The organism is Amycolatopsis sp. NPDC049868 (genome assembly GCF_044461365.1).
Taxonomy (GTDB): Bacteria; Actinomycetota; Actinomycetes; order Mycobacteriales; family Pseudonocardiaceae; genus Amycolatopsis.
In genome coordinates, this window is the sequence record NZ_JBITKV010000001.1 from 737,415 (window position 1) to 794,290 (window position 56,876).

General features: G+C 69.8%; 53 protein-coding genes (1 of these 53 only partly in view). 19 read left to right on the plus strand and 34 right to left on the minus strand.

The features are described 5' to 3' along the window. Window positions 1–26: 26 nt before the first annotated feature. The gene (locus ACIBTM_RS03640; protein WP_395875007.1) at window positions 27–941 is read right to left on the minus strand and encodes a cation diffusion facilitator family transporter; all 915 of its coding nucleotides are present in this window, start codon (window positions 939–941) and stop codon (window positions 27–29) included. A 144-nt stretch (window positions 942–1,085) separates the two neighbouring features. Between ACIBTM_RS03640 and ACIBTM_RS03645 the strand changes: the two genes are divergently transcribed. Continuing rightward, window positions 1,086–4,085: a BTAD domain-containing putative transcriptional regulator gene (locus tag ACIBTM_RS03645; protein WP_395875008.1), complete on the plus strand. Its 3,000-nt coding sequence runs from the start codon at window positions 1,086–1,088 to the stop codon at window positions 4,083–4,085. Between the two features lie 58 nt (window positions 4,086–4,143). Here the strand turns inward: ACIBTM_RS03645 and ACIBTM_RS03650 are convergent, their stop codons facing one another. The 6 genes from ACIBTM_RS03650 to ACIBTM_RS03675 all read right to left on the minus strand — a co-directional run bounded on the left by ACIBTM_RS03650 (window position 4,144) and on the right by ACIBTM_RS03675 (window position 9,263). After that, window positions 4,144–4,653, minus strand: a complete 510-nt coding sequence (locus ACIBTM_RS03650; RefSeq protein ID WP_395875009.1) for a hypothetical protein — start codon at window positions 4,651–4,653, stop codon at window positions 4,144–4,146. A 189-nt stretch (window positions 4,654–4,842) separates the two neighbouring features. Next, complete coding sequence (manA, locus tag ACIBTM_RS03655) at window positions 4,843–6,066, minus strand: mannose-6-phosphate isomerase, class I (protein WP_395875783.1); 1,224 nt, start codon at window positions 6,064–6,066, stop codon at window positions 4,843–4,845. Window positions 6,067–6,132: 66 nt separating this feature from the next. After that, window positions 6,133–7,224: a hypothetical protein gene (locus tag ACIBTM_RS03660; RefSeq protein ID WP_395875010.1), complete on the minus strand. Its 1,092-nt coding sequence runs from the start codon at window positions 7,222–7,224 to the stop codon at window positions 6,133–6,135. After that, window positions 7,208–7,429, minus strand: a complete 222-nt coding sequence (locus tag ACIBTM_RS03665) for a Trm112 family protein (protein WP_038508557.1) — start codon at window positions 7,427–7,429, stop codon at window positions 7,208–7,210. Before ACIBTM_RS03665 ends, ACIBTM_RS03660 begins: the two co-directional genes overlap by 17 nt. A 52-nt stretch (window positions 7,430–7,481) precedes the next feature. After that, window positions 7,482–8,837 (minus strand): phosphomannomutase/phosphoglucomutase, encoded by a 1,356-nt coding sequence (locus ACIBTM_RS03670; protein WP_395875011.1) that lies wholly within the window; start codon window positions 8,835–8,837, stop codon window positions 7,482–7,484. Between the two features lie 72 nt (window positions 8,838–8,909). Next, on the minus strand, window positions 8,910–9,263 hold the full coding sequence (locus tag ACIBTM_RS03675; RefSeq protein ID WP_073848429.1) for a DUF3499 domain-containing protein: 354 nt from the start codon (window positions 9,261–9,263) through the stop codon (window positions 8,910–8,912). Between the two features lie 116 nt (window positions 9,264–9,379). Between ACIBTM_RS03675 and ACIBTM_RS03680 the strand changes: the two genes are divergently transcribed. Further along, a complete protein-coding gene (locus ACIBTM_RS03680) occupies window positions 9,380–9,811 on the plus strand; it encodes a metallopeptidase family protein (protein WP_076159697.1) in 432 nt (143 codons plus the stop codon). A 323-nt stretch (window positions 9,812–10,134) separates the two neighbouring features. On the opposite strand, the gene ACIBTM_RS03685 is transcribed toward ACIBTM_RS03680, so the two are convergent. Next, window positions 10,135–13,392, minus strand: a complete 3,258-nt coding sequence (locus ACIBTM_RS03685; RefSeq protein ID WP_395875012.1) for a glycosyltransferase — start codon at window positions 13,390–13,392, stop codon at window positions 10,135–10,137. 146 nt (window positions 13,393–13,538) lie between these two features. After that, window positions 13,539–13,922 (minus strand): WhiB family transcriptional regulator, encoded by a 384-nt coding sequence (locus tag ACIBTM_RS03690; protein WP_007028952.1) that lies wholly within the window; start codon window positions 13,920–13,922, stop codon window positions 13,539–13,541. Window positions 13,923–14,093: 171 nt separating this feature from the next. Here ACIBTM_RS03690 and ACIBTM_RS03695 point away from each other — a divergent pair, with 171 nt between their 5' ends. Next, complete coding sequence (locus ACIBTM_RS03695; protein WP_395875784.1) at window positions 14,094–14,855, plus strand: site-2 protease family protein; 762 nt, start codon at window positions 14,094–14,096, stop codon at window positions 14,853–14,855. Here the strand turns inward: ACIBTM_RS03695 and ACIBTM_RS03700 are convergent. Genes ACIBTM_RS03700 through mshB form a run of 3 tightly spaced genes read right to left on the minus strand, consistent with a single transcriptional unit; the run spans window position 14,839 to window position 16,893 of the window. Continuing rightward, window positions 14,839–15,645, minus strand: a complete 807-nt coding sequence (locus ACIBTM_RS03700) for a hypothetical protein (RefSeq protein ID WP_395875013.1) — start codon at window positions 15,643–15,645, stop codon at window positions 14,839–14,841. The genes ACIBTM_RS03695 and ACIBTM_RS03700 overlap by 17 nt on opposite strands. After that, window positions 15,638–16,054, minus strand: coding sequence for a hypothetical protein (locus ACIBTM_RS03705; RefSeq protein ID WP_395875014.1), 417 nt, complete (start codon window positions 16,052–16,054; stop codon window positions 15,638–15,640). Before ACIBTM_RS03705 ends, ACIBTM_RS03700 begins: the two co-directional genes overlap by 8 nt. Further along, the gene (gene mshB, locus ACIBTM_RS03710) at window positions 16,051–16,893 is read right to left on the minus strand and encodes an N-acetyl-1-D-myo-inositol-2-amino-2-deoxy-alpha-D-glucopyranoside deacetylase (protein ID WP_395875015.1); all 843 of its coding nucleotides are present in this window, start codon (window positions 16,891–16,893) and stop codon (window positions 16,051–16,053) included. The genes ACIBTM_RS03705 and mshB overlap by 4 nt, the downstream gene beginning before the upstream one ends. A gap of 158 nt (window positions 16,894–17,051) precedes the next feature. On the opposite strand from mshB, the gene ACIBTM_RS03715 reads away from it, so the two are divergent. Beyond that, a complete protein-coding gene (locus ACIBTM_RS03715) occupies window positions 17,052–18,833 on the plus strand; it encodes an ABC transporter ATP-binding protein (RefSeq protein WP_395875016.1) in 1,782 nt (593 codons plus the stop codon). 201 nt (window positions 18,834–19,034) lie between these two features. On the opposite strand, the gene ACIBTM_RS03720 is transcribed toward ACIBTM_RS03715, so the two are convergent. The 4 genes from ACIBTM_RS03720 to ACIBTM_RS03735 all read right to left on the minus strand — a co-directional run bounded on the left by ACIBTM_RS03720 (window position 19,035) and on the right by ACIBTM_RS03735 (window position 24,881). After that, entirely contained in the window at window positions 19,035–19,967 is a 933-nt protein-coding gene (locus ACIBTM_RS03720; protein WP_395875017.1) for an ABC transporter permease, read from the minus strand. Beyond that, the gene (locus tag ACIBTM_RS03725) at window positions 19,960–20,976 is read right to left on the minus strand and encodes an ABC transporter permease (protein ID WP_037342474.1); all 1,017 of its coding nucleotides are present in this window, start codon (window positions 20,974–20,976) and stop codon (window positions 19,960–19,962) included. The genes ACIBTM_RS03720 and ACIBTM_RS03725 overlap by 8 nt, the downstream gene beginning before the upstream one ends. Before the next feature lie 183 nt (window positions 20,977–21,159). After that, window positions 21,160–22,965, minus strand: a complete 1,806-nt coding sequence (locus ACIBTM_RS03730; protein ID WP_395875018.1) for an ABC transporter family substrate-binding protein — start codon at window positions 22,963–22,965, stop codon at window positions 21,160–21,162. Window positions 22,966–23,252: 287 nt separating this feature from the next. Next, a complete protein-coding gene (locus tag ACIBTM_RS03735; RefSeq protein ID WP_395875019.1) occupies window positions 23,253–24,881 on the minus strand; it encodes an ABC transporter family substrate-binding protein in 1,629 nt (542 codons plus the stop codon). On the opposite strand from ACIBTM_RS03735, the gene ACIBTM_RS03740 reads away from it, so the two are divergent. Beyond that, the gene (locus tag ACIBTM_RS03740; RefSeq protein WP_395875020.1) at window positions 24,865–24,996 is read left to right on the plus strand and encodes a hypothetical protein; all 132 of its coding nucleotides are present in this window, start codon (window positions 24,865–24,867) and stop codon (window positions 24,994–24,996) included. The genes ACIBTM_RS03735 and ACIBTM_RS03740 overlap by 17 nt on opposite strands. 794 nt (window positions 24,997–25,790) lie before the next feature. Here ACIBTM_RS03740 and typA read toward each other — a convergent pair. Further along, window positions 25,791–27,713: a translational GTPase TypA gene (gene typA / locus ACIBTM_RS03745; RefSeq protein WP_350576800.1), complete on the minus strand. Its 1,923-nt coding sequence runs from the start codon at window positions 27,711–27,713 to the stop codon at window positions 25,791–25,793. Between the two features lie 195 nt (window positions 27,714–27,908). Here typA and ACIBTM_RS03750 point away from each other — a divergent pair, with 195 nt between their 5' ends. Beyond that, window positions 27,909–28,067 carry a hypothetical protein gene (locus ACIBTM_RS03750; RefSeq protein ID WP_168214406.1) on the plus strand — a complete coding sequence of 53 codons (159 nt, stop codon included), beginning with the start codon at window positions 27,909–27,911 and terminating at the stop codon, window positions 28,065–28,067. 7 nt (window positions 28,068–28,074) lie between these two features. On the opposite strand, the gene ACIBTM_RS03755 is transcribed toward ACIBTM_RS03750, so the two are convergent. Further along, complete coding sequence (locus ACIBTM_RS03755) at window positions 28,075–28,374, minus strand: YciI family protein (RefSeq protein WP_037340953.1); 300 nt, start codon at window positions 28,372–28,374, stop codon at window positions 28,075–28,077. A 288-nt stretch (window positions 28,375–28,662) separates the two neighbouring features. Between ACIBTM_RS03755 and trpS the strand changes: the two genes are divergently transcribed. After that, on the plus strand, window positions 28,663–29,628 hold the full coding sequence (trpS, locus tag ACIBTM_RS03760; protein WP_395875021.1) for a tryptophan--tRNA ligase: 966 nt from the start codon (window positions 28,663–28,665) through the stop codon (window positions 29,626–29,628). Between the two features lie 49 nt (window positions 29,629–29,677). Here trpS and ACIBTM_RS03765 read toward each other — a convergent pair whose 3' ends face one another. The 3 genes from ACIBTM_RS03765 to ACIBTM_RS03775 are packed head-to-tail and all read right to left on the minus strand — an operon-like array spanning window position 29,678 to window position 32,131. Further along, on the minus strand, window positions 29,678–30,067 hold the full coding sequence (locus ACIBTM_RS03765; protein WP_395875022.1) for a (deoxy)nucleoside triphosphate pyrophosphohydrolase: 390 nt from the start codon (window positions 30,065–30,067) through the stop codon (window positions 29,678–29,680). 10 nt (window positions 30,068–30,077) lie between these two features. Continuing rightward, window positions 30,078–31,406 carry an ATP-binding protein gene (locus ACIBTM_RS03770; RefSeq protein WP_395875023.1) on the minus strand — a complete coding sequence of 443 codons (1,329 nt, stop codon included), beginning with the start codon at window positions 31,404–31,406 and terminating at the stop codon, window positions 30,078–30,080. Next, a complete protein-coding gene (locus tag ACIBTM_RS03775) occupies window positions 31,403–32,131 on the minus strand; it encodes a response regulator transcription factor (protein ID WP_063277574.1) in 729 nt (242 codons plus the stop codon). Before ACIBTM_RS03775 ends, ACIBTM_RS03770 begins: the two co-directional genes overlap by 4 nt. A 144-nt stretch (window positions 32,132–32,275) precedes the next feature. On the opposite strand from ACIBTM_RS03775, the gene ACIBTM_RS03780 reads away from it, so the two are divergent. From ACIBTM_RS03780 to ACIBTM_RS03790, 3 genes are read left to right on the plus strand one after another with little or no spacing between them, the layout of a single operon-like run. Beyond that, window positions 32,276–33,361 carry an outer membrane lipoprotein carrier protein LolA gene (locus tag ACIBTM_RS03780; RefSeq protein WP_395875024.1) on the plus strand — a complete coding sequence of 362 codons (1,086 nt, stop codon included), beginning with the start codon at window positions 32,276–32,278 and terminating at the stop codon, window positions 33,359–33,361. After that, a complete protein-coding gene (locus tag ACIBTM_RS03785) occupies window positions 33,358–34,353 on the plus strand; it encodes an ABC transporter ATP-binding protein (RefSeq protein ID WP_395875025.1) in 996 nt (331 codons plus the stop codon). Before ACIBTM_RS03780 ends, ACIBTM_RS03785 begins: the two co-directional genes overlap by 4 nt. After that, window positions 34,350–35,219 (plus strand): ABC transporter permease, encoded by an 870-nt coding sequence (locus ACIBTM_RS03790; RefSeq protein WP_395875026.1) that lies wholly within the window; start codon window positions 34,350–34,352, stop codon window positions 35,217–35,219. The genes ACIBTM_RS03785 and ACIBTM_RS03790 overlap by 4 nt, the downstream gene beginning before the upstream one ends. 66 nt (window positions 35,220–35,285) lie before the next feature. Here ACIBTM_RS03790 and ACIBTM_RS03795 read toward each other — a convergent pair whose 3' ends face one another. The 4 genes from ACIBTM_RS03795 to ACIBTM_RS03810 all read right to left on the minus strand — a co-directional run bounded on the left by ACIBTM_RS03795 (window position 35,286) and on the right by ACIBTM_RS03810 (window position 40,164). After that, window positions 35,286–36,389 (minus strand): serine hydrolase domain-containing protein, encoded by a 1,104-nt coding sequence (locus ACIBTM_RS03795; protein ID WP_395875027.1) that lies wholly within the window; start codon window positions 36,387–36,389, stop codon window positions 35,286–35,288. Window positions 36,390–36,470: 81 nt separating this feature from the next. Further along, entirely contained in the window at window positions 36,471–37,487 is a 1,017-nt protein-coding gene (locus ACIBTM_RS03800; protein ID WP_395875028.1) for an ABC transporter ATP-binding protein, read from the minus strand. Further along, complete coding sequence (locus ACIBTM_RS03805; protein WP_395875785.1) at window positions 37,487–39,064, minus strand: ABC transporter permease; 1,578 nt, start codon at window positions 39,062–39,064, stop codon at window positions 37,487–37,489. The genes ACIBTM_RS03800 and ACIBTM_RS03805 overlap by 1 nt, the downstream gene beginning before the upstream one ends. Before the next feature lie 47 nt (window positions 39,065–39,111). Then, the gene (locus ACIBTM_RS03810) at window positions 39,112–40,164 is read right to left on the minus strand and encodes a thiamine ABC transporter substrate binding subunit (RefSeq protein WP_395875029.1); all 1,053 of its coding nucleotides are present in this window, start codon (window positions 40,162–40,164) and stop codon (window positions 39,112–39,114) included. Between the two features lie 75 nt (window positions 40,165–40,239). On the opposite strand from ACIBTM_RS03810, the gene ACIBTM_RS03815 reads away from it, so the two are divergent. Beyond that, entirely contained in the window at window positions 40,240–40,530 is a 291-nt protein-coding gene (locus ACIBTM_RS03815; protein ID WP_037340929.1) for a 4a-hydroxytetrahydrobiopterin dehydratase, read from the plus strand. A 387-nt stretch (window positions 40,531–40,917) separates the two neighbouring features. Here ACIBTM_RS03815 and ACIBTM_RS03820 read toward each other — a convergent pair whose 3' ends face one another. From ACIBTM_RS03820 to ACIBTM_RS03830, 3 genes are read right to left on the minus strand one after another with little or no spacing between them, the layout of a single operon-like run. Next, a complete protein-coding gene (locus tag ACIBTM_RS03820; protein ID WP_395875786.1) occupies window positions 40,918–41,256 on the minus strand; it encodes a winged helix-turn-helix transcriptional regulator in 339 nt (112 codons plus the stop codon). A 17-nt stretch (window positions 41,257–41,273) separates the two neighbouring features. Further along, on the minus strand, window positions 41,274–41,654 hold the full coding sequence (locus tag ACIBTM_RS03825; protein WP_395875030.1) for a type II toxin-antitoxin system death-on-curing family toxin: 381 nt from the start codon (window positions 41,652–41,654) through the stop codon (window positions 41,274–41,276). After that, window positions 41,651–41,854, minus strand: coding sequence for a CopG family transcriptional regulator (locus ACIBTM_RS03830; protein WP_395875031.1), 204 nt, complete (start codon window positions 41,852–41,854; stop codon window positions 41,651–41,653). Before ACIBTM_RS03830 ends, ACIBTM_RS03825 begins: the two co-directional genes overlap by 4 nt. 137 nt (window positions 41,855–41,991) lie before the next feature. On the opposite strand from ACIBTM_RS03830, the gene ACIBTM_RS03835 reads away from it, so the two are divergent. Both ACIBTM_RS03835 and ACIBTM_RS03840 read left to right on the plus strand, forming a co-directional pair. Next, window positions 41,992–42,366: a hypothetical protein gene (locus ACIBTM_RS03835; RefSeq protein WP_395875032.1), complete on the plus strand. Its 375-nt coding sequence runs from the start codon at window positions 41,992–41,994 to the stop codon at window positions 42,364–42,366. A 91-nt stretch (window positions 42,367–42,457) separates the two neighbouring features. Beyond that, on the plus strand, window positions 42,458–43,819 hold the full coding sequence (locus ACIBTM_RS03840) for a M20/M25/M40 family metallo-hydrolase (RefSeq protein WP_395875033.1): 1,362 nt from the start codon (window positions 42,458–42,460) through the stop codon (window positions 43,817–43,819). A gap of 39 nt (window positions 43,820–43,858) precedes the next feature. Here ACIBTM_RS03840 and ACIBTM_RS03845 read toward each other — a convergent pair whose 3' ends face one another. Next, on the minus strand, window positions 43,859–44,920 hold the full coding sequence (locus ACIBTM_RS03845) for an ankyrin repeat domain-containing protein (RefSeq protein ID WP_395875034.1): 1,062 nt from the start codon (window positions 44,918–44,920) through the stop codon (window positions 43,859–43,861). A 59-nt stretch (window positions 44,921–44,979) separates the two neighbouring features. Between ACIBTM_RS03845 and ACIBTM_RS03850 the strand changes: the two genes are divergently transcribed. Beyond that, window positions 44,980–45,456, plus strand: coding sequence for a hypothetical protein (locus ACIBTM_RS03850; protein ID WP_395875035.1), 477 nt, complete (start codon window positions 44,980–44,982; stop codon window positions 45,454–45,456). 73 nt (window positions 45,457–45,529) lie between these two features. On the opposite strand, the gene ACIBTM_RS03855 is transcribed toward ACIBTM_RS03850, so the two are convergent. Both ACIBTM_RS03855 and ychF read right to left on the minus strand, forming a co-directional pair. Beyond that, complete coding sequence (locus tag ACIBTM_RS03855; protein WP_395875036.1) at window positions 45,530–45,889, minus strand: zinc ribbon domain-containing protein YjdM; 360 nt, start codon at window positions 45,887–45,889, stop codon at window positions 45,530–45,532. Continuing rightward, complete coding sequence (gene ychF, locus ACIBTM_RS03860; protein WP_395875037.1) at window positions 45,882–46,964, minus strand: redox-regulated ATPase YchF; 1,083 nt, start codon at window positions 46,962–46,964, stop codon at window positions 45,882–45,884. Before ychF ends, ACIBTM_RS03855 begins: the two co-directional genes overlap by 8 nt. Window positions 46,965–47,069: 105 nt before the next feature. On the opposite strand from ychF, the gene ACIBTM_RS03865 reads away from it, so the two are divergent. Further along, window positions 47,070–48,515 (plus strand): DNA-3-methyladenine glycosylase 2 family protein, encoded by a 1,446-nt coding sequence (locus ACIBTM_RS03865; RefSeq protein WP_395875038.1) that lies wholly within the window; start codon window positions 47,070–47,072, stop codon window positions 48,513–48,515. 10 nt (window positions 48,516–48,525) lie between these two features. After that, window positions 48,526–49,026: a methylated-DNA--[protein]-cysteine S-methyltransferase gene (locus tag ACIBTM_RS03870; RefSeq protein WP_395875040.1), complete on the plus strand. Its 501-nt coding sequence runs from the start codon at window positions 48,526–48,528 to the stop codon at window positions 49,024–49,026. A gap of 85 nt (window positions 49,027–49,111) precedes the next feature. Here ACIBTM_RS03870 and ACIBTM_RS03875 read toward each other — a convergent pair whose 3' ends face one another. Together ACIBTM_RS03875 and ACIBTM_RS03880 are read right to left on the minus strand one after the other, a co-directional pair. Then, window positions 49,112–52,063, minus strand: a complete 2,952-nt coding sequence (locus ACIBTM_RS03875) for an AAA family ATPase (RefSeq protein WP_395875041.1) — start codon at window positions 52,061–52,063, stop codon at window positions 49,112–49,114. Continuing rightward, window positions 52,060–53,211 (minus strand): exonuclease SbcCD subunit D, encoded by a 1,152-nt coding sequence (locus ACIBTM_RS03880; RefSeq protein ID WP_395875042.1) that lies wholly within the window; start codon window positions 53,209–53,211, stop codon window positions 52,060–52,062. The genes ACIBTM_RS03875 and ACIBTM_RS03880 overlap by 4 nt, the downstream gene beginning before the upstream one ends. A 179-nt stretch (window positions 53,212–53,390) precedes the next feature. On the opposite strand from ACIBTM_RS03880, the gene rmuC reads away from it, so the two are divergent. Together rmuC and ACIBTM_RS03890 are read left to right on the plus strand one after the other, a co-directional pair. Further along, complete coding sequence (rmuC, locus tag ACIBTM_RS03885) at window positions 53,391–54,305, plus strand: DNA recombination protein RmuC (RefSeq protein ID WP_395875043.1); 915 nt, start codon at window positions 53,391–53,393, stop codon at window positions 54,303–54,305. Between the two features lie 277 nt (window positions 54,306–54,582). Continuing rightward, complete coding sequence (locus tag ACIBTM_RS03890) at window positions 54,583–55,470, plus strand: DUF6542 domain-containing protein (protein WP_395875044.1); 888 nt, start codon at window positions 54,583–54,585, stop codon at window positions 55,468–55,470. A gap of 90 nt (window positions 55,471–55,560) precedes the next feature. Here ACIBTM_RS03890 and ACIBTM_RS03895 read toward each other — a convergent pair whose 3' ends face one another. Then, window positions 55,561–56,574, minus strand: coding sequence for a 4-hydroxy-3-methylbut-2-enyl diphosphate reductase (locus ACIBTM_RS03895; RefSeq protein ID WP_395875045.1), 1,014 nt, complete (start codon window positions 56,572–56,574; stop codon window positions 55,561–55,563). 152 nt (window positions 56,575–56,726) lie between these two features. On the opposite strand from ACIBTM_RS03895, the gene ACIBTM_RS03900 reads away from it, so the two are divergent. Then, window positions 56,727–56,876: the 5' portion of a lipid droplet-associated protein gene (locus tag ACIBTM_RS03900; RefSeq protein WP_395875046.1), read on the plus strand. It continues 516 nt past the right edge of the window; 150 of the gene's 666 nt are visible here — the first part of the coding sequence; its start codon is at window positions 56,727–56,729; its stop codon lies beyond the right edge, outside the window.

Below are 56,876 nucleotides of genomic sequence, written 5' to 3' on the forward strand. Positions count from 1 at the left end.
ATGGCACGTGAGGCGAGCAGACCGGGTCAGGCCAGCGCGCGATCCAGGTCCGGCTCCAGATAGATCAGCTTCGCCGTCGGCACCTTCGCCCGCACACGGGCTTCGGCGTCGTCGATGGCCTGCGCGATGTCCGCGGTCTCCAGCCCCGGCACCAGCGCGAGCTTCGCGGCCACCAGCATCTCGTCCGGCCCGATGTACAGCGTCCGGATGTGGATGACCCGCTCGACCTTGCCCGCGGCGAGTTCGTCGACGATCACGTCGAGGTCGGTCTCGGAGGCGCCCTCGCCGATCAGCAGGCTCTTCATCTCGATGATCAGGATGATCGCGATGATGCCGAGCAGCAGGCCGATCGTCACGGTGCCGATGCCGTCCCACACCGGGTCCCCGGTGATGACGGAGAGCCCGACACCCGCGAGCGCGAACACGAGGCCGAGCAGCGCGCCCGCGTCTTCGAGCAGCACCACCGGGAGTTCGGGGGTCTTGGCCTGGCGGATGAAGGCCCACCAGCCCGCGTCGCCCTTGATCTTCTTCGATTCCTGGATCGCGGTGTAGAAGGAGTACGACTCCAGCCCGATCGCGACCACGAGGATGCCGACCGCCACCAGCGGCGAGGTCAGGTCCTCGGGATGCGAGATCTTGTGGATGCCCTCGTACAGCGCGAACACCGAGCCGAGGCTGAAGAGCATCAGCGCGACGATGAACGAGTAGAAGTACCGGTCACGGCCGAAGCCGAACGGGTGGGCGCTGGTCGCCTTGCGCTGGGAGGTCTTCTGGCCGAGCAGCAGCAGGCCCTGGTTCGAGGTGTCCGCGAGCGAGTGCACGGACTCGGCCAGCATCGAGGACGACCCCGTGATGAGGAAGCCGGTGAACTTCGCGGCCGCGATTCCGGCGTTCGCCACGAGCGCGGCGATGATCGCCTTGGTTCCGCCACCTGCAGACACTTGCAACTCCCCAAATGGTGTCCCGATATGCCGGGTTCGAAGGCTAGCAGTGCAGATGAGCCGGTACGCGACGGGCGGGACAGGTCACAGAATTGTCGGGCCCCCTCGCTAGTCTCGCCCCTCTCATGACCTGGGGAGGTGCCCGTGCCGCGATTCGGCGTGCTCGGACCGTTGACGATCGAGGACCCGCCCGGGCGGCGCACGACGCCGCGCGGCGATCATCAGCGTGCCCTGCTGGCCGTCCTGCTGCTGAACGCGAACTCGTCCGTCCCGGTCGACGCCCTGGTCGAGACGCTCTGGCCGGACACGCCGCCGAAGTCGTACTCCTCCAATCTGCACACGTACGTCTCCCGCCTGCGGGCCCGGTTCGAGGGGCTGGAGATCGAGCGGGAACCGCACGGCTACCGGCTGGTCGTCGAGCCCGCCGACCTCGATCTGCTGTCCTTCCGCGAAGCCGTCGCGGCGGGGAAGGCGGCGGCGCGGGCGGGGGATCCGGCGGCGGCCGCCGGGCACTACCGCCGGGCGCTGGCGGAGTGGCGTGGGCCCGTCCTTTCCGGACTGCACATCCCCCGGCTCGACGCCGACGTCGCCCGGCTCGAGTCGGAGCGCCTCGCCGCCTTCGAAGACTGCGTCGACGCCGAACTGTCCGACGGCAGGCACGGCGAGCTCACCGGCGAGCTCCAGGCGATGATCACCGAACATCCGCTGCGCGAGCGGCTGGCCGCGCAGCTGATGATCGCGTTGCACCGCGCCGGACGGCAGGCCGATTCACTGGCCGTCCACCGCGATCTGCGCGCCACCCTCGTCGAGGAACTCGGCGTGGAGCCCGGCGCCGAGGTCCGCCGGGTGCACGCCGCCGTGCTGCGCGGCGAGGATCCGGTGCCCTCGGCCAAGACCGCGCCGATCTTCCCGATCTGCCAGCTGCCGCCGGACATCGCGGATCTCGCGGGCCGCGAGAGCGAGATCGCGAAGCTCTCCGGGCTGCTCGGCGACGGCACGGGCGTCCCGGTCGCGGTGATCACCGGCGAGCCGGGCGCGGGCAAATCCACGCTCGCGGTCACCACCGCGCACAGGCTCCGCCGGTCCTTCCCGGACGGACAGCTGTTCGTCCCGCTGTCCGGCGCCTCCGACCCTCGCGACCTTTCCGCCGTCCTCGGCGACCTGTTGCGCGCGCTGGGCGTCACCGGGCCCGCCATCCCGGACGACGTCGAGGCCAGGGCGGCGGTCTACCGGGGCCGTCTCGCCGATCGGCGGGTACTCGTGGTGCTCGACGACGCCGCGAGCCCTGAGCAGGTCCGCGCGCTGCTGCCGGGCACGCCGGGCAGCGCCGTCCTGATCACCAGCAGGCGACGGCTTTCCGGGCTCGCCGGGGCGGATCGTCTCCCGCTCGCGCCGCTGTCCGGCGCCGAGGCGATGACCTTGCTGGCCCGGCTCGCCGGGCCGGACCGGGTGGGCGCCGAACGCGCCGACGCGGAACGGATCGCCAAGGCCTGCGGCAATCTCCCCCTGGCGTTGCGGATCGCGGGCAGCAGGCTCGCGATGCGGCCGGGCCTGCTGCTGGGGAAACTCGCCGGACGGCTGGAGGACGAGGTCTCGCGCCTCGACGAGCTCCAGGTCAGTGATCTCCAGGTCCGCGGCAGTATCGCGTTGAGCTATCAGGCGCTGAGCCCGGCGGCGCGGCGCGCGTTCCGGCTGATCGGGCGCTGCCGCACCCTCGACCTGCCCGCGTGGGCGGTGTCGACGCTGATCGATGACGAAGGCGCCGACGAGGCCATCGACGAGCTCGTCGAGGCCAGCCTGCTCGAAGCCACCGGTCTCGATCCGACGGGCGAGCAGCGGTTCCGCGTGCACGACCTCGTCCGCGTGTTCGCCACGGAACTGGGCCGGGAGCTGGAGACCCGCGCCGAGCGGGTGGCCACCGTCGCGAAGGTGTCGGACGCGGCGCTGTGCCTCGCCGACACGGCGGCCCGCCGCCTGCCGAGGACGGTGCCGATGCCGTTGTCGGATCACGACGTCCCCGCGCAGCCGCTGGACGGCGAACTGGTCGAGCGGCTGCTGCGCGATCCCGGTACCTGGTTCTCCGTGGAGCGGGCGAACCTGGTCTCCGCCGTCTCGTCGCTGTGCGCCGTGGGCTGGCGGCGGAAAGCGTTGCGGATACTGGAAAGACTGAGCGCGTATCTGTACATGCACAGTCATTACACCGATATGCGGACGGCGTACGAGACGTTGCGTGACGCGGCCCGCGAGGCGGGCGACCGGCACATCGCCGTCATCGCGGAGGCGAATTTGGCGGTATTGCTGCATGTTCGCGGCGAGTACGAACGCGCGGCCGAGGGTTATCGCGAATGTTCGAAGGAATTGGCGGAGCTGGGCGACCTCGCCACCCGGGTGTGGGTGGAGACCAATCTGGCGCACTGCCTGGTCGGGCTCGGCCGGGCAGGGGAATCGCTGCACGCCGCCACCCAGGCCCGCGAAATGTCCACTGTGGAGGATTCCGGCACCCACGCGAGCCGGGCGGAATCGGCCGCCCTGCACCGGCTGGGCAAGATCTCCGAAGCGCTGGAAATCGATCGCCGGATCCTCGCCCAGGCACGGGAATCGGCCGACGACCGGCAGCTCGGCGTTGCCCTGCAAGGACTTTCGTGGTCGCTGATGCTCGACGGCCGCCAGGAGGAGGCCTTGGCGACGATCGAGGAATCGGTCCGGGTCCTTCGCCGGACGACGGCGAAATCGGCGCTGGCGAAGTCGTTGCGCACCCAGGGCGCGATCCTCGCGGGCGCCGGGCGGCGCGACGGCGCGGTGAAGGCCTACGAGAACGCGCGGCGGCTGGCCGGAGCACTCGAAGAACGGCCGAGAGAGCTTTCCTGCACCCGCGCGATCGCGGCGAGCTGGATCGGCGACGGCCGGGCCGACCGCGCGATTCCCGTGCTGCGCCGATGTCTTGACGAATTCCGCGCCATGGGCGGGAAACCGGCGACGGGCCTCACCCTGCACGTGCTGCGCAGGGCGTACGAGGCCGTCGGGGAAACAGAGGCGGCCGAGGCGGCGGGTGAAGAGGCGAAGCGATTGGAAGTCCCCCACGACGCCAACGCTTCGACCCTCGTCCGGTTGCTGTTGTCGCTCACCGAACCCGCCCCGGCCTGACCGAGTGGTGCCCGACCCCTCAGACGGGCACCACCCGGAAGTCACCAGCGCTCCGGGATCACCCGGCGGCGAGCCGCGATTCCCGCCGTCCGGCGGAGAACCAGGCCAGCGCGATCGCCAGCACACCGTTCGCCACGGCGTCCCACACCGGCGGCGAAGCGGGCCCGAGTCGCGAGACCGCGAACATGTTGATCAATCCGGTGACGGTCAGCATCACGCGGACGGGCTGAGTGCCCGTCACCACCAGCGCGGCGGTGAGCAGCACCTGCGCGCCGAGCGAGACGAGCACGACCAGCGGGAGGTTCAGCCTGCTCTCCGCGCCCGCGGCGAGCTCGTGCAGCCCGCTCCCCGCGGCCTTGACCGACTCGATCGCGTCACCGGCGAGCCCCGCCATGGCCTGCGCCGAGCCGACCAGGTCCTGGCCGCTCGGCACCGGGAGGACCAGGTCGACGACCGGGACGAGCGCGGTCACGACGGCGAATCCGAGCGCGGCGAGCAGGGCGGTGGGGCGCACGGGGGCCGGCACCCGGAAAGCGCGTCCGCTCGCCGCGTCGGGATGGGAAGTCACTACTGCTGCTCCTTGGCTATCGATGTCCGGGACGAGCCGACGCCAAGCGCCGGGTCACCCCTTCGGGCGATAGTTGCGGAAGCCGCCACACGGAACGCACACACTTCGGCCAAGCGCGCGTTTCGTCCTCTGGATGCGGTCCTTGCGCGTGCAAGTACCGCGTTCAGAGGACGAAACGCGGGAGGAGGATCAGCAGGTGCCGGCGGTGGCGCGGAACACCTGGGTGCGCTCACCGGACAGCGGCCGCACGCGGACCGCCGGGTCGGCGGCCGGGAGCCACACCGACTGGCCGCGGCGGAGTTCGACCTGCTCGCCGTCGTCGGCCGTGACCAGCAGGCCACCGGCGGTGCACAGCAGGATCTGCGGGCCGACGTCGTGGACGGCGACCTCGCCGTCGTCCCCGGCGGCCCATTCGATCCGCGACAGCTCGAACTCCGGCGCGTCGGTGCGATACACCGACAGGCGCTCCTCGCGTTCGCCGCTCTGGACCGGCATCTCCCCGCACGCGAAGTCGACGACGCGCAGCAGCTCCGGCACGTCGACGTGCTTCGGGGTCAGCCCGCAGCGCAGGATGTTGTCCGAGTTCGCCAGGATCTCGACGGCGGTGCCGTGCAGGTACAGGTGCAGATTGCCGGCGGGCAGGTAGATCGCCTCGCCCGCGCTGAGGGTGAGCCGGTTGAGCAGCAGCGCCGCGAGCACCCCCGCGTCGCGCGGATGCGATTCGCCGAGCTCCAGGATGGTCCGGCATTCGACGTCGAACTCGCCGCGTTCCTGGACGTGCTTCACACACGAATCGAGGACCTCGGGCAGCAGTTCGTCGAGCGCGGCCTGCGGCAGGGTGATCCACGTGGTGAACAGCGCGCGCAGCCCGGCCGGATCCGGCTGGGCCTCCAGCAGCACCGCGTACTTCGCCAGCCCTGGCGTCTCGATCGCCTTCAGCAGCGCGATCGTGCGTTCCGGGTCGCGGAAGCCCGCCAGCGCGTGGAACTCCGTCAGCGCGCAGACCAGTTCCGGTTTGGCCGTCGGGTCCGGGTAGTTGCGGTTCGAAGCGTCGCGCGGGATCCCCGCCGACTCCTCGCGCGCGTACCCCTCCGCCGCCTGGGCGGCCGACGGGTGCGCCTGCATCGAAAGCGGCTCTTCGGCGGCGAGGATCTTCAGCAGGAACGGCAGCCTGCCGCCCCAGCGGTCGGCGCAGGTCGTGCCGAGCTGACCGACGGGATCGGCTTCGACGAGCTCCAGCAGGCTCCGCTCGGTGCCGTCGGGGCCGATGACGTGGGACGGGTCGCCGGGGTGGGCGCCCATCCACAGTTCCGCCTCCGGATGCGGCGCCGGCACCGGGCGCCCCAGCAGCTCGGGGATCGTCGTTCTGGACCCCCACGCGTAGGGCCGCACGGCATTGCGCAGCAGCTCCACTGTCACCTCAACTCCTCGCCGGGCACGGGTGGTGCCGGCCCTCATTGCTTACGTCGCGCTCGGGACTCACGCCGTTGCAGGCGTGTACCTTCCGGCGCCGCCGATGCTGCCGACGGCCAGCCCCAGGTAGACCGCGGCCAGCTCGAAACGCAGCGCGAGAACGGCCGCACGCACGATCTCGTCCGTTTCGATCTCTTCGGCCGGGGCGATCACGTCACCGCCGGGCAGCAGGTCTTCCGCCTGATAGCGGGCCGCCTCAGCGGCGGGCCCGGTCCGGACCGAGAGGAGCAGCACCCTCGGCGTCGCGCCGGCCCCCTCCTCAGGGTCCGCGAAGATATCGCGATCCACGCCGCCGGACAACGCCGCCCGCCGCAAAGCGGGCCTGGCCAGTGCCTGGCGGTAGTCCTCCACGTCACAGACGACGGCGGCGTGCGCGGCGAACGCGTGGGCCGCGTGCTCGCCGACGGCGACCGCGACCGGGTCCAGCCCCCACAGCAACGGCTGGCGCTCGGCCAGCTTCAGCGCCATCGCCTTGGCCGGGTTCGCGAACGAGTCCCTGGCCAGGTAATCCTTCTCGGCTTCCGCGTCGAGGTGGTCCGCGAGCTGCTCCAGGTCGGCCACCAGCAGGCCGAGGGCGTTCGCGGTGAGCAGGGCCGCGGCGAGCCCGCGCGGGAAGGCCATCTCCGGCGGCACCGGGAGCCGCGGCGCGAGCAGCAGCCCCTTGCCCGCGACGGAGGCCGCGACCGGGCCTTCGGCGGGCGCGGACAGCACGACGGTGGCCCCGAACCGGGCGGCGCGCTCCAAGGAGGCGGCCAGCTCCCGGTCACCGGCGTCGTCGGTGTGCGCGAAGACCACGTCGAGCGCGCCGATCCAGCTCGGCACCACCTCGGCGACGACCACCGGCACCGGGCACGACGGAGTGAGGAGCGCGGCGACCAGCCGGGTCAGCGTCCGGCTGACGCCCGGCCGGTCGATCAGCACGAGCGAGCGCGGGCGCCCGACGTCCAGGCGATCGCTCAGCTCGATTTCGGCCGCGGCTTCGGCGGTCGCCCGGACCTGGGCGCCCGCCATCGCGGCGGCACGGAGAAGCCCCGCGCTGTCGGCCTCGGCCAGCCTCGCGGGATCGTCGAGCAGGGAATCGTCAGGGACCGTCGGCATGGGCGCCATCCGGGGTCGTCGGCTCGGTGGCTTCGTCCAGCAACAGTACCGGGATTCCATCACGGACCGGATACACGCGACCGCATTCCGTGCAGGTCAGTGAATCGGCCTCCGGATCGGCCGGCGTCCCCGGCCGCAGCGGCGCGTGATCGGGGGACGGGCAGGCCAGGATCTCCAGCAACTGTGCGTCGAACGTGACGGCCATCGTTACTCCCTACCTGTGGGATATCTCTATGTGTGTTTTCACGACACATTCGTTACCCACGGACTATCGCCAATACGTCTTCGGTCAGCGCCCGGACGGCCTCGGCGTCGGCGGCCTCGACGTTCAGGCGGAGCAGCGGTTCGGTGTTGGACGGGCGCAGGTTGAACCAGCCACCGCCGGGGAGCTGCACGGTGAGCCCGTCGAGTTCGTCGATTTCGACGCCGTCGCGGGCGCCGAACGTGTCCTTGACCGCCATCATGCGCGCGACCTGGTCGTCGACGGTCGAGTTGATCTCACCGGAGGCCGCGTAGCGCGAGTACTCGGCTGTCAGCTCGGAAAGCGGGCCTGCCTGCTCGCCGAGGGCGGCGAGGACGTGCAGCGCGGCCAGCATGCCGGTGTCGGCCCGCCAGAAGTCGCGGAAGTAGTAGTGCGCGGAGTGCTCGCCGCCGAAGATCGCGCCGGTCTTGGCCATCTCGGCCTTGATGAAGGAGTGCCCGACCCGGGTGCGCACCGGCTTGCCGCCGTGTTCGGCGACGATCTCCGGGACTCCCTTCGACGTGATGAGGTTGTGGATGATGGTGCCGCCAGGCTCCTTCTCCAGCTCACGGATCGCGACCAGCGCGGTGATGGCGCTCGGCGAGACCGGCTCGCCGCGCTCGTCGACGACGAAGCAACGGTCCGCGTCGCCGTCGAAGGCGAGACCCGCGTCGGCGCCTTCCTCGCGCACCCTCGCCTGGAGGTCGACGATGTTCTTCGGGTCGAGCGGGTTGGCCTCGTGGTTCGGGAAGTTGCCGTCGAGTTCGAAGTACATCGGGACGACCTCGATGGGCAGGCCCGCGAAGACCGTGGGGACGGTGTAGCCGCCCATGCCGTTGCCGGCGTCGACGACGACCTTCAGCGGACGGCTGCCCGAGAGGTCGACGAGCTTGCGCAGGTACGCCGCGTAGTCCGCGAGGACGTCCTGCTCGGTCACCGAACCGCGCTGGCCCGCGAAGGCGGGCACGCCCTGCTCGACGGTGTCGCGGATCTCCGCGAGACCGGAGTCCTGGCCGACGGGGGCGGCGCCGGAGCGGCACAGCTTGATGCCGTTGTACTTCGCCGGGTTGTGGCTGGCGGTGAACATGGCGCCGGGCAGGTTGAGCGACCCGGACGCGAAGTACAGCTGGTCGGTGCTGGCGAGACCGATCGACACGACGTCGAGGCCCTGCGAGGTCACGCCGTCGGCGAAGGCGGCGGACAGCTCGGGCGAGGAGTCGCGCATGTCGTGGCCGATTACCACGGAGTCGGACTCCGGCTTGATCAACAGGGCGAACGCCGATCCGAGGTCGCGGACGAGTGCCGCGTCCAGCTGCTCACCGACCACGCCGCGAATGTCGTAGGCCTTCACGATGCCCGAAAGGTCTGGCACGCCTGCTCCCCGCCAATAGTCTCGTTACAACGCCCTCTGGCGCGCTCGAAAGCCTACCGGCGAGCCCCCGCGTCAGGCGCGGCCGGGCAGGACGCGCAGGTGGCCGCGCCTACCGGACGGTCCCTCGGGTTCGGGCTCGGGCGCGGGCTTGTCCGAACGGCCGGCTTCGCGCACGGCCTCGGCCAGCGCGGTCAGCTCGTCGGCGGAGGGATCCGGGGCGGCGAAGGCCCCTTCATGCCGTACGACTTCCCAGCCCTTGGGCACGGTCAGCCGGAGCGCGTGGGCCTCGCAGAGGTCATAGGAGTGCGGCTCGCTCGCGGTGGCCAGTGGGCCCACGACGGCTGTCGAATCGCTGTAGGCATACGTGAGCGTGGCGACAGCGGGTTCGAGACAACCCGTTCGCGAACACTTTCGTACGCTCCGCACGATCGAGAACGATAGCGCGTCGCGAGCCCGGCGTACCGGCGACACGCGCTTTGAATCGCCGAGCGCGTACCCTTCGGTGCGTGGCGACGGCTCGTGATTCCCGACAACGACGGCGGATGCGACGGGACCGGCACGGCCGGGGCCTGCGCGGAGCGCTGTATCCGTCGACCCTTCCCGCCGCCGCTAGCAGGGCGGAAAGGTTCGACGCGCTGGTTTTGGACGCGCTCGAACCGATCGAAGCGCGGTGGCGGCACGAGCTGACGAAGCTCGACGTCGCCGTCGACGACGTCCCCGAAGTTCGCTCGGATGGCGCACCGACCGGAGTCGACGGCGTGCTGCACGACGGCGCCGTCCCGCTCTCGCGGCTGGTTCCCGCCGGCGTCGACCGCGCCGGCCTCCCGACGCGGGCCCGCATCGTCCTCTACCGCCGCCCCCTCGAAGCACGCGCGAAGGACCCCGGCGAACTCGCGGAACTCGTCCACGACGTCCTCGTGGAACAGGTGGCGGGCTACCTCGGCGTCGAACCCGACGTCATCGAAGGCGACTAACCCCCGCTATCCCGCTTCCCCCTGCCCAGCCCCCGCCCTTCCCCGGGGGGCGTCCCCAGCCCAGTGTATCGGGCGGGACCGACGGGACCTGCGGAAACGGCTCCGGAGGGCGAAGTTGTCCACAAGGGGAAGGGGCTGTGGACAACTCAGGGTGCGGGGCTGGGGCCGGTGACTCCGGAGGGTTCCCAATGTCGCATTTGAGACGCTGAGCGACCCAAATGCGACATTGGGAACCCTGAGCCGTGGCGCACCCGGAGGCAGGGCACCCCGGCGAGCGCCCACGAAGCGGGTCGAGCTGTCCTGAAGGCCGCACAAGCCGAGCTTCAGGAAACCGAAGGCCGCCGCCGCGTAGGAACAGCGGTCAGCAGCGTGAACAGCACCGCCGCCACCTGCGCCAGCAGCAACAGGTTCCGCGTCGTCCCCTGATGCTCCACCACGACCTCCGAAGGCGTGGGCGGCACCGAGACCGCCACCTGATGCCCCCACGCCCGCACGATCGGCACGGCCTTGCCGTCCACGCTCGCCTGCCAGCCCGCCTCGAACTCCGCGGCCAGCACGAGCAGCCGCCCGGTCGGCCCCTCCGAGACGCGCACCCGCACGTCCGGCAGCCCGGCCTGCACCGGCGCCACTCCGGGCGACGCTCCCGGCGCGCCCTTCCCGGTCACGGCCGCCTGCGCCAGTTCCGGCGAGATCAGCGCCACCTGCCCACCGGCGGGCAGCAACCGCAGCACCGGCCGCCCGTCGGAGGTCGGCGCCGCCGGAGCGACCAGGTCACGCGCGAGTTCGACGAAAGCACCGCCGTCGGCACCACTCGGCAGCACCACATACGAGACCCCCGAGGCCAAAGCGGCCGCGAAGGCCTGCTTCACCGCGTCCGGCGAGCCTTGCAGGAGGTCCCGGCGCCACGAGGCGAGTCGATCGGCGCTGCCCGGTGTCGGCGCGAATTCGTCGTCGCCGAAAGCCGGCAACCGCCCACCGGTCTGCCGGGCACCATCCTGACCGGAACCGATCACCAGTACCGAGCGGCCACTCGTAGCCAGTTCCGCCGAAATCTCCGGTGCCAGCGAGGGACGCTGGCCCGCCCGCAGAGGCCCTTCCCGTCCGGCGACGACCGCGCCGGTCGCCAGTGCCAGCAGCACGAGCACCCCGGCAACGGCCGTGACCTTCGCCAGCCACGGCGCGGGGCCGACCCCGGAACCGCCCCGCTGCCAGGTCGCCAGCACCGTCCACAACAGACCCGCGCCGATCACCAGCAGCGGCACCCCGGCGTACCCGGTCGCGTGCGCACCACCGGACATCGGCGTCACCGCCACGAACCGCACCGCGACGAGCCCGAGCGCACCCAGTACGACGACCGCGACACCGCCGCCCGCGCCCTTCGTCGGCCGGACCACCAGCGCGACGATCGCGGCCGCGACCAGCGCCACCCCGATCGGCCAGGCGCCGGGGCCGCCCGGGTCCAGCCCGGCGAGATCGGCGCCGGACGCGGCCGTGGCGCCCCCGCCGAGCCCGTGCAACAGCAGTTCCGGATGCCTCAGGAGCACACTCGGCCACGGCAGCAACAACGCCAGCGGCAGGAAGACCACGATGCCGACCGACGCGATCCGCCGCGCGAGCCCGGTCGGCGAAGGCAGCACGACGAACCCGATCACCAGCCCGACCAACGCCAGCGCGTGCGCCAGCGGAGAGAAGGCCCCGATCAGCGCCAGCCCGATCGCGCTCAACGCCGACACGTGCAGCCAGCGCGAATCGGCGCGGACCAGCAGCCCCACGATGCCCGCGATCACCAGCGGCAGCAGCAGATGCACGACGACGACGTCGAGCCGTCCCTGCGCGACCGAAGCCGTGGCCGCGGGAAGCACGCCGTACGCCGCCGCCGCGACGGCACGCACCCAGCGACGCACGCGAAGGTGCCGAGTGGCCACGTACGCGCTCAGCGCGGCGAGTGGGATGTCGCCGATCAGCAGGATCGCGACCAGCGCCGCGGGACCGCCGATCGGGGTGAAGATCGCGCCGATCGTGCCCAGCACCGGCAGTGTCGCGGGCGCGGGACTCGCCGTCCCGCCGGCGATCGCGTGCCACGGCGCGAGATACGACGCCCAGATCTCGCCGAGCCCGCCGACCGGCAGCAGTTTCCCGCCGAAGAGATCGAGCCCGAGCCGGGATCCGTTGACCACGAACGCGAGCGCCGTCAGCACGACGAGCATGAGCACCGGCGGGGCGAACACGGTCGCGCCGAGCACCCGCTTCCGGTCGACCTCGACGAAGACGAGTTCCGGTTCCGGCCGCCGCCCGCCGTCCCGCGGCACCGGCGACGGTTTCGGCCCCTCCGTCTCGGGCTTTTCGGGAACCGCGACCGCGACGACCGCGCTGGGCCGCCGAAGGCCCGTCCCCCGCGAGCCGACGCCGCGCATGGCCCCCGCGGGCAGCGCGCCGGGACCGACCGGGCGATCTTGCCCGGCCTTCAACGCCTCCGGCGGGATCCAGGCCACCTCCTGCGCCACGCCGTCGGGCACCGTCCCGAGGGCGAAATCCCGTTCCACGCCACGCCGTACGAGGCCGACGACACCGGCGCGCACCGCGTTGCGCACCCGCGTCATCCGTCCGGTGAACAGCCCCCGGACCGCACCCGGCCTGCCGGTCTTCCGGCGTTCCGCGCGGGCCGCGCGCAATCCGCCGCGACCGCGCAGCAGATGCCAGGTGGCCGCGAGTTCCGCGCTCGCCTCGCCGGTGCGCCGCAGCACCAGGAACGCGAGCGCCCGCAGCACCGCGAAGACCGGAATTCGAAAAAGACCGAACCAAAAGGACAGTGGCGGGCAATTGACGAGGAACACCCGGAGCCCGTGCGCGCGGTTCGCCGTCGCGAGGGGAAGCCCGAGGGCGTCCGGTTCGCGTTGTCCGGTGCTGAGCGCGCGGGCGTGCCGCAGCCGGGCCGACGGCACCGAAAGCACGCGGCCGCCCGCGGCGTTGGCCCGCCAGCCGAAGTCGAGATCCTCGCGCAGCAAGGGAAAGCCTGGGTCGTAACCACCGAGGTCGTGCCAGACTTCCCGGCGCACCAGCGATCCCGCGCTCGGCACGGCGAGCACCGCGGTGTCCGTCTCGTCCGGTGAGATCTGCTGCCGATGACCGATGGCGTCGGTCGACAAGCCGGCTTCGACGATCAGGCGAGGGTCGCTCCAGTCGACCGCGAGCGGGCCGAGCACGGTCGCCCCGGACTCGTTTTCGGCCGCTGCCAACAGATTTCCGAGACAGTCGGGTTCCGGCGCGCAGTCGTCGTGCAGCAACCAGAGCCAGCCGCCGGGGTCACCCCAGCGTTCGACGGCGTGCTCGACGGCCGCGCCGACGGCGGCACCGAAGCCGACATCACCGGAGAGAGTGAGAATTCCGTCCAAGACCGGCGACTCGCCGGAAGATGCCGCGTCGGCGAGGATCTTCGCCGTCCCGTCGGTGGATCCGGTGTCGACCGCGAGGATGTGCCGCGGCCGGACACCGCTGCGCCGCAGCGCGGAAAGCGCCAGCGGCAACCAGTTCTCGCCGTTGTGACAGACCACAATGGCCAGAACGGGGGCCGTGCGCGGCACAGATGACGCGGCAGTGCGAGACAACGGGCACTCCAGATGTGGCGGCGAAGTCGAGTGCCGCCACCCTACGACGCGACCCTGTCACCCGTTGGTGGCCCCACTATGTGGAAGCGATCTCCAGCGCACGAGGCCGCCGGAGATCGCCGTCACACAGCTCGCTTTTTCAGTTTCCTACGCTCACGTTCGGAGAGCCCGCCCCAAATACCGAACCGCTCGTCATGCGCGAGGGCGTACTCGAGGCACTCGTCCTTGACCTCGCAACCGAGGCAGATCCGCTTGGCTTCACGGGTGGAGCCGCCCTTCTCGGGGAAGAACGCCTCCGGGTCCGTCTGCGCGCAGAGGGCCCGTTCCTGCCAGTCCTGCTCTTCCGCGGAGGCATCGTCGAAAAGCTCGGTGAGATCGCCCAGTTGCTGCTCCGGGACCTCACCCCAACCCACGACTTGCCCCCATTCCCTTCCATCTGCTTCCAACCGCACGTCCGCCTCCTCGCTGTCCACGCACTCCCCAGGCTGGCGGTGTTGAAACACCATCCGCCGCCCCCTTCCAGCGACGAATGACATCACTGTGATTACACCCGTGTAGTGCGGTCAGGTCAAGCGGAGTAGCGAGTTCGGGGGATACTCACGCCTCATCGCGCAAGGGGACACGCCGAGAACTTCACATCGGGCATACGGAAGACTGGAGGGGTGCAGAGATCAGCAGTGCGGCCAAGCCCGATCTTCCTCGGCATCCTCGCGGTCACCGTCCTGGGCGGTGTACTGGCGGCTTTCGGTGACGCGACCACGATTTTCAGCCAGAAGTACGACCCGCTCATCATCACCGGCGTCGTCTTGCTCGTCGCGGGCGGCTGGGTCGCGTCCTTGACGCTGCACGAGTTCGGCCACGCGGTCGTGGCGTTCCGCGGTGGTGATCACAGCGTCGCCCACAAGGGTTACCTGTCCATGGACGTCCGGAAATACACGGATCCGGCACTGTCCATCATCCTGCCGTTGGTATTCCTCTTCATCGGCGGCATCCCGCTGCCGGGTGGCGCGGTGTGGATCGAACACGGGCGCCTGCGGTCGCGCGGGGTCCAGTCGTGGGTTTCACTCGCCGGGCCGCTGAGCAACCTCGGCGTCGGTGTCCTGCTGACCCTCGTCGTCGCGCTGGTGCCGATGGCGTCGGGTCTCGTGATCGGGCTGTCGTTCCTGGCCCTGCTTCAGATCGTCACGTTCATCCTGAACATCCTGCCGATCCCCGGCCTCGACGGCTGGGGCGCGATCGAGCCGTACCTTTCGCCCGGCGCGCGGGAATTCGGCGCGAAGGCCCGGCCGTGGGCGCCGATCGCGTTGTTCGCCGTGCTGTTCCTCGTACCCGGAGCCAGCAAGTTGCTGTGGCAGGGGTCCTTCGCGGTCTTCGACGCTGTCGGTGGATTCAAGCTGGCCGCCATGTACGGCCAGGACGCGTTCATGTTCTGGAAGTGAGCTCTCCCTCGGGATGCGCGGTGAACCACTCGTGCGCCCGTTTCCAGACGCGTTTGAGACCGGACCGCTCGCCGAGGTAGTCGCCCGCCATGCCGACCACCGGCAGCTTCCCGAGCGCGCGGTGGACAAGGCGGCCGCGGGGCCGCTTCTCCAGTTCTTCGACGATGCCCAGCAGTCCCCGGCCGAGCCGCCACAGCGTGCCCGCGGCGGCCTTCAGGGTGATCTTGCCGTGCTTCTTCTTCGCGTCGTCGAGTTCTTCGGTGAGCTTCGCCGCTTCGTCGTCTTCGGCGGCCTTGTCGTATTCGGCGTGTTTGCCCGCCGCGATCGCCGGATCGATGTCGCGTTCGAAAAGGACCCACGCGATCAGCCGGACGCGGGCGCCGACGTCGGTCACGCCGTACTCCCCCGCGATCGCGCACAGGAGCACCCCCTGCGCAGCCGAGCCGAGCGCGTCCTGCACGGGCAGCCGGTCGGCGAGCGCGCCGCCGAGGCCGGGGATCGCGGTGATCAGCGCGGTGAACCGGCCGACCCGGTTCACCCACCAGTCGGTCCGCTGGTAGTTCGTCATCTCGGCCCACGCCGCGGTGCCGGGCACCTTGACCGAGGTGATCCCGTTGAGCAGCTTGTCCTTCAGCCCGGGTTCGACGCCGTCCAGATCTTCGTGGCGGCGGCCCCTGGCCTGCAGCCCGAACGGATCCGCGTCCCGCAGCGCGTCGACCATCGGCCCGCAGGCGCGGACGAACGGCCGCAGCACCGCCACGACCTGGCGGTCCGAAATCGCTTCACCCACCGCTGACTCCCTTCGCGACCTTCGACGCGGTACCCAGGCCTCCGCCCAGCGCCAGCGCTCCCGGCAGTGCCCCGCCACCGATCAGCAGCAGCGCACGCCAATCCTGTATCAGCACCAGATCACCACCGGGGCCGGCCATGCCCATCCCGAGTACGACGAGTACCCAGACGAGCAGCGGAATCACCGAAAAGGTGGGCCGGACCACTTTGGCGGTCGTCCGCACCAGCAGCGGGGTCGTGATCACCGCGAGCACCGCGGTCACCGGGATGGGCGCGTCCCCGAGCTTCGGCAGCACGATCCCGTCGAGGCGGAGCGGCAGGAAGAACAGTTCGAGCAGTCCGAGCAGGAACGCGTCGAAGGTCAGCAAGACGAGCAGCAGACGCTGCCGCGAGGTGAGTGGCTCACTCACTTCGCGAGTCCCCCGAACAGATCGGCCGCGGCGCCTTCGGCCGGCCCGTGGGCCAGCACGAAGTACTCGTTCGGGGTGATCGGCTGCGCGACGTCGTTGCTCAGCGCGAAGTGGTCCGCGAGATGTGGCGGGGCCGGCACGCTGACCTGGGTCTCGTGCGCCCGCAGCGCGGCCGCCTTCGCCGGGATGTGCGCGCCGACGTCCAGGACGGTCGTGATGGTCTCGTCCGGCGTCACCGGCAGTTCGCCGTCTTCGGGGACCCGGAACGGCGACCGCCCGCGCAGCGCGGCCAACCCGGCCGTGACGGCGTCGCGGGAAGAAACGGTGTGGAACACCCTCTCGACCGACGCGGCCTTCGGCGCCGCGGCCATGGTGACCTCGTACGCGCGGATGTGGTCGGGATGCCCGTAACCCCCGAAGGCGTCATAGGTGACGACGACCTGGGGCCGGACCTCGTCGAGGATCTCGGCGAGCTGAGCCGCCTGCTCGTCGAGGTCACCGCCGGAGAACGCGCGCGGATGGGCCGCGGACGGCGTCCCCGCCATCCCGGAGTCACGCCAACGCCCGATACCGCCGAGATACCGGTGCCGGGCGACGCCCAGCGCCGCGCAGGCCGACGCCAGCTCGCCCGCGCGGTAGCCGCCGAGCTGGTCGGAAGCCCACGAACCGAGCCCGTCGAGGGACGGCGGGATGATCTCGCCTTCCTCACCGAGAGTGCACGTGACGACGGTCACTTCGGCGCCTTCGGCCGCGTAGCGCGCGATGGTGCCACCGGTGGTGATGCTTTCGTCGTCCGGATGGGCGTGCACCAGGAGCAATTTGGGGCGGTCGGAGATCACGGCTTGAAGACTAATTCGAACACGGCGCGCTTTCCTTTATAGGGTGTCGGGAACGGAAGCCGGAGAGCACCGACCTTAGTCGGGCGACTCTCGGTTATCCTCGCGCGAGTCACGGGCACTGCGTCGTGACCATATGTACCCCCACGAAGGGCATCTTGGTGAGCACTGAAGCAGCATCGTCGGACCTCGGCGGCGTGTCGGGTTCGGTTCTGTCCATCTCCGACCTGAGCGTCTCGTTCCCGACCGACGAGGGCGTGGTCAACGCCGTCAAGGGCATCGGATTCGACGTCAAGCCGGGTGAGATCGTCGCCGTCGTCGGCGAGTCCGGTTCCGGCAAGTCGGTGACCTCGATGTCGGTGCTCGGACTGCTCCCGAAGACGAGCCGGATCGCGGGCGAGCTCCGCCTCGGCGACCGCAACCTGGCCGACCTCAAGGAGAAGGACCTCCAGAAGATCCGCGGCAACCAGGTCGCGATGATCTTCCAGGAGCCGATGACCGCGCTGAACCCGGTCTACACCGTCGGCTGGCAGCTGCGCGAAGCCCTCCGCTCGCACCAGGACATCTCGAAGGAAGCCGCCGACAAGCGCGCCATCGAGCTGCTGGAGATGGTCGGTATCCCGAACCCGCCGCTGCGCTTCAAGCAGTACCCGCACCAGCTCTCGGGCGGTCTGCGCCAGCGCGTCGTCATCGCGATGGCGATCTCGTGCGACCCGAAGGTCATCATCGCCGACGAGCCGACCACGGCGCTCGACGTCACCGTGCAGGCGGAGATCCTCGGCCTGCTGCGCAAGCTGCGCGAGACCCTCAACACCGCGATCGTGCTGATCACGCACGACATGGGCGTCGTCGCCGACCTCGCCGACCGCGTGGTCGTGATGTACCAGGGCAACATCGTCGAAGAGGCGCCGGTGCGCGAGCTGTTCGCGTCGCCGTCGCAGGAGTACACCCGCAAGCTGCTCGCCGCGGTGCCCGTGCTGGGCCAGCGCCCCGAGGGCCGCCGTCTGCTCGACGACGAGGGCATCTCCGCCGACAGCGACGAGGCCACGAAGATCGCCGAGGAGATCCGGCTCGAAGACTCCGAGCTCGCCGCGGTGATCGAGGAGAACGCGCCCGCGCTTGAGATCAAGAACCTCGTGCTGGAGTACCCGGGCCGCCGCGGCCAGGCGAAGAACCGCGCGGTGGACGACGTCTCGCTGAGCATCGCCAAGGGCGAGATCGTCGGCCTGGTCGGCGAATCCGGTTCCGGTAAGTCGACCGTCGGCCGCTGCGCGATCCGCCTGCTGACCCCGACCGCGGGCACCGTGTCGATCGCGGGCAAGGACATCACGAACATGTCGAACAAGGAGCTGCGCCCGCTGCGCCGCTACTTCTCGATCGTGTTCCAGGACCCGGCGTCCACACTGGACCCGAAGATGACCATCGGCGAATCGATCGCCGAGCCGATGGTGCTGCACAAGTTCCTGCAGGGCAAGGCCCTGAACGAGCGCGTGGCGTCCCTTTTGGACAAGGTCGAGCTCGGCGGCCACTACCGCAACCGGTACCCGCACGAGCTGTCCGGCGGCCAGCGCCAGCGCGTCGCCATCGCGCGGGCGCTCTCGCTCGACCCGGCGCTGCTGATCGCGGACGAGCCGACCTCGGCGCTCGACGTGTCGGTGCAGGCTCGCGTGCTGGACCTGTTCCTGGACCTGCAGCGCTCGCTGCAGTTCGCCTGCCTGTTCATCAGCCACGACCTGGCCGTCGTCGACCTGCTGGCCGACCGGGTCGCGGTGATGCAGTACGGCAAGCTGGTCGAGGTCGGCACGCGTGACCAGGTGCTGCACTCGCCGCGCGAGGACTACACCCGCCGTCTGCTGTCGGCCGCCCCGGTCGCGGACCCGGTGCTGCAGGCCGAGCGGCGTGCGGCCTGGGAGGCGGGCAAGCTGGCCCCAGTGGCCGACTGACGCTTCAGTACCCGAAGGTCCCCTTCGCCGCGCCAGACGCGGCGAAGGGGGCTTTCGTGTATCTGGACGTCACTCGCGTGTCTGGAGCCGCATCACGCGTGCTTGAAGCCGTAACTCGCGTGTCTCGGACCTGAAGCGCGTGAAGGCCCCCTTCCCGCGGCTGAGCCGAGGGAAGGAGGCCTTCACGCGCTAAAGAGGGCCTTACGCCTTCTGACGACGCTGGCGCGGGTCGAAAGCGTCCCGCAGGCCGTCACCGATGAAGTTGATCGTCAGCGAGATCAGCACCAGCACGATGAACGGGCCGAAGAACAGCGCCGGCCGCGCCTGCAGCTGCGCGTAGTTCTCGAGAATGACGCGGCCGAGCGAAGTGTCCGGCAACTGCACCCCGAGCCCGATGAAGGACAGCGCCGCCTCGATCAGCACGGCCTGCGCGATCGCGAGGGTCGCGTTGACCGTGATGAGGCCGACCATGTTCGGCACCAGGTGCTTGAACACGATGTGGAACGTCCCGGCACCGGACGCGCGGGCGGCGTCCACGAACTCGCGCTGGGACAGCGACATCGACTCCGCCCTGGCGATACGGGCGATCGGCATCCAGCCGAAGGCCGCCAGCACCATCGCGACGATGTACCAGGTGCCTCCACCGAACACCTTCGCCAGGATGGCGGCCGCGGCGATCTGCGGGACGATCAGGAACAGGTCCGTCACGCGGGAGATCGCGGAGTCGGTGAAACCGCGCAGATACCCGGCCATGGCCCCGAAAACGGTGCCGATGGTGGTGGCGACGAGCGACACGATGAGCGCGATCAGCAGCGAGTACTGGGTGCCGCGCAGGATCTGCGACACCATTTCCTTGCCGACCTGCGTCGTCCCGAGCGGATATTCCGCGCTGGGCTTGGCGAAGGACGGGAAGGAGCTGTCCTCGTAGCTGTGCGGCCAGAAGATCGGCATGATGATGACGGTCAGCACGAGGATCAGCAGGACCCCGGTGCAGACCATCGCCAGCTTGTGCCGCAGGAACTTGCGCAGGACCAGCTTGCCCTGACTCTGGGGCTCGGGCAGCGCCTCGTCCGGGAGCGTGCCGTCGGCGGACTTGGAGCCTTCCGCCGCGATAAGGGAGTTCAAGTCAGCCAACGCGAATCCTCGGGTCCAGGATGCCGTACATCAGGTCGGCGATCAGGTTGGCGATGATGATGCTGCTGGCGATGAGCACCAGCCATCCCATCATCACCTGCGTATCGCTCTTGGTCACGGCTTCGACGAGCAGCTTGCCCATGCCATTCCAGTTGAACACCGTCTCGGTGATGATCGCGCCCGAGAGCACGGCACCGAAGTTGACGGAGAACAGCGTGGTCACCGGGATGAGCGCGTTCCGGAAGGCGTGGCGGAAGATGACCCGGCCGTTGGCGAGTCCCTTCGCACGCGCGGTCCGCACGTAGTCCGCGTTCAGCGTCTCCAGCATCGAAGCGCGCTGGAACCGGCTGTAGGCGGCGAAGCTGATGGCCATAATGGACAGTGTCGGCAACAGATAGGCACCGACGTAACTGGCCAGGAATCCGCCTGGACCGTCGAAATTCAGCGATTCCGGACTCGTGGTGCGGATCCAGGGATTGCCGAGCACGTCGGACAGTCCCAGGTCGCGCACCCAGCCGTTGAACTCGATCGCGTACCGCTTGAGCACGATGGCGACACAGAAGATCGGCATCGAGAACAGCAGGAAGGCCAGCGTGGTGGCGATGTAGTCGATGATCGAGTACTGCTTGACCGCCGCGACCACACCGACGAGAACGCCGAGGATGAGCGCGAGGATCTCGGCTCCGACCACGAGCTTCAAGGTGACCTCGAACGCGGCCATGACCTTCGGGAACACCGGGGCCTGCGCGTTGCCCTGTGCGATGGACACGCCCCAGTCGCCGGTGACGAAGTTGCCGAGCCAAGTGAAGTACCGGGGCACGATGCTCTGGTCCAGCCCGAGCTGCGAGGCCATCTGCGCGATGGCTTCCTTGCTCATCGCCGGGTTGCTCTTCATCTCGGCGAGCGGGTCACCGGTGCCGGCGACCATGACGAAACACAGGAAAGTCCCGACCAACAGGACGGGAATCGATATCGCCAGACGGCGAAGAATGTAGATCACCAGGTTCAACGAACTGCTCCTCATCCGGGCCTGGCCGCCGAAGTGCTGGACCGCTGCCCGGTTGTCCACCGTAGTGGCGGTAACCCTACGGTCAACAGCTACTTCCGGCGGGTACGGGGGCCCGGCTTGTGGCCGGGCCCCCGTACCACCAGGATCGCGTAAGCGAGTGGTGAAAAAGCGGGGCGGAAGGCCCTACTTCTTCTGCTCCCACTCACCGACGTTCCACAGGACACCGTTGTACGACTGCATGTAAGTGCGGTCGATGCCCTTGAACGCCCACATGGACGGGGTCTGGAACAGCGGCAGCGTCGCGTACTCGTCCGCGATCGCCTGGTCGGCCTTCTGGTAGTTCTCCAGCTGCACGGCCTCGTCGGTGGCCTTCACGGCCGCCTCGAAGGACGAGTCGATCGTCGGGTTCGACAGGCCCTGGTAGTTCTGGCTGCTGTCGTCGACACGGGTGATGTAGATCGACTTCTGCTCGGCCTTGAACGGAGCGGCGGACCAGCCGAAGAGCGCGGCGTCGTAGTCGCTGGCCGCGAGACGGCCACCCTTCAGGAAGTTGGCGTCCTGGTCGTCCGTGATCTCGATACCGGCGGCCTTGGCCTGCGAGATGATGATCTCGACGGTCTGCTGACGGCGGGTGTTCTGGTTGTGCGAGATCTTGAACGACGCGCGCTGGCCGCCCTTGGCGAAGATACCGTCGCCACCCTTGACCCAGCCGGCGTCGGTCAGCGTCTTGGCCGCGGCCTCGGCGCCCAGACCGGCCTTGCTGCTGTACAGGTCCTTGAAGCCCTGCTCGCCCGGCATGAACACGATGCTGTTCAGCGGGGTCGCGTCGGCCTGGACCTCCTTCAGCAGCTTGTCGGTGATCTCCTGGCGGTTGACGACCTCGAAGAACGCCTTGCGCAGGTCCTTGTCCTTGAACATGCGCTTGTAGTTGAGGTCGATGTGCTCGAAGGTCAGCTGCGAGGCCGAACCGTAGGTGACACCCTGGGCGGAAAGGCCCTTCATGGTGTTGGCCGCGGTGGCGTCGGGCTGGGTCGAAGCGGCGACGTCGATCTCACCGTTCTGCAGCGCGGTCGCCATGGCCTTGGTGTCCTCCATCGCCTTCACGACGATCTTGGAGGGGCCACCCTTGCCACCGATCCAGTTCGGGTTCTTCTCGAGCGTGACGGCCTTCTGGTTGGCGTCGAACGCGGTGATCTTGTACGGGCCCGAAGCCGGCATGACGTCGGCCTTGAAGCCCTTGAAGCCGTTCGTCCAGAAGTCGCCGGCCTTCGTCAGCTGCGTGGCGTCGCTGGTCGGGGTCAGCTTGGTGATGTCGGCGACGCCCGAGTTCTTCTCGACGATGTGCGCGGGCATGATCGCGGTCGAGTTGAACAGGCCCTTGTAGTCCAGGTACGGCTCGGTGTACTTGGTCTCGAAGGTCAGGTCGTCCTTGCAGGTCGCCTCGTTGATCAGCTGGTAGCCGGTCGTCGAAGCGGCGAGGAAGGCCTGCTTGCCGTCGGCGGTCTTCGCCTTGCCGGAGTGCGCCAGCCACGCCAGGTACATGTCGTCGCAGTCGAACGCCTCGTTGTCCGACCACTTGACGTTCGGCTTGATCTTGTAGACGACGGTCTGCGGCGCCTTGGAGGTGACCTCCCAGGAGTCGAACACGTCGTTGTTCAGCAGCACCTTGTTGTTGCCGTCGAGCACATCGGCGCCGGCGAGCACGGCGGTCAGGATGTAGGTGTTGTACGACGTGTTGGTGTCGGGCGTGTCGTTGTTGTAGCCCGAGTACCCGTCGTCGATACCCACCGTGACGGTGCCTTCGTAGCCCTTGGTGTCCGCGAGCTTGAAGTTCTCACCGTTCTGCGCCTTGCCGGTCGCCATGCTCTTGATATCGGTCGACGACCCGTTCTGGTCGGTACTGCCGCTGTCGCCACCGCTGCATGCGCTCAGCACAAGCGCGGAGGCCGCGACCAGCGACCAGGCGGAGACTGCCTTGGACTTCCTCATGAAGTGTGCCCTCCTAGCACTGGGCTCCTGAGATCGGAACAGGACCCCACACCGCTCCGGTGAGATGGCCCGGAGCCTATGACACGCCAAGCGACACTCATTTGGCGCACTGCGGGTGCACGCTAGAAAGGAAATGCACGAACAGTCACCAGTTCCGGGGCGATCGTGACCAAAGGGTAACTTGCGGCTGTCATCAAGAAATACACCGGTTACCTTGAGGAATCGGTCCGCCACTCGAACGTGCCGGGAAAGGTCACCCTCCAGGGCCGGACTCGGACTCGAAACGGCTACTTCGGACCCCTCGTCCAGTTCACCGCAGACCCGAAAGGGCCCACCATAGGAGGACCAGCGGTTACTCCGGAAATACCAGAGCCGATGGCGAGGGTATCGGCCAGCTGGAACAACGGAATGGCCACATTCCGGCGCCACAATTCCGGTTCGAGGGCCGAAAGCGCGTCCGCGGCCGGGGTGGCGCCGGTCAGCGCGGCGTCGATCGACGGCTGCAGGGCCGGATCGCAGAAGCCCAGCGGGTTCCCCGGGACGACGGCCTTCGTCTTGTCGGTGAGCTGATCGGGACGGCAGCCGAAGGTGGACGCCAGCGCCGATGCCACGTCCGGACCGCCGGTGACCTGGCCGATCACCGCGATGTCGATGCCGACGTTGCCCGCGCCCTCCGGCGTCGTCTGCTGGATCCCGTTGAGCACCGGCATGGCCAGCAGGGTCGAGAACAGCTCCCTCGGCTGCGGTGCGATCGCGTTGACCTCGATGCCCGCGGCCACCAGTTGCGCCGTCAGTTCCTTGGCGATCGTCGCGTACGGCTCCTGCTTGGCGGGCGACGCGACGACCAGCGAAAGGTTCTTCCCGTTCTTCCGCCAGGTTCCGGCTTCCTTGGTGTATCCGGCGGATTTGAGCAGTTCCTCGCCCTTGACCGGGTCTGCCGCCGACGGCGGGCCGGGGGCCGGGATCGTCGGCTGGAAACCGGGTGCCGACGGGACGCGGACCTGCGCGTCGGCGCGGAGCTTGTCCGACGGGCCGCCGTCGGTCGCTTCGGTGATCAGCTTGCCGCGGTCGATCAGCGCGGTGACGCCTTCGCGCACCTTGGGATCCGACAGCGTCGAACTCACCGGCCGCAGGAGGATCTGGGCGACCGTGGGGCGCGCGACCGTGTGCAGCTGGACGGCGGAGCCGAGTTCGCCGAGCCGTTTGAGGCCGGTGCCGTCGGTCCTCGTCATCGCGAACTGGTCGTTGCCGCTGCGCAGCGCGGCCAGTGTGCCCTCCTGATCGGCCGCACGGAGCACGATCCGGTCGAGGGCGGAGGGTTTCTCCCAATAGCGCTCGTTGCGCTCCAGCGTGACCTCTCCGCGCGCGGTGTCGAGGCCCTTGATCGAGTACGGGCCGCCGACGGCCGGGAACGCCGTCGCCAGCGCGCCCTGCCACCCGTTCGGGGCGTCCTTGAGCAGATGGGCGGGCAGGAGGTTGTCGAAGAGCGTCTGCCAGCCCGGGTACGGCTTGGAGAAGGTGACCTCGACCCGCTTGCCGCCTTCGCGCGACTGGATGTCCGAGATCAGCCGGTAGCCGGCGGCGCCGATGACACCCGGCTGGTCGCGCATCGCCTCGCGGAGGTACGCGAAGTCCTCCGCGGCGATCGGCGCGCTGTCGGACCAGGAGGCGTCCGGGCGGATCGTGTACGCGACCGTGAACGGCTGCTGCGAGACGACCTCGGCGGACTTCATCAGGTTCTTGTCCAGTTCGAAGCTGCCGTCGTCCTTGGGGCGGAACACCGACGGGAGCAGCAGCTGCGAGAGCGCCGACGTCACCTGGGAAGCGTCGGCGAGGTTGTGGGGGTTGTAGCCGCCGAGGACGTCGTCGACACCCACGACTACCTGCGAAGGCGTCTTCGTGGTCGACGTACTCACCGGGGAGGCTGAAGAGCTGACCACGGGCGGGGGCGGGGTGTTGCTGCAGGCGGCGAGGAGCACCGCCGCGCACGCCAGCATGGGTGCCGCTGTGGTCGGTGACCGCACGCCTTGATCCTCCTGGTTTGTCCCTCGCCCCGTCGCCATAGAGCTATCACGCCGGACATGGCCTCGACAGCGAGATTCCCATATCGGCCCGGCCGTCGCCCGACCGGATGCCGTCCTCCTCCGGTGGACGTCCGGGAGCCCCTCGGGGTTCCTGCCGCGCCGAGCCTTTTCGGCGGCACCGGAGCGCGATACTCCGGCAATCGGTTCCGCAAACCCGGAACATTCCGGAACGCCGGCCGGAATGTTCGCCACCGCACGATTCATGACCGAACCGATCGCGATAGCCGGTCCTATCCGGACGCATTTAGGATCTTTGTTTCGCGGCGGCCGGTATCCACATTCGGCGAACCGGCGCGCGCGGCCGCTCCGCCGTCCTTCCGCCGCCCCCGTTCCGGCGTTGTGAACACCGTCCGAAATGGGCGATCGACTTTCCCCTGAATTACCGGGAACGGACCTTTATTTAACGAATAACGCTCGATCGAATACGGTGCGTGACCACATTCGGCGCCGGAAACGCCGGAGGGCGCCTACTCACGGTGAGTGAGCAGGCGCCCTCCGGCGTTGGGGCGGCACGTGTGATCCGGCGGACGACACACGTGACCGAGTGGACGACACGCGTGTCCAGCCGGACGCCTCACGGCAGGGCCGGTCGCGTCAGAGTGTCGTCCGACCAATCACGTGTGTCGTCCGTCGGATCACACGTGCCGTCCACCCCGTCACGCGGCGCGTGAGGGCCCCATCCCCCCCCAGCTCAGCCGAGGAAACTCGACTTCACATATGAAGGCCCACTTCGGCCTCTGCTCAGCCGCGGTTCTTCATCTTGTTGCGCTCCTTGGCGCGCTGGTTGACGTCCAGCGTGACCTTGCGGATCCGGACGACGTCGGGGGCGACCTCGACGCACTCGTCGACGGAGCAGAACTCCAGCGCCTCTTCCAGCCCCATCTTGCGCGGACGGGCCAGCGTCTCCATCACGTCGGCGGAGGACTGACGCATGTTCGTCAGCTTCTTCTCCTTGGTGATGTTGATGTCGAGGTCCTCGGCGCGCGGGTTCTCCCCGACGACCATGCCCTCGTACACCTCGGCGCCGGGCTCGACGAAGAAGGTGCCGCGGTCGGCCAGCTGGATCATCGCGTACGCGGTGATCGGGCCGGAGCGGTCGGCGACCAGCGAACCGGAGTGACGGGTGCGGATCTCGCCCGCCCACGGGAAGTAGCCCTCGAACACGTGGTTCGCGATACCGGTGCCGCGGGTCTCGGTGAGGAAGTCGGTGCGGAAACCGATCAGGCCACGCGCCGGGAGGACGTAGTCGAGCTTGATGCGGCCGGTGCCGTGCCCGCCCATGTGCTCCATGCGGCCCTTGCGGGCGGCGAGGAGCTGGGTGATGCCGCCGAGGTGCTCCTCCGGGGCGTCGATCGACAGGCGCTCGAACGGTTCGTGCAGCTTGCCGTCGATCATCTTGGTGACCACCTGCGGCTTGCCGACGGTCAGCTCGAAGCCCTCACGGCGCATCTGCTCGACGAGGATGGCCAGCGCCAGCTCGCCACGGCCCTGGACCTCCCAGGTGTCGGGGCGCTCGGTCGGCAGCACCTTGATGCTGACGTTACCGATCAGCTCCTGGTCCAGCCGGGCCTTCACCAGCCGCGCGGTGACCTTGTCGCCGCCGCTGCGGCCGGCCAGCGGCGAGGTGTTGACGCCGATGGTCATCGAGATGGCGGGCTCGTCGACCGCGATCCGGGGCAGCGCCTCGGGGTTCTCGACGTCGGCCAGCGTGTCGCCGATGGTGATGTCCGGGATGCCGGCGATCGCGACCAGTTCGCCCGCGCTGGCCTCGGTCGCCGGGACGCGGGTGAGCGCCTCGGTGACGAGCAGTTCGGAGATCCGGACGTTCTGGATGCTGCCGTCCTCGCGCATCCAGGCCACGGTCTGGCCCTTGCGCAGGTTGCCGGAGTGGATGCGGATCAGCGCGATCCGGCCGAGGAAGTTCGACGCGTCGAGGTTGGTGACCAGCGCGCGCAGCGGGCCTTCCCGGTCCGCGAAGGGCGGCGGCACGTGGCGCAGCAGGGTCTCGAACAGCGGGTCGAGGTTCTCGCTCTCGGGCACCGCACCGTCGGCGGGCTGTTCGAGGCTCGCCTTGCCGGACCGGGCGGAGGCGAAGACGACCGGGAGGTCGAGGATCGCGTCGAGGTCGGCGTCCTCGATGTCACCGGCCAGATCGAGCAGGAGGTCGTGGGTCTCTTCGACGACCTCGGAGATCCGCGCGTCGGGCCGGTCGGTCTTGTTGACGACCAGGATCACCGGCAGGCCGGCCTCAAGGGTCTTGCGAAGCACGAACCGGGTCTGCGGGAGCGGGCCCTCGCTGGCGTCGACCAGCAGGACGACACCGTCCACCATGGCCAGTCCGCGCTCGACCTCGCCGCCGAAGTCCGCGTGGCCGGGGGTGTCGATGACGTTGATGGTCACCGGGCCGTTCTCGGTCTCGCGGTGGATGGAGGTGTTCTTCGCGAGGATCGTGATGCCCTTTTCCCGCTCGAGCTCCCCGGAGTCCATCACGCGGTCGACGAGTTCGGCGCGCTCCTCGAAGGCGCCGGACTGCCGGAGCATGGCGTCGACGAGGGTCGTCTTGCCGTGGTCGACGTGTGCGACGATGGCGACGTTGCGCAGGTCGGGCCGGGTCTTGCCGGACGAGCGGCCGGCATCGACTGCGGTGGCGCTGGCTGCGGGCACGCGAAGGCTCCAAAGGTTTCAAGTTCGGGTGTGGTGCCCGCGCTCGCGCGTTCGAGACGCGCCAGGCCGACTTTGGCCATACGCGGACCACACCAGGATACCGGTAGCCCGACTGTGAGCAGCCCCACGCCCCAAGATCGGTTAGCCTCACCTAACGTGTAGAGGTTGCCGGCGCCGGTCGGAGAAGGAGCGCGAGTGGGCAAGAAACTACCCGACGACCCGCGCAAGCTCGTGCGCAAATGGATGAAGTCCGGCAAGGTCAAGAAGAAATGCTGCCGGTCGAAGTCGCGGTGCGGCAAATGCCCCGTTCTCGCACTGAAAAAGGCGAAAACGAAGATCGCGAAGGCCGCTTAGAAGATCGTCAGTGCACCACCGCCTCGTTGATCGCCCGAAGTTCCGGCGCGGTACGGGTCGGCGAGAACTCGATCACCTCGTAGGTGGCCATGTGCTTGATCGAGAAGGGGTCGGTCGCGAGGATCGCGTCCAGCTTTCCCCTGGCCATGGGCTTGGTGATGATGACGCCGCCGATGCGCGGGTTGCGCCTGCCGGAGGCGAGGAAATTGCCGTGTTCGTACTGCTTGGTCAGCCAGTCGGCGTGATCAGGGAGCACGTAGTCGATTTCTTCGATGGGCGCGGTGTAGGTCAGCAGGACGACAAACATGTGTTGAAGGTAGACCCGGATCTCCAATATGACGGACGTACTGCCCCGGCTGATATGAAGTGTTGACGCGCTGTGCCCGGAATGAGTGACTCGCCCCTTCTTTTCACTTCGGGCGGGGACGGCGGTACGATCGCCGCATGCGCGCGCAGAACGCCCAGTGGTGGCCGCCCTCCGGCGGCCCCGCAGTCCTGCGCTGAACCAGACGAGCGCACCACCAGGCCGCCCCACCGGGCGGCCTTTTTCGTGCCCGGACCCTGGGGCGGCCCGAATCCGGAAGGAAGAAGGCAGATGATCAGGTTGTCCGGGATCACCCCGTCCGGCCACGTCCACGTCGGGAACCACCTGGGGGCCATCCGGCGCTGGGCCGACGAGGGCGGGCCGGACGACCTGTACTTCGTCTCCGACCTGCACGCCATGACGAACTCGCACAATCCGGCGAGACTGCGCTCGATGGCCTCCGAGCAGCTGGCCGTGCTGATCGCGGCCGGGATCGAGCCGGACCGGGTGTTCGTGCAGTCCGACCTAGCCCGCGAACTGGGCGCCCTCAACTGGGTCCTCGAATGCACCTGCAACTACGGCGAGGCCGCCAGGATGATCCAGTTCAAGGAGAAGTCGAAGGGCCGGGCCGGTGTCCGGCTGTCCCTGCTGACCTATCCGGTGCTGATGGCGGCCGACATCCTGCTGCAGGGCGCGGACGAGGTCCCGGTCGGCGAGGACCAGCGGCAGCACGTCGAGCTGGCGCGAACGCTGGCGAAGCGGTTCAACACCACCTACGGCGACGTGTTCACCATGCCGAAGGCGGTGCTGCCGCCCGCCGGCGCGCGGGTCATGGACCTGGCCGAGCCGACGCGGAAGATGTCGAAGTCGACGAAGGAAGAGGCCGGGGTGATCTTCGTCCTCGACGAGCCCGACCAGGTCCGCCGGAAGGTCAAACGCGCGAAGACCGACGGCGGGTCGAAGCCCGCCTACGCGCCGGAGACCCGGCCGGGGATGGCGAACCTGCTGGACATCCTCGCGGCGTGCACCCGCGAGAAACCCGAGGTCCTCGCGGACCGGTTCGACTCCTACGGCCAGGTGAAGGACGCCGTCGCCGAGGCGCTCATCGAGGAGCTGCGGCCGGTCCGGGAGCGCGCCCTGGCGCTGCTGGCCGATCCCGGCGAGCTGGAGCGGGTCCGCAAGGCGGGTGCCGTCCGGGCGGCGGAACGAGGTGAGCACCGGCTGCAGTCGGCGCTGCGGCTCATCGGCGCCGGCTGAAGTTCCGTGAAGGCCTCCTTCCCTACTTTGAGGGTAGGGAAGGAGGCCTTCACGGACTTGAGAGCAACGCGTGCAGGGCGGGCAGGAGGATCCGGTCGGCGGGCAGCCAGTCGAGGTCGTCGAGTTCGCGTGCGCGGATCCACCGGACGTCCTTGTGCTCCACCGCCCGCGGCTCGTCCGCCGCGCTGACCAGCGAAGCGGCGTAGATCCGCAGCACCTTCCCCTTCGGCAGCGGCACGTCTTCGCCGACCCGGCCCGCGACCGTCACGGCGACGTCCAGTTCCTCCAGGCATTCCCGCGCCAAGGCGGCCTCGTCGCTTTCGCCGTCCTCGACGCGCCCGCCCGGCAGCTCCCATTGCCCGGCGTGGTCGGCGGGCCAAGCCCGCTGCTGTGCCAGCAACTGTCCGTTCCGCACGATGGCGGCGCCCACGATCACCACGCGGCACACCCTACGACCGCCGCGCCGCCTGCCACACGATCTGGAACCGCGCCCCGCCGTCGGGTGATTCGCCGACCCGGACCCTGCCCCCTCGGCGGCGGGCGGCCTCCGCGACCATCGCCAGTCCCAGCCCGGTGCCGCCGGAGGACCGCGCCCGCGAATCGGACACGCGGTAGAAGCGGTCGAAGACCCGTTCCCGGTGCTCCGGCGCGATACCCGGCCCATCGTCGTCGACCACCACCCGCACGGTGGACCGGGCCGCGAGCACCGACACCACGATCTCGCTCCGCGCGTACCGGCAGGCGTTGCGCAGCAGATTGCTCAGCACCAGCTCGACCTCGGAATGCGTGGCCAGCGCCCACGCCGTCCCGACCGTGCCGCTCACCCGGATCTCGGGCGCGCCGGCGGGCATCCGCGCGACCGCGGCCCGCACCTCGCTCACCAGCTCGACCGGTTCCGCGGGCGGGACCTCCCCCGCGTCCGACCTCGCCAGCGCCAGCAGCCCGTCGAGCAGCGCGGAAAGCCGCTCCGCCTCCTCAAGGATGTCGGAAAGCGTCTCCTGCGAGAGGTCGGGATCGGGATTGGCGACGGCGACCTCGGCCTGCACGCGGATCGACGCGACCGGTGACCGGAGCTCGTGCGCGGCGTCCCCGGTGAACCGCCGGAGCCGGTCGGCGCCCTCCTCCTGCCGCGCCAGCAGCGCGTTGAACTCCTCGGCCAGCGCGCGGAGTTCGTCGTGCGAATCCGGGAGCGGCAGCCGCGCGCCCGGTGGGAGGGCCCGCACCGACCCGCGCATCCGCGCCACGGGCCGCAGGGCGAACCGCACCAGCAGCCATGTCGCGATCCCCGCGCCCACCGCGCCGACGGACGCGACCACGAACAGCCACAACCCGCCGGAGTGCACAGCCGTCGCGAAGCCGACCAAACCGGCACCCGCGACGACGAGCCGTTGCTGCCCATCGGGTGCGGTGACGACGGTGCCCGCCCAGCGCCAGCTGTGTTCGCCACCGGTCGTGATCGATTCGCCCGCCTTCAGCGCGCGGACGTCCGTCGGGCCGAGGTTCGCCGGCGGCAGGCCGTCCACCGGGCCGCCCGCGGTGTCGAGGACGCGGACGGTGACCGCCGACCCCGAAGGTGTCCGCCCGGCCGAGACGTCGGCCTTCGCGGTTTCCAGCTGAGCGCTCAGTTCGTCGTCGACCGAGCCGATGAGCAACGGCTGCAGGTTGTCCCCGGCGACCGCCGCCAGCCCGAGCAGGAAGCCGAGCGTGACCGTGGCCGCGAGCAGGGTGATCCGGACCTCCAGCGATCGGCGGCGCCACCAGGACGGCGAGCCGATCACCCCTGTCCCGCCGGGGCGATCACTTCGTCGAGCTGCGGATCCGAGGCCAGGTAGCCGTGCCCGCGCACGGTCCGGACCAGCGCGCCCGCGCCGACCGCGTCGAGTTTGCGGCGCACGTAGCCGACGTAGACCTCGACGACGTTGCGGGTCGCGGCCTGTTCGTCGCCCCAGACGGCGCGCAGCAGTTCGTCCTTGGTGACGACCGTTCCGGCCCGGCCGGCCAGCACCTCCAGCAGGGCGAACTCACGGGGGCTGAACGCCACGTCGACGCCGTCGTAGCGGACCTGCCGCAGGCTCCGGTCGACTTCGAGCGCGCCGATGCGCAGCGGCCCCCGGGTCCCGTCCGGCGACGCCCGCCGCAGCACCGCGCGCACCTGCGCGACCAGCACGACGAACGAGAACGGCTTCACGAGGTAGCCGTCGGCGCCGAGGTCGAGACCATCGGCCTGATCGACCTCGCCGTCCTTCGCCGAGATCATCAGCACCGGCGTGGTGACGCCGAGCGCGCGCAGCCGTTCGAGCACGCGGTAGCCGGAAAGCCCCGGAAGCATGATGTCGAGCAGGACGACGTCGAAGGAGCCCGTCTGCGCGAGCCGCAGCCCGCTGGGCCCGTCGGCCGCCGTGACCACGTCCATGTCCTCGGCGCGCAGCCCCCGCTGCAACGCCTTGCGCACGCCGGGCTCGTCGTCGACCACCAGTACTCGAGGTTTCACGCCCTTCATCATTCACGCTTTCACCAGCTCACGCGCGACCTCTCAGCGCCATCTCAGCCGGGGAGGCGGAGTCTGAGTGGTATCTCAGCGTTTCCGGGGAAGCGTTGTCGCCAAGACCCGAGCACACTGGGGTTCGGGGAAACAGGGAGAGACAGCATGGATCCGAAGAGGAAGGCCATCACCGCGGCGGTGGTGGGCACGGCGCTCGGCGTCGGCGGGCTCGCCGTCGTCGCGATGCCGGCCACCGCGGGCGACGCGCCCGTCCTGCCGCAGATCAGCGCCGAAGAGCTGGTGCAGTCGACGCTCAACGCGAAGCCGTCGGCGTTCGACGGGAAGGTCAAGGTCAGCAATGACCTCGGCCTGCCGCAGGTCGGCAGCACGCTGCCCGGGGTTTCGGCGCTTAATGTCGACTCGGCGCAGATTTCGACCGATGGCGCGGGCAAGAGCAAGGTTTCGCTCACCGAAGGCTCCAGCCAGCAGACCATCGTCCAGAACGGCCAGACCGTCTGGGAGTACAGCTCCAAGGACAACTCGGCCACGAAGGTGACCATCCCGGACGGGCTGGCCAAGGAGCACCAGGAAAAGGGCAAGAACGTCGACCCGGCCACGGTGGCGTCGGAACTGCTCGGCAAGGTGCGCGAGAGCAGCACGATCGCCGTCAGCGGCACGGCCTCGGTGGCGAACCGGTCCGCGTACGAACTGGTGCTGACCCCGAAGCCGACCGAGCGGACGCTCCTGCGCGAGATCCGCGTCGCGATCGACGACCAGACCCGCCTGCCGCTGCGCGTCACGGTGCTGGCGAACGGCACTTCGTCCCCGGCGCTGGAGGTCTCGTTCAGCGAGATCAACTTCGCGGCGCAGCCCGCGTCGAACTTCGAGTTCACCCCGCCGAAGGGTGCGAAGGTGACCGAGAAGACCGCCGAGGTCGGCCCGGAGGACCGTGAGCTGGCCGAGCAGGCGAAGTCCGACCTCAAGGTCGTCGGCGACGGCTGGGACACCGCGATCACCGGCAAGGTCCCGGCCGACGCGCTGGCGAAGGCCGGTCAGGCCAAGGACGAGGAAGGCCGCCAGGTCGACCCGAAGGCGTTGCTTTCGCGGTTCGCCAAGCCGGTCAGCGGTGCCTGGGGCAGCGGCTGGCTGGTGACCACCAAGGTCGGCAGCGGCGTGCTGACCGACGACGGCCGCTACGCCGTCGGCGCGGTGCCGGAGCAGGTCCTCTTCGAGGCTTTGGCCGCGAAGTGACCACCACGTTCGAAGCCGGGACGGACGCCTCCCAGGAGGCGTCCGCTCCGGCGGTACCCATGGCGGCCCGCACCAGGGGCCTGCGCAAGGTCTACGGCCGCACGGTGGCCGTGGACCACGTCGATCTCGACGTTCCCGAAGGCGCCGTGCTGGGGATGCTCGGCCCCAACGGTTCGGGCAAGACGACGACCATCCGGATGCTGCTCGGTCTCGTGCGGCCCACCGAGGGCGAGGTCGAACTCTTCGGCAAGAAGATGCCCGACGAGGCGGCGCACGCGCTGCCCGACGTCGGCGCGCTCGTCGAAGGGCCGGGTTTCCACCCTTTTCTCTCCGGGCGCGAGAACCTGCTGCGCGTGGCCGCGGCCGAACCGAGGCTGGCCTCGGCCGGGATCCCCGGAGCGGTCGACGCGGCGCTTGAGCGCGTCGGCCTGACCGACGCCGCCACCCGGCGCTACAAGGGGTATTCGCTGGGGATGAAGCAGCGGATGGGGCTGGCGAGCGCGCTGCTCGTACCGCGGCGGATGGTCGTGCTCGACGAGCCGACCAACGGCCTCGACCCGGCGGGGACCAGGGAGATCCGCCGGATCATCGCCGAACTGCACGCCGACGGCGTCACCGTGCTGGTGTCGTCGCATCTGCTGACCGAGGTCGAGGCGACCTGCACGCACGTCGCGGTGCTCCAGTCCGGGAACGTGATCGCCCAGGGCGAGCTTTCGGAACTGCTGGAGTCGGGGAACGCGGCGCTGCTGGTGCGGACGCCGGACGCCGAACTCGCGGTGGAGACGTTGCGGGAGAACAGGATCGGCAGCAGGCTCACCCCGGACGGCGTCCGCGTGGACCTCACCGCGGCCGAGGCCCCCACCGTGCTGCGTCATCTGGTGACGGCCGGGGTGGCCGTGCACGAGGCGGCGCGGGCACGGACCGGCCTGGAGGACCTGTTCGCCCGGCTGACCCAGCCGGAGTCCACTGTAGACGGTGAGGGGGAGTCGTGACCCACGCTCTGGCCGCGGCACCCGCGGCGAGGACCGGCCGGGACAGCATCGGCCTGCTCCGGTTGTATCGCGCCGAGCTGCGCTGGATCTTCCGGCGGCCCCGCACGCTGGCCGTGCTGGGCCTGCTCGCGCTGATCCCGATCGTGATCGGGGTCGCGCTGACGCTCGTCGACGCTTCGGAAACGAGGGGCGGCCAGGACGGCGCGCTGCTAGCCTCCGCGGTCAACAACGGGTTCATCCTGCCGGTCGCGGCGCTGACCATGACGTTGGCGCTGCTCCTGCCGCTCGCTTCGGCGATGGCCGGGGCGGACGCGATCGCCGGCGAGGCGGCGCACGGCACCCTGCGGGGCTGGCTGATCGCGCCGGTCGGGCGGGGCAAGCTGCTCGCGATCAAGGCCTTCGGCGTCGCGACGGTGTCGGTGGTCGCGGTGCTGGCGATGACGTTCACCGGTTTCGTGACCGGGCTGATCATCAGCGGTACCGACTCGATGTTCACCCTCACCGGTTCGACGCTGAGCGTGTGGGACGCGCTGGGCAGGCTTCTGGTGGTGGCACTGTGGATCACCCTGCAGCTGTGGGCGGTCGGCGCGGTCGCGCTCGCGATCTCGTCGTTCACCGAGCATCCGATGCTGGTGGTCGCCTCGGTGCTGGCCGGGACGATCGTGTTCACCATCCTCGGCTTCCTTGACGCGGTCTCGTGGCTGCATCCGTTCCTGCTCAACAAGGATTGGGCGCAGGCTCCGGCCGCGGTGCTGATGGACCCGCTGGACCTGTCGATGCTCGGCGAAAGCGCGCTGCGGGCCGCCTGCTACATCGTCATCGGGCTCTCGATCGCCTACTCGCGCCTGACCACCCGGGACGGCTGACCCCCGCGTTTCGTCCTCTGAATGCGGTACTTGCACGCGCAACTACCGCATTCAGAGGACTAATTGCTAGCAGAAGACCGCCGTCGCCATGGAGACCACCGCTTCGGTGGACGGGTCCCGCTCGTATGGGTTGAGGGACAGGGTCATCGACTTGCCCTTTCCGTCGGTGAAGGCGACGGTGAGGTAGCCGATCAGCTGTCCCGTGTGCCCCCACACCGGCTTCGGGCCGGTCACACAAGGGATCGCGAACTCCTGCAAGCCCAGGCCGTAGCGGAAAAGCGGAACCGCTTCCCTCATCCGCCGCATCTCCGTGAGGCTCGCCTGGCTCGTCAGCCTGCCCTCGATCAGGGCGGTGACGAAGGTGGTCAGGTCGCGTGTGGTGGAGACCATCTCACCGGCCGCCCAGTCCAGAGAGGGATCCATGTCGGTGGCGTCCACGATCGACGGAGGGGTCGTGGGCAGCGGTTCATAGCCGCGGGCGTGCGGAACGGGCAACGAGGAGCGGTGGCCCGGCACGCTGGTGTGCGTGAGGTGGAGCGGGCGCAGGATTCGCCGCGTCACCTCCTCGCCATACGGGCGTCCGGTCAGCTTCTCGATCAGCAGACCGGCGACGACGTAGTTGGTGTTCGAGTAACGCCAGGACTCGCCCGGGTTCTCGAAGTCCGGGCCTTCCGCGAATGCCACCTTCAGCAGTTGCGAAGGCGTGTAGTCGTCGAAGCGGGCGTCGGCTCGCCAGCGATTGGTCGAGTATCCGGGTTCACTCATGTAGTCGTGCAGGCCGCTGGTGTGCTGCAGGACGTGCCGGACGGTGACGCGACCACCGCCGGGCACGGCACCGGGCAGGTGGCGCTCGATCGGATCGTCGAGTGCCAGCCGTCCCTCGTCGGCCAGCTGCAGGAGGACGGTGGCCGCGAAGGTCTTGGTGACGCTGCCGATCCGGAAGTGACCGCCGGCGACGGCGGGCGTCCCGGAGGCCAGGTCACGCACGCCCACCGCGTCCGACCACTGGCGGGTGCCGTTCCGCACGTGGATCAGCCCGGCGGTGATGTCCCGGCCCTCGGCGAGGGCGGTGAGCCTGCCGTGCAACTCGGCGACCGGGATGTCCGGCGTGGCCGGTGCGGCGGCCGGACCGACCGCGAGAACGAAGGACAAGATCGTCTTCAGGAGCATGGAGACGACGGTATGGCGGGCGAGCCCGGCGGACACTGGGGAAAACCGCAGGCTTCGGGCCGGACTACCGCATTCAGCGGACTAAACGCGTAGTTGGGCGACGCCGTCCGGGTCCATTGCAAGCCGGACGGTGTCCCCCGGGCGCAGATCGGCCGTCACCGGCGCGACCGCGTCCACAGTGGACAGTTCCCCGCCGGGCGCGACCACGAGCCGGACGTGCTCCCGCCGGTGCACCACGGCGACGATCTCGCCCTCGACACCGTCCGGGGCGACCCGCAGACCGTGCGGCCGCAGCCCCAGCCGCACCGCGCCGTCCTCGACGTCGGGCAGCGTGACCTCGCCGAGCGGCGTCCGCACCACCCCGCCGGAGGCCTCACCGTCGACGAACGTGGTCACGCCGAGGAACCGTGCCACGTCCTCGTCCACCGGCTGCCGCCAGACGCGGCGCACCGCGCCCTCCTGCCGAATCTCGCCGTCGTCGAGGACGGCGACGCGGTCGGCGAGCGTGAACGCCTCTTCCTGATCGTGCGTGACCAGCAGTGCGGTGATCTTGCTGCGCCGCAGCAGGGCCGCGAGGTCGATCGCCAGCTGTTCCCGCAGCCCGGCGTCCAAACCGGACAGTGGTTCGTCCAGCAGCAGCAACCGCGGCTCCGGCGCCAGCGCGCGGGCCAGTGCCACGCGCTGCGCCTGCCCGCCGGACAGCTCGGTCACCCTCCGCCGCTCGTAGCCGGCGAGCCCGACCAACTCCAGCAGCGCACGGACGCGGTCCGCGTGGCCGGCGCGCGGCACGCCGTGCATCCGCAGGCCGAAGGCGATGTTCGAAGCGACGTCCTTGTGCGGGAACAGCTGCCCGTCCTGGAAGACCAGCCCGAACCCCCGCCGGTGCACCGGGACACCGGCGAGGTCCTCGCCGTCCCATCGCACGGTGCCCGACGTCAGCGGCTCCAGCCCGGTGATCGCCCGCAGCAGCGTCGACTTCCCCGAACCGGACGGGCCGAGCAGCGCCAGCACCTCGCCGTCGGCGATGTCCAGCCCGGCGTCCTTCACCGCCGCGAAGGATCCATAGTGGACGGTCAGATCCCGTACCGACAGCGACACTAGAACTCCCCTACCGAATTCTGCCCGCGGACCGCGCCGAACCGGTCGATCAGCACCACCGCCACCACGGTCACGATCATGAGCAGCGCGCAGGCCGCGTAGGCCATCTGGTTGTTCAGTTCCCCCGGCCGCGAGATCAGCGTCGCGACGGCGACCGGCAACGTCGGCGCGTCCGGCCTGGCCAGGAAGCTCGTCGCGCCGAACTCGCCGAGCGCGACCACGTAACCGAACCCGGCCGCCGCGACCAGGGAACGCGCCGTCAGCGGGAGATCGATCTCGCGCCACACCCGGCCGGGGCTCGCGCCGAGCGTCGACGCGGCCTGCCGCAGCCGGACGTCGACCGACCGCAGCACCGGCAGCACCATCCGCACGATCAGCGGGATGATCACCAGCGCCTGCGCGAGCGGCACCAGCAACGGCGACGTCCGCAGGTCGCCCGGCAGCGCGTCGAGCGTGACGAGATACCCGAAACCGACGGTCACCGCGGACACGCCCAGCGGCAGCATCAGCGCGGCGTCCATCGTCTCGCCCATGCCTCGGGCCAGCCTGCCCGGCGTGCGGCGAAGCGCCACCAGCACGACCGAAGCCAGCACCCCGACGATCATCGCGAGCGTCGTCGCGTCGAACGCCGTCCGCAGCGACATCGACGCCGCGTCCCAGCCCGAAACCTGGAGCGCGTTACGGGAACCTTGTCCGGCGAGCGCTTCGTACCCCGCGAGGCTCCAACCGTCCGAAGTGGACACGGATTCGAGCAGCAGCGCCACGATCGGCGTCATCAGGAGCGCGATCACCGCGAGCCCGGCGGCCACGGCCCACCACTCGCCGCCCCTCGGCCTCCGCGCGGTCTCGCTCCGCGAACGCAGCCGCACCGCGTTCTCCCGGCGCCACCTCGCGAGCGCTCCCACGACCAGCGCGGCGACGACGGCGGCGAACTGCACCAGCGACAACGCGGCCGCGCCGGAGAGGTCGAGCAGTTCGACCGTGCGCAGGTAGATCTCGGTCTCCAGGGTGCGGTACTTCGCCCCGCCGAGAATGAGCACGACCCCGAAACTGGTGGCGCAGAACAGAAAGACCACCGCGGCCGAGGACGCGATGGCCGGCGCGAGCGCGGGCAGCGTCACCGAACGGAAGGCACGCCACGGCGACGCGCCGAGCGCGCGGGCAGCGTCGACGGTGCGTGGATCGAGATGGCTCCACAGCCCGGAAACCGTGCGCGCGACGACGGCGACGTTGAAGAAGGCGTTGGCCAGCACCAAGGGCAGCAGCCCGCCGTCGGGCCAGAGCGCGCGGAAGGCGAGGCCGACCACGACGGTCGGCAGCACGAACGGCACCAGCACGAGCGTCCGGACCAGCGAGACCCCCGGCAGCCGTACCCGCGCGAGCAGGAACGCGACCGGCAGGCCGGCCAGTACCGCGACGATCGTCGAGACCCCGGCGCTGGCGACGGTGAATCCGGCGAGTTTCCAGGTCAGCGGGTCGCCGATGGCCGTGCCGACCCCGCCCGAGCCGAAGCCCCGGCCGACGATCGCCGCGACCGGCCAGGCGAAGAACACCACGAGGAAACCGAGCGGCGGCACGGCGAGTGCGGCCAGCCCGGCTCCTCGAACGGTCAGCCCGGTGGTGTTCAGCCTTCGAGTAGCGTGCGCCACTGCGCGATCCACTGCTCGCGCCCGGCCTGGATCTTGGCCGGTTCGAGCGTCTTCGGCTGCTGAGGCAGCGGCGCGGCCTGCGCCCAGCCCTGCGGGAGCTCGACACCCTGGCGGGCCGGGTACACGTACATGTTGCTCGCCACGGTGACCTGGAACTGCTGGGACAGCAGGAAGTCCACGACCTTGCGGGCCTTCTCGACCTGCTTGCCGCCCGCCAGCACGCCCGCGTACTCGACCTGGCGGTAGCAGGTGTCCAGCAGCGCCTTCGTGCGCGGCTTGCCGTCGTCGCCGATCTCGGCGGCGGGCGAGGAGGCGTAGGAGACGACGATCGGGCGCGGGCCCTTGCCCGAGGAACCCGAGAATTCCTTTTGGTAGGCCTCTTCCCAGCCGCTGACCGTCTTGAGCCCGTTGGCCTTCAGCTGCGTCCAGTACCCCTGCCAGCCCTGCTCGCCGAACTGGGCGACGGTGCCGAGCAGGAACGCCAGGCCGGGCGACGACGTCGCGGGGCTCTCGGCGACCATCAGGTCCTTGTATTTGGCGTCGGTCAGATCCGCGAACGACTTCGGCTCCGGGATCCCCTTGTCCGCGAAGTACCGGGTGTCGATGTTGACGCAGACGTCGCCGAGATCGACCGCGGAGAGCCGGTGCCCGGGGTCGACGGAGTAGCGCTGCGGGCCGCGATCGGCTTCCGGGCTGGTGTACTGCTCGAAAACGCCCTCGGTGAGCGCGCGCGAGGCGAACGTCGAGTCGATGCCGTACGCGACGTCACCGATCGGATTCGCCTTGGTGAGCACCAGTTTGTTGGTCAGCGCGCCGGCGTCCCCCTGTTTGAGCACGGAGATCTTGATCCCGGACTGCCGCTCGAACGCGTCGAGGACGTCCTGGGGCGCGAGCCACGAGTCGTGTGTCACGAGCGTGACCGTCGCCGGCGCCTGCGGGTCGTTCCCCGTGTTCCCGGAGAGCGAGCAGCCCGCGACGAGGGCGGCCACCGTGCCAGCCGCAACGACCGTGCGGAGGGCGCGTTTCATCTAGCCTCCTGCGTTCTTCAAGGGGGGACCCGTGGCAAACGTGCAGCGTAGCCGACGGCGTACCACCATGGAGTCATGGCGGAAATCTTGAACGACCAGCAGGCCGACGAAGCGGTGACCAAGCTCTCCGGCTGGACCCGTGACGGCGTGACGATCGAGCGGACGGCGAAGCTGCCGAGCTTCCCCAAGGCCATCGAAGCGGTGGACAAGGTGGCCGAACTGGCGGAGGCGGCCGACCACCATCCCGACATCGACATCCGCTGGCGGACGGTGACGTTCCGGCTCAGCACGCACTCCGCCGGAGGGCTGACGGAGAAGGACTTCTCGCTTGCGTCGCAGATCGACGGGGTACTCGCGGGCATGTGACGTCCGCTACGACCGCGCCACAACTCCGCTTCTCGGACGTCACCCCGATAGGGACACAACGAGAAAGGACGAGTGATGACGCAGGCGATCGTGGTGGGGTTCTCGGCGTTCGGCGCGATGGTGGCGGCCGCCGCCGGAGTGCTCTGGTACACGGCGCGCGAACGGCATCACCAGCACGATCAGTGATCTTGATCACACCGGCGCTTCAAGGGTAACGCGGAGCCTGATCAACGCGCTGTTCCCGGCGGACCTGTCGCTTCTCTCCCCCGGGGAACCGCCGTGAACAACGCCTCCATCACCGCCGCCCAGCGCGCCTGGGTGACCACCTTCGCCGCCGCCATCACGCTGCTGACGATCGTCGTGCTCGGCCTGCTCGGCTAGTTCGTTCTAGCCCGAGTAAGCCTCGCGGGCGGCGACGAGCTCCGGAAGGTGCTCCGCCGCCCACTTACGGCACGCCTCCATCGGCTCGAACAGCGTCCGGCCGAGCGAGGTGAGCTCGTATTCCACCCGCGGCGGCGTCTCGTCGTACGCCGTCCGCGTGATCATGCCGTCGCGCTCCAGAGCCCTGAGGGTCTCCGTGAGCACCTTCGGCGTGACTCCCCTCAACGGCACCCGCAGCTCGGAGAACCGGCGCGGCCCTTCTTCCAGGCATTGCACGACGAGGCCCGCCCATTTGTCGCCGATCCGGAACGGGGTCAGGTTCGACGGGCAGCCGGGCGCGAACATGTCGGGACTCAGCGGCTTCACCCGTTCGAAGTTACCTTCGCCCACGCCGCCAGTTCGACCGCCGCTTCCCGATAGGTGCGCGAACCGATGGACATCGCGATCACCAAGTCGTACGCGGCGTCCTCCGGCGCGTCGAGGTCGTACCCGTTGAGGCCGTAGAAGACGAACGTCGCCATCCAGGACAGGCGTTTGTTGCCGTCGATGAGCGGATGGTTGCGCACGACCGACTCCAGCAGGACCGCGGCCTTCTCGTGCAGCGTCGGGTAGGCGTCTTGCCCCATCAACGAAGAACGCGGCCGGTGCGCGGCGGAGTCGAGCAGCCCGAGATCGCGGACCTTGGGCACCCGGAGGTCCTCCGCGAGCGCCAGGAGGTCTTCGACGGAGAGGTACTCGATCACTGGGCGAGACGGTCGAGCAGGGCGGCGTAGCGCTCCCGGCCGTCCTTCGACAGCGCCCGGACACGATCGTCGCGGACGCGCCGCGCGGCGGCCTCGGTGATGGCGCGGACCGTGGCTTCGTGCTTGCTCACGCCTTCGGCCTCCGCCAGCAGGGCGAGAGCGCGCTCCTGCTCGTCGTTCAACCTCAGGGTCATGGCCATGCCTCGATGCTACCACTTTGGTAGCAAGGGTGTCGTACGCAAAACCGCGTAGGCCCGATTGCCGCTTCCGGGCCGACGCCCTCAGCCGCCGTGAACGGGACTCTTCAGTGGTCTTGAAACCCATTGAGGAGTTCACCATGAACCGTTCCACCGCAGCCGTCGCCAACGCCTTCTTCCTCTTCGCCGGCGTCGCCGGCCTGATCATCCAGATCGCCTCGGGTGTCCCGGGCTTCCCGGACATCCCGCCCGGCCCGTTCATTCTCGGCGTGACCGGGACCCTCGTGCTGACGCTGGCCGCCAAGTACCGGTGGATCCTCTTCCTCGGCGTCGCCGCACCGCTGTTCATCCTCGTCGGCGCACTGCTCGAAGGCTCGTTCTGGGGGCGGCTCGCCGACGTCGGCGACTTCGGGCCCTTCGTCGGGACCGTGCTGCTGATCGGCGGGGTGATCGCCGCGGCGGTCTCCGGCGTCGTCGCCATCTCGGCGGCCTACCGCCGGGTCGCCGTGCGCTGAACCGGAAAAAGGGGACGATCGGAGGTTGCTCCGGTGACCGGCGCGCTATTGGCTACTCGGACGAGTTTCTTCGAGAAGTGAGGGGTGTTCCATGGCAGGTCTGCGCAGACGTGAGGTGCTCGCGGGCGCGGTGGCACTGGCGGGCGCGGCGACGATCGGGCTGAACCCCGGCACCGCCGCCGCGGCCACCCAACAACGTCCTGGCGCGCAGTTCCCGCCGTCGCTGGAGTTCGGGGACTATCCCGTGATCGCGCGGGTGCGGTCGCGGCGGGCGCTGGAGCACCTGCGGGTGCTCAGCGACAAGATCGGTCCCCGGATCGCCGGCACCGAAGGCGAACTGCGGGCCAGGGACTACATCGCGAAGGTGCTGCGCGACCTGCGCTACCAGGTCACGCTGCAGCCGTTCCCGATCGCCGACAAGTTCCTCGGCGCCCTGACGATCGGGCGCGACAGCTGGCAGACCGGTTCGTCGCCGCAGGGCGCGCAGGACGTCACCCGCGAGGCCGTCGTCGTCGACGCCGGTGACGGCAGCACCCTGCCCGACGACCTGACCGGCAAGATCGTGCTGATCGCCGCCGTGGCGAACAAGGCCGACGCGTACCTGACGGCGGCGCAGCGCGGAGCGGACGCCGTGCTGCTCGGCCGGATCGGCGCCGACGCGGCCCGCAAGCTGTCCGCCTTCTCCCCGACGCTCGCCACCCCGGTCACCATCCCGGTGCTGGGCCTGGCCCAGGTGCAGGTGGAACGCCTGCGCGAACGGCTCGCCAAGGGCTCGGTCACGGTCAAGGCGACGGCCACGCACCACAAGAACCTGACGTCGTACAACGTCATCGCCGAGCGGCCCGCCACGTTCCCCGGCAAGGACGACGGCGTGGTCATGGTGTCCGCGCACTACGACAGCGTCCCCGGCTCCCCCGGTGCCAACGACGACGGCAGCGGCACCGTGCTGTGCCTGGAGCTGGCGCGCGTCCTGCGGTACCTGCCGACGAACAAGACGCTGCGGTTCGCGCTGTGGGGCTCGGAGGAATACGGGCTGATCGGCTCGCGGCACTACGTCAAGAACCTGTCCGACCCGGAGGCGAAGCGGATCGCGGGCTGTTTCCAGAACGACATGGTCGCCACCAGCTGGGACCCGGCGGTCACCTACTGGCTGCTTTCGGTCGACGGTGCCGACAACGCCACGACCGCGGCCGTCAACGCCGCCGCCAAACGGCTCGGCTACGACCCGCAGGTCAAGGGGCCGGTGGCGCGCGGTTCGAGCGACCACGTGCCGTTCTTCGAACGCGGGATCGCTTCGGGCAACTTCAGCTGGCGTGGCGAAACCGGCCCGGCGCTGCTGGAGCCGACTTACCACACGCCGGAAGACACCATCAAGGACAACGTTTCCCTTGAGCGGCTTCAGGTTTCACTGGAGCTGATCGGTTCGGCCGCGTACAGCCTGCTGCGGAAGTGAGCCTCGCCGGGTGTCCTCATCGGGGACACCCGGCACCCCTCAACGTGTGTAGCCCACCGCTTCCAGGGCGATCGGGGCCGGGTTCTTCGCGACCCAGGCGACGGCGAGTTCGCTCAAGCGATCGAGGTGGCCGTCCGCACCACGGCCCGACCTGACCTGCTTGGCGATCTCCTTGGCCTCACGGAGTTCCTCGTCACCGAGAGGCTCGCCCAGCGTCAGGAACCCCGGGAACGCGTCGGCCATCGCACGATAATCGCGATCCCAGTTCGCCCCGCCGTTCCGGAACATCTCGTCGGAGATCCGGCCGGTGACTCGGATCGCCTCGCACTGCACCGTCGCTCCCGCGCCGCGCGACGGCACGAGAAGCTCCCAAAGCGCTTTGTGCCGCTCCTGCCAGGGTCCGTCGGGCACGACGATCGGCGACACCCCGTCGTGCGCCGACCGCCGGGCGACCGGCTCGACCCCGAAGATCCGGTACAGCTCGCTGAGCGCGGCGTCGGTCTCTTCGAGGAAGTCGGGGTTGAAGTGCTCCCGGTGGAACTCGAAACCACTACCGATACGCTCGACCTTTTCGCGCATCTCAGCCGTGATGCTCGCTCCGTGTTCGAGCAGCAGCTTCGCGATCTCGACACACTCCGGGATGTCGGCGTTCTGCGTCCTGATCAGGCCTCGCGTCAACAACGTGTTGCCGCGCCTGTCGAGCACCTCGGTCGATGCCCCGTGCTCGATCAGCACTCGCGCCGCCCCGGCCCGCAGCCCGTCCACCGCGGCCTGAAGCGGCGTTTGCCCGGAGCTGTCCGCCGCCTCGATGTCCGCGCCGAGTGAGAGCAGCAAGGGAATCTGCTTCGGGGCACCGCGGGAAGCCCTCGCATGAAGCGGTGTCCTGCCGTAGCTGTCCGGGCTGTCGACGGCGAGGCCCTGCCCGGTCAGCCAGGCGATGAGCTCGTCCGGGCACTCCGGGAAGCCGATGGCGGTCCCTTTGGCATAGCCGCCACGCGCGTCGATCTCGCATTTGCCGAAGACGGCTTTGAGTTCGTCCACCGACGCCGAGGTCAGCATCTCCTGGAAGTCTTTGGGGAGCGTCTTCCGCTTTCGTGCCACCGTGCTGTTCTCCTCGGATCCGGTTCCCGCGCGACCGCGGAGATCCTACGATCCCGACCATGAACGGCGTGCTGACCAGTGTGGTCGCGATATCCGGAACCTTGGCCGGTTCGACCCTCACCTACCTGCTCGGCTTGCTGAACACGCGACGAACCGAGCGGACCGCTCGTGACGAGCGGCTCCGGCAGGAACGGATCGCCGCTTACGTGGCCTTCGCCGAAGCCATGACCGAGCTGCGGCAAGGCGTGATCGCGAAATGGTTCCTCAAGCAGCGCGCGGCGCCGGAAGAGGAGATGCGGGCCGCGCACACGGAATCGGACAAGCGCGGGGCGACGGCCGATCACGCGCGGCTCAGGATCCAGATGCTCACCGACGATCCCGAGCTCCTCCGGCTCGTCGACGCCACCTTCGAACCGATCGAAGCCCTGCATCGAGCACCGGATCTCACCACCGTGAAGCAGCATGAAGAGCACAGCCAGGAAACCCTGTCCGTGTTCATTCGAACCGCCGGACGGCAAGTCCGGGGCCTTCCCTGACGAAAGTCACGACCAGCGTCTCGGGCCCGCTACGGCGTGTGTTCGGCCGCCTGCACCCGCCGGAGCGATCGGGTCACAGGACCTTCTTCACCACGCTCGACTTCAGCTGCATCGCTCCGAAGCCCGGCACCTTCGCATCGATGTCGTGATCGCCGACGCCATCGGTGATGAGCCGGATGCCGCGCACCTTCGTGCCGACCTTCACGACTCCGCCACCGGCGCCCTTGATCTTCAGATCCTTCGCGATGGTCACCGTGTCGCCGTCGGCCAGCACGTTCCCGACCGAGTCCTTGACGATCCGGGCCGCGTCCCCGGCACCCGCCTCGTCCCCGGCAGCCCACTCGTGCGCGCACATCGGGCACACCAGCAGCGCTCCCGACTCGTAGGAGTACTCGCTCCCGCACTCGGGGCACGGCGGCAGCTGGTCAGACATTGAAGCGGAACTCGACCACGTCGCCGTCGACCATGACGTAGTCCTTGCCCTCCATACGCACCTTGCCCGCGGACCGGGCGGCGGCCATGGAGCCGTTCTCGATCAGATCGTCGAACGAGACGACCTCGGCCTTGATGAAGCCACGCTCGAAGTCGGTGTGGATGACGCCCGCGGCCTGCGGAGCGGTCGCGCCCTGCGGGATCGTCCAGGCGCGCGACTCCTTGGGACCGGCGGTCAGGTACGTCTGCAGGCCGAGGGTGTGGAAGCCGGCGCGCGCGAGGGAGTAGAGGCCCGGCTCGTGCTGGCCGACGGACTCCAGCAGCTCGCGCACGGACTCTTCGTCGTCCAGTTCGAGCAGTTCGGCTTCGACCTTGGCGTCGAGGAACACCGCGTCGGCCGGGGCGACCAGCTTGGCCAGCTCCTCGCGGCGCGACTCGTCGGTGAGGATGCCTTCGTCGGCGTTGAAGACGTAGAGGAACGGCTTCGTGGTGAGCAGGCTCAGCTCGCGCAGCGCCTCGAAGTCGACCTCCTTCTGCGCCTGGAACAGGGTCCGGCCCGAGTCGAGGATCTCCTTGGCCTTGACCGCGTTGTCGAGGGCGGGCTTGGCCTCCTTCTTGGTCCGAGCCTCCTTCTCGAGCCGGTGCAGCGCCTTGTCGAGCGTCTGCAGGTCGGCGAGGATCAGCTCGGTGTTGATCGTCTCGATGTCACTGCCCGGGTCGATCCGGCCGTCGACGTGGATCACGTCCGGGTCGTCGAAGACGCGGATGACCTGGCAGATCGCGTTGGCCTCGCGGATGTTCGCGAGGAACTTGTTGCCGAGGCCGGCGCCCTCGGAGGCGCCCTTCACGATGCCCGCGATGTCCACAAAGGACACGACGGCGGGCACGGTCCGCTCGGAGCCGAAGACCTCGGCGAGCTGGTCCAGCCGCGGGTCCGGCAGCGGGACGACACCGACGTTGGGCTCGATCGTCGCGAACGGGTAGTTCGCCGCGAGCACGTCGTTGCGGGTCAGCGCGTTGAACAGGGTGGACTTGCCGACGTTGGGCAGGCCGACGATGCCGAGGGTGAGACTCACGGGCCAGAAGTCTACGTGCCGCCCGCCGCCCCATCCGCCGAGGCCTTGATCGCGGTGTCGGATTTCCGCCAGCCGCGCCCCCGACCTGGTGGCACGATCGATGTCATGACCGAGCAGACCCTGGCCGAACGGGCCGTGTGGCGCGACGCCGAGCGGTGCTACCGCGCCGTCGCCGCCCGTGATTCCCGGTTCGACGGCCAGTTCATCATGGCCGTCGCCACCACCGGGATCTACTGCCGTCCGTCCTGCCCCGCGTCGACGCCGAAGCAGCAGAACGTCCGCTTCTACCCGACGTCGGCGGCCGCCCAGTCCCATGGCTTCCGCGCCTGCCGCCGCTGCCTGCCCGACGCGGTCCCCGGCTCGCCGGACTGGGACATCCGGGCCGACCTCGCCGCACGGGCGATGCGGCTCATCTCGGACGGCACCGTCGAACGAGACGGCGTCCCCGGGCTCGCGCGACGGCTCGGCTATTCCGAACGCCAGCTCGGGCGCGTCCTCACCGCGGAGCTCGGCGCCGGTCCGCTGGCGCTGGCCAGGGCGCACCGGGCGCATTCGGCGCGGCTGCTGATCGAGATGTCCGGGCTCCCGCTGACCGACGTCGCGTTCGCGGCCGGGTTCTCCAGCGTCCGCCAGTTCAACGAGACGATCCGCGAAGTGTTCGCGACAACGCCCTCGCAGCTTCGGGCGGCGAGCCTGCGCCGTCGTAAGGCCGAGGAGCTGCCGACCGGCACCCGGTTGAGCCTGCGGCTGCCGTTCCGGAAGCCGTTCGACGCCGCCGGGGTGCTGGACTTCCTGGCCACCGAGGCGGTTCCCGGCGTCGAGCACGTGACACGCGACGATTCCGGGGTGACCGGCTACGGCCGCACGCTTCGGCTCGCACACGGTTCCGGCGTGGTGTGGCTGACGGCGAAGGACGACCACGTCCGCTGCGACCTGCGGCTCACCGACCTGCGCGATCTGAGCAGCGCGGTGGCCAGGGTGCGGCGGCTGCTCGACCTCGACGCCGACCCCGAGGCGGTCGCGCGGGTCCTCGGGGCGGACCCGGCCCTCGCGCCGCTGGTCGAGGCGATCCCCGGTATCCGGGTACCCGGTGCCGTCGACGGCGACGAGCTCGTGCTGCGCGCGATGCTCACTCCCGCCGAGACGGCAGCGCTCGCCGAGAGTCTCGGCGAACGCGTGCCCAGCTGCGACGAGTCACTCGAAGGTCTGACCACGGTGTTCCCGACGGCGGCCCAGGTCGCCGAACACGGCCCGGAACGGGTGGCCGAGGTGGCCCGCGCGCTGGCGGACGGGGTGTCGGTCCACGTCGGCCGCGATCCCCTGGAGTTGCGGGCGGAGCTGCTGGAGCTCCCGGGGATCGGGCCGGGGATCGCGGACTACGTCCTGATGCGGGTGCTCGGCGCGCCGGACGTCCTGCTGACCGGTGACCCGGAGCTGCGCCGTGGAGCGGCCGCGCTGGGCATCAACGACGACGAAAAGACGCTGGCCGAACGAGGCAGGGCCTGGCAGCCCTGGTCCTCGTACGCCGGCATGTACCTGCTTCGCGCTTGAAAGGGAGACGATGAGCATCGCGTATTGGTCCACAATGGACACGAAGATCGGCCCGTTCACCGCCGTGGTGGCGGGTGACGGGGCCGTGCTCGCCTCGGGCTGGACCGGTGACGTCACCGAACTGACGCCGCTGATCTCGCCGTCGCTCGCCCCCGGCGAGGTGAAGCAGCGACGGGATCTGGGGCCGGTGAGCACCGCGATCCGCCGGTACCACGACGGCGATCTGGACGCCGTCGCCGACATCGAGGTGCGGCAACGGTCCGGCGCTTTCCGGGAGCACGCTTGGGAAATCCTGCGGAAGGTGCCCGCGGGAGAGCCGGTGAGCTACGCGGAGTACGCGGCGCTGGCGGGGAATCCGGCGGCGGTGCGGGCGGCCGCGTCGGCCTGCGCGAAGAACGCGGCGGCGTTGTTCGTGCCGTGCCATCGCGTGGTGCGGACCGGTGGCGGCGTGGGGAACTTCCGGTGGGGCGTTCCGGCGAAGCAGTGGCTGTTGACCCACGAAGCCGCCTGATCTCGCGCCCCGGGATGCAATGAACGGTCCGTTACTTGCAAATTTTGCGAGGAACGGACCGTTCCTAGCGCGCGGGAGGGCGGAGTCAGGCGGCGTGGATCTCCACCGAAGAGCCCGTACGCGCCTTCCGCACCCGAAGCCGGGTCGGGATCCGCTGCCGCAGCTCCTCCACATGCGACACCAGCCCGACCACTCGCCCACCCGCGCGAAGCTCGTCGAGGATGTTCATGACGATGTCGAGCGTCTCGGCGTCCAGCGTGCCGAAGCCCTCGTCGATGAACAGCGTGTCCAGCAGCGCTCCGCCGGTTTCGGCGGCGACGACGTCGGCGAGCCCCAGCGCCAGCGAGAGCGACGCGAGGAAGGACTCGCCGCCTGAGAGCGTCTTCGCGGGCCGGATGGTGCCGGAGTAGTCGTCGAGCACGTCGAGCCCGAGGCCGCCGCGGGTGCCCCGCGCCCCGGCCGCGTCGGAATGCACGAAGGAGTAGCGGCCCTGGCTCATCGTCCGCAGGCGCGCCGTCGCCGCGACCGCGACCTCCTCCAGCCGCGCGGCGAGTACGTACGAGCGCAGCGACATCTTCCGCGCGTTCTGCCCGCGTCCGTTGACCACTTCGGCCAGCGCCTTCAGTTCGTGGTACCGCTCTTCGACCGGCGCCAGGTCCGCCATCAGGGACGCCATCCGCTCGGCCAGTTTCGTCAGGTCGGCATGCCGTGACGTGGCCGCGCGCAGGGCCACCAGCGCCTGTTCGGCCTCCCCACGCGTGTCCTGCGCCGCGTCCGCCGAAGCACCGACGTCGACCTCGTCCTCCGGCGAGATGCCGAACAGGTCGGGCTGCGCGAGTTCCTCTCGGGCGGCCCGCTCCATCACCTTCGCGTCGGCGAGGCTGGCCTCCAGTTTCGTGATCTGCTCGTCCGGCCGCGCCGCGGCGCGCATCTCGTCGAGATCGGCGAAACCCTTGGCCCGCAACGCTTCCTTGACCAGTTTCGCTTGCTCGTCACGCCGTTCCCTGGCACCCGCGACGCTCAATCGCGCTTCGGCGAGCGCGTCGAGGCGGGTCGCGACACCGAGCAGATGCCGCCGCCGGGCGGCGACGTCGGCGAACTCTCCGCGCGCGCTCTCCAACCGCCGTTCGCGTTCGGTCAGCCGCTCCGCCAGACCGCGTACCTCGGTCGCGATCTCGACCGCACGACGCTCGGCCGCCCCACGCTGTTCGGTCAGCTGCTCGATCTTCCGTTCCAGGGCACCGACCTGAGTCTCGAGCGCGGGCCTCCGGCGAGCGGCCTCCGACAACGTGGCGACCAGATCGCGCGCCTCGCCGAGCCCGGCACGCAAGGTCTCGGTGGTGTGCTCGCCCAACCGCTCGATCAGCACGGTCAGGCGGTTTTCTGCCTCCTGCAACGCGGCTTTCGCCTTCTCGCGCCGCGTATGCGCCTGCTGCTCCGCGATTTCGGCGCGGCGTTCGTCCTCGGGTTCGACCAGGCCACCGGTGTGCGTCGCCGGCGACGGATGGTCCGTCGACCCGCAGACCGGGCAGTCCTCGCCCGCGTGGAGACCGGCGGCGAGTTCGGCCGCCATCCCTTCGAGACGCCGCTCACGCAGGTCAAGACGGTGCTGCCGCGCTTGCTGATGACCGTCCACGGCCTCGCTGACCGCCGCGCGCGCCCGCTCGACGACCTGCCGTGTCTTCGGCACCTCGTCGGCATCGCGGGCCAGCGCGGTCAGCTCGTCGACACGAGCGCGAGCACCGTCGAGCTTTGCCTCGGCTTCGGCAGCAGCGGCCGCTTCGGCACGCAAAGCCGCGACCTTCCCCGGCGCGGCACCCAGTTCGGCGGCGAACTCCTCCGCCTGCTTCTCCGCCTTGCCGGCAACGGCGGTCAACTGCTCACGCCGAGCCAGATCCTGTTGCTGTTGCTCGCTTTCCGCCACGAGTTCGGCGAGCGCGCCCGCCTCTTCGCGCAGACCGCCCGCCCGAGCACGCAGCTCAGCGGCGGAACTGTCCGCGGCGTCCGGAACCTCCTGAGCACGGAGGGCCTCGGCCGCTTCGGCCTCCGCGAGCTGGTCCAGCCTGCGTTCGAGGAGATCGGCCTCCGCGACCACCCCTGCCGCACGATGAGCCGCCTCGACCTCTTCCGCCCACTCCGCCCGCTGGTCCGCCTGCTCGGCGATCACCGACAGCCGCGTGTACGCGGTGCGCACGCGGCGGATCCGTTCGGCGGTCGACCGGTTCTCCTGCCAGACGGCCTCAGCCTTCTTGGCCGCCGCACGGGCCTTCGTGTCGCGTTCTTGTGCCTCGCCGACGCGCCGCGCCGACTCGGCGAGCACCTCGTCGACCCACTCCGCCTGCCCTTCTTCGGGCGCTTCCTGCCCTGCGACCTGCGCGAACCGCGCGACCCATTCCCGCAGCGACTGCTGCCGGGCCTGCAACTCACGGCCGCGTTCGGCACGAAGATTCGCGAACCAGTCCTCGACGTCCGAGAAGCGCTCGGTGCCGAACAGGCGCTCCAGCAGCTCTTCGCGCTCGGCTGTGTTCGCGCGCAGGAACCGCGCGAATTCGCCTTGCGGCAACAAGACCACCTGGAAGAACTGCTCATGCGTCATGCCGATGAGCCGTTCGACCGTGCGCGCGACCTCGTCGATCCGCGTGATGCCCTCGGCCACGTGGCCGGCGGGCACCGTGCCGACCCAGCTCAGCACCGCCTTCGCCTGCTGGACGGTCATCCCCTCGCCCCGGCGTTTGGGCCGCTGGTACTCGGGGTTGCGCGCGATCCGCATCCGCTGGCCCTGCACGGTCAGTTCGAGGACGACCTCGGTGACCTGATCCGGCTCGGCGAGGTCGCAACGCAGCCGTTTGACCTCGCCGCGAGCGCCGGGGACGGTGCCGAACAGGGCGAACGCGATCGCGTCGAGCAGCGTCGTCTTCCCCGCGCCGGTGTCACCGTGCAGCAGGAACAGCCCGTCGGCGCCGAGCGCGTCGAAGTCCACCACCTCGCGGCCCGCGTACGGACCGAAAGCGGCGACCTCCAGCCGGTGCAGTCTCATATCTCGCGCTCCCTGCCCGCCGCGCCCAGCGCCGCCAGCACCAGCCGCTCCTCGCTCTCCGACGGCGCGGAGCCACGGCAGTCCTCCAGGAAACCGCGGGTGATCTCGACGTCGGATCGCCCGCGGACGGCTTCGGCGTATTTCAGCGCGGCCCCGTCGTGCCCGCCTTCCGGCTGCCAGTCCATGTGCACCGCGTACGGGAAGCGCTCACGCAGTTTGCGCATCGCGTCGATCGGGCGGACCCGGTCGGTGACCGTGAAGGAGAGGAAATGTTCGGTGAGGTCGTCGTGCTCCGGATCCGAAAGCAGCTCCGCCAGCTCGCCGCGCAGCATCGCGAGATGCCTCGGCACCGGCAGTTCGTGGCGCCGGACTTCGGCCAGCCCGCCGGCGCCAAGTTCCACCAGCCAGACCGATTTCCGTTGGCGTGTCTCGGAAAACGAGTACGCCAGCGGGCTGCCCGAATAGCGCAGGTGCTCGGCGAGGGTCTGCGGGCCGTGCAGGTGGCCGAGCGCGACGTAATCGACGCCGTCGAACACCGAACCCGGCACCTGCTCGACGCCGCCGACCGCGATGGTCCGCTCGGATTCGGTCGGCTCGCCGCCGGTGACGAAGGCGTGCGCGAGCACCACCGAGCGCGTTCCGGACGGCCGCCCGGCGAGGTCCTCCCGGATCCGCCGCATCGCTTCGGTGAGGACGCCGGTGTGGCCGCGGGCCTCGGGTACCCCCAGGGCGTGCCGCGCGGGTTCCGGTTCCAGATACGGGATCCCGTAGAGGGCGACCTCGCCGTGTTCGTCGGACAGGAGCACCGGTTCGGCGAGCCCGTCGATCGTGGCGCGCAGATGCAGCCCGCCCGCCGCGGCGAATTCGGCGAACGCGCCCAGCCGCGGCGCGGAATCGTGATTGCCCGGTGTCATCACCAGTTTCGCCCCGGCCTGGCGGATCCGGCCCAGCGCCGTGGTGGCCACGCGGACGGCCTCCGCCGAGGGCACCGCACGGTCGTAGATGTCCCCGGACACGAGCACGACGTCGACCGACTCGGCGACCACGAGATCGGCGAGATGACTCAGCACGGCTTCCTGTTCGGCGAGCAGATCGGCGCCGTGGAAGGTGCGGCCGATATGCCAGTCGGAGGTGTGCAGGAGCTTCACGCAGCCCAAGGTAGGGCCGCGCACCGGCCGGACAGCGGAGGCGCGCCCTTGGCGGCACTGCGCTTTCCGACACGCCGGGGACCACGCAGGTCAGATACGGAGCGCGACCGCGCCGCTCCGTTTTTGTCGGTGGGTTCCGCCATGATGTCCCCCGACTCGGATCCGGAGGGGAGGTACCGGTGGCGACGGTGATCACCACCGCGGCCGTCGTGCTCGCGTTGCTGCTGCTCGTGGCCGTCGCGCTGCTGTGGCGGCTGTACAACGACGGCATGCGGAGGGCGGACGCGGCGGCGAAACAGGTCGCGGCCGAGCGGGCCAAGGCGGATCAGCAGCAGCTCGCGCTGCGCCGGTACGAGGTCGCGTTCGCCTCGATCAGCGGCCGGGGCGAGCTGGGTGAGCAAGTGCTCCTGGAGACCGCACGCGCGCTCGGGCTCCGCGAGGAGCTGCACTTCACGCTGCAGACGGATCTGGCGGGCGGCGGCGCCGCGAAACCGGACATGGTGCTGCGGGTCGGCGGCGGCCGGACGGTGCCTGTCGACGCGAAGGCGAGCATGGCCTGCTGGGCCGAAGCCGTCGAGACGGACGACCCCGAAGAACGGCTGGACGCGCTGCGCGTCCACGTCCGGCAGCTCCGGTCACGGGCGGCCGAGCTGGCGGGCAAGGGCTACCAGCGCTGGGCCGACGCGATCTACGGGACGATCATGTTCGTCCCGTCCGACGCGGCCGTCGTCGCCGCGCTGGACACCGACCCGGAACTGCTGCGCTGGATGCTGGACCGGCGGGTCTTCCTCTGCGGGCCGACGGGGTTCGCCGTGCTGGCCTCCGCCGCGCTGTTCGCCGCGACCGAACGGGCACTGGTCGAGGACGTCGAGCAGGTGCGGGCGGGCGCCGCGGCCGCGCACCGGGCCGCGGGCAACGCGGTCGACGCGCTGAACCTGTCGAGCACCCACCTGCAGCGTTTCATCTCGGCCCGGCGGAGGGAGCTGGAGGCGCTCGAGAGCTTCCGGAGCACGGTCTCGCCACTGACGGACGCCGCTGGCAGCCCGGCGCCGGTACCCCTGATCAGGAAGGCGGACGAACTCCCCGCCTCGTGAGTGGTCCTTCCCCAGGTACATGAAGGCCCCCATGCTTGCGTCTAGGTACAGGAAGGGGGCCTTCATGTACTTCAGGTGCTCAGCACAGCGACCGCACCGCCTCACCAGCGGTTTCCGGAACAACGGACCCGGCCGACAACCTTGTCGCCCGCTTACTCGTAGTACCTCCGGTAAGCACCCGGACAGTCCGTCCGGGTGGTCCGGAATGACCACTACCAGGCGATAGACACACCGCCTGTTGGCGGTATGCCCGCAGCTTGGATATACGGTGGAGCCTGTGACCGCGATTCGCGATCGCCAGAGCGATCCTGATGCCGACGACGTCCCCGTTGCCTGGGACGAGCGTCCGCTCGTCGGCGCCAGGCGCGGGCTGCCCTGGTGGGCGGCCGTCCTGGTGGGCTTCGGGCTCGCCATCCTTGGCGCCTTCGTCGACATGATGATGCAGAAGGACCTGGGTCTGCTGTTCAAGGCCTGCTACGCGCTCGGCGCGGTGGCCGCGGTGGTGGCCGTCCAGCGCCGCGGGCTGTTCGGCCCGATGGTGCAGCCGCCCCTGGTCCTCGCCGTGACCGTCCCGGGAGTCATCCTTCTGACCTCGGACGGCAGCAAGGGCACGGATCTGCTTTCGAGAGCCTTCGACGTCGGCACGCCGCTGATCAACGGTTTCCCGACGATGGCCATCACCACCGGCATCACCTTGGCGATCGGTGTCTTCCGGATCTACCGCGAACGCGATCCCGACGCCCCGGTGAAGGTCAAGCCGGGCACCAAACCGGAACGTCGCGACGAGGCCAAGCCCGCCGCCCGGCCCGCGGCGGCCGCCGCGCCGGGCCGTGGCCGTCCGGCGTCGCGGACCGGTCAGACCCCGCCCCCGCCTTCCCGCCGCGGTGCTCCCCGGGACGCCGCGCCGCGAGACGGTGCTCCGCCCCGCCGCCGTCCGGTCGACGACGAGCGCCGGCCCCGCCGCGACGCCGAACCCGGCGCCCGCAAACCGCCGCCCCCGGGACGTCAGCCCCGTCGGCCGCGGCCGGAAGACGGCGAACCGCGCCGCCGCGACCCCCGTGGCGAAAGCGCCCCCGGCGCCCCGCGCCGCCGCCCGCCGCGTGCGGACGACCCGCGCCGCGGCGGGCAGCCGCCCCGGCGCCGTCCGTGGGACGACGAGCGGTGAAGCAAGGGACCTTTGCTCCCACTTAGACCGCTGACCAGCAGAAAGGGCCGCCCGAGGACTTCCTCGGACGGCCCTTTCTCGTAAGGAACGTCAGGCCTTCGCGGCCTTACGCAGCTCGTGCGGAAGCGCGAACGCGATCTTCTCGTTCGCCGTGGTGACCTCGTCGACGCTGTCCCAGCCACGCTCGGCCAGCCACGCCAGCAGGTCCATGACCAGCACGTCCGGGACCGAAGCGCCACTGGTGACACCGACGGTCTCGACGCCTTCGAGCCAGGCTTCGTCGACCTCGTGCGCGAAGTCGACCAGGTGCGACGCGCGCGCCCCCGCCTTCAGCGCGACCTCGACCAGCCGCTTCGAGTTGGACGAGTTCGTCGAGCCGACCACCAGCACCAGGTCGCACTCGGCGGCCATGGCCTTGACCGCGACCTGGCGGTTCGTGGTCGCGTAGCAGATGTCGTCGCTGGGCGGGTCGGCCAAGCCGGGGAACTTGTCCCGCAGCTGATCCACGCGCTCCATGGTCTCGTCCACCGAAAGGGTGGTCTGCGAAAGCCAGATGACCTTCGATGGATCGCGGACCTCGACCTTGTCGACATCCTCGGCGGTGTCGACGAGCTGCACCTTGTCGGGAGCCTCGCCGGCGGTGCCTTCGACCTCTTCGTGGCCTTCGTGGCCGATCAGCAGGATGTCGTAGTCGTCCTTCGCGAACCGGTTGACTTCCTTGTGCACCTTCGTCACGAGCGGGCAGGTCGCGTCGATGGTCCGCAGGTTGCGCTCTGCGGCTTCGGCGTGCACCGCGGGCGAGACGCCGTGCGCGGAGAACACCACCAATTCGCCTTCGGGCACCTCGGAGGTCTCGTCGACGAAGATCACCCCGCGCTCGCGCAGGGTCTCCACGACGTGCCGGTTGTGCACGATCTCCTTGCGCACGTACACGGGCGCGCCGTAGAGCTCGAGTGCCTTTTCGACGGCGATGACCGCGCGGTCGACACCCGCGCAGTAGCCGCGAGGCTTGGCGAGCAGGACACGTTTGCCACCTGCCGGCACACCGGACTCGGTGATCGTCGGACTGCCGGCGGGCGTGATTCCGGGACTCGCAGAACTCATGACCCCCAGGGTACGGGCTGCCCCGGGGGCTCCTCGCACTCACGTTCAGGTGACCAGGGATCCCCTCTAAAGTATGTGCGGGGAGTCACGTCCTGTGAGCCGACCCACCCGTTCGGTTGGGCAGGATGGACCAAATACGGCAGGCTAGACGCATGAAGCCTCTCCCGCTCCCCCTCCGGGTCGCCGCGGGCCTCGCCGTCACCACCGCCGAGCGGGTTCGCGAACTTCCCAAGCAGCTCACCGGGCTCCCCGTCACGGTGGTCAGCCAGGTGCTCCAGTTCTCCATGCGCGTCCAGCAGCAC

Excerpts from the sequence above, each read along its gene's own strand:
- ACIBTM_RS03660 (WP_395875010.1), bottom strand. The coding sequence starts at position 7,224 with ATGCCGACGGTCCCTGACGATTCCCTGCTCGACGATCCCGCGAGGCTG.
- ACIBTM_RS03665 (WP_038508557.1), bottom strand. The coding sequence starts at position 7,429 with ATGGCCGTCACGTTCGACGCACAGTTGCTGGAGATCCTGGCCTGCCCG.
- ACIBTM_RS03680 (WP_076159697.1), top strand. The coding sequence starts at position 9,380 with ATGCGACGGGACCGGCACGGCCGGGGCCTGCGCGGAGCGCTGTATCCG.
- ACIBTM_RS03690 (WP_007028952.1), bottom strand. The coding sequence starts at position 13,922 with ATGGTGTTTCAACACCGCCAGCCTGGGGAGTGCGTGGACAGCGAGGAG.
- ACIBTM_RS03730 (WP_395875018.1), bottom strand. The coding sequence starts at position 22,965 with ATGAGGAAGTCCAAGGCAGTCTCCGCCTGGTCGCTGGTCGCGGCCTCC.
- ACIBTM_RS03755 (WP_037340953.1), bottom strand. The coding sequence starts at position 28,374 with ATGTTTGTCGTCCTGCTGACCTACACCGCGCCCATCGAAGAAATCGAC.
- trpS (WP_395875021.1), top strand. The coding sequence starts at position 28,663 with ATGATCAGGTTGTCCGGGATCACCCCGTCCGGCCACGTCCACGTCGGG.
- ACIBTM_RS03775 (WP_063277574.1), bottom strand. The coding sequence starts at position 32,131 with ATGATGAAGGGCGTGAAACCTCGAGTACTGGTGGTCGACGACGAGCCC.
- ACIBTM_RS03780 (WP_395875024.1), top strand. The coding sequence starts at position 32,276 with ATGGATCCGAAGAGGAAGGCCATCACCGCGGCGGTGGTGGGCACGGCG.
- ACIBTM_RS03795 (WP_395875027.1), bottom strand. The coding sequence starts at position 36,389 with ATGCTCCTGAAGACGATCTTGTCCTTCGTTCTCGCGGTCGGTCCGGCC.
- ACIBTM_RS03810 (WP_395875029.1), bottom strand. The coding sequence starts at position 40,164 with ATGAAACGCGCCCTCCGCACGGTCGTTGCGGCTGGCACGGTGGCCGCC.
- ACIBTM_RS03815 (WP_037340929.1), top strand. The coding sequence starts at position 40,240 with ATGGCGGAAATCTTGAACGACCAGCAGGCCGACGAAGCGGTGACCAAG.
- ACIBTM_RS03820 (WP_395875786.1), bottom strand. The coding sequence starts at position 41,256 with ATGTTCGCGCCCGGCTGCCCGTCGAACCTGACCCCGTTCCGGATCGGC.
- ACIBTM_RS03830 (WP_395875031.1), bottom strand. The coding sequence starts at position 41,854 with ATGGCCATGACCCTGAGGTTGAACGACGAGCAGGAGCGCGCTCTCGCC.
- ACIBTM_RS03835 (WP_395875032.1), top strand. The coding sequence starts at position 41,992 with ATGAACCGTTCCACCGCAGCCGTCGCCAACGCCTTCTTCCTCTTCGCC.
- ACIBTM_RS03840 (WP_395875033.1), top strand. The coding sequence starts at position 42,458 with ATGGCAGGTCTGCGCAGACGTGAGGTGCTCGCGGGCGCGGTGGCACTG.
- ACIBTM_RS03850 (WP_395875035.1), top strand. The coding sequence starts at position 44,980 with ATGAACGGCGTGCTGACCAGTGTGGTCGCGATATCCGGAACCTTGGCC.
- ACIBTM_RS03855 (WP_395875036.1), bottom strand. The coding sequence starts at position 45,889 with ATGTCTGACCAGCTGCCGCCGTGCCCCGAGTGCGGGAGCGAGTACTCC.
- ACIBTM_RS03865 (WP_395875038.1), top strand. The coding sequence starts at position 47,070 with ATGACCGAGCAGACCCTGGCCGAACGGGCCGTGTGGCGCGACGCCGAG.
- ACIBTM_RS03870 (WP_395875040.1), top strand. The coding sequence starts at position 48,526 with ATGAGCATCGCGTATTGGTCCACAATGGACACGAAGATCGGCCCGTTC.
- ACIBTM_RS03875 (WP_395875041.1), bottom strand. The coding sequence starts at position 52,063 with ATGAGACTGCACCGGCTGGAGGTCGCCGCTTTCGGTCCGTACGCGGGC.
- ACIBTM_RS03895 (WP_395875045.1), bottom strand. The coding sequence starts at position 56,574 with ATGAGTTCTGCGAGTCCCGGAATCACGCCCGCCGGCAGTCCGACGATC.